The sequence below is a fragment of the Streptomyces griseoflavus genome (genome assembly GCF_014649995.1).
GTDB classification, from domain to species: domain Bacteria; phylum Actinomycetota; class Actinomycetes; order Streptomycetales; family Streptomycetaceae; genus Streptomyces; species Streptomyces griseoflavus.
The window spans coordinates 113,719-171,389 of the sequence record NZ_BMUC01000012.1; the positions used below are offsets into that span (position 1 = coordinate 113,719).

Consider the following 57,671-nt stretch of genomic DNA (forward strand, 5'->3'; position numbering starts at 1 on the left):
TGTCGCGCGGGTTTCCCCCCGCGGCGACGAAGTAAACATTACCAGGTGTTCCGGGGTGGCCGATCACCCCGCCCGGCCGGGGCGTCGTGCGAACGGCGTGTGACGGGCCGGGCCGGGGCTTGGGGCGCGGCCGGAGGGGAGAGAGGATGAGCGGGACCCACCAGCCGGAACACCAGCAGCGGGAGGAAGCACGTGAGCGAGACGGGCACGGCCAGGGGCGTCACCGGTGAGGACGAGGTCGTGGACCTCTGCCGCGAGCTGATCCGGATCGACACCAGCAACTACGGCGACCACTCGGGCCCCGGCGAGCGCAAGGCGGCCGAGTACGTCGCCGAGAAGCTCGCCGAGGTGGGACTCGAGCCGAAGATCTTCGAGTCGCACCCGGGGCGCGCCTCCACGGTGGCCCGGATCGAGGGCTAGGACCCGTCGCGGCCCGCGCTGCTCATCCACGGCCACACCGACGTCGTACCGGCCAACGCGGACGACTGGACCCACCACCCCTTCTCCGGCGAGATCGCCGACGGATGCGTGTGGGGACGCGGGGCCGTCGACATGAAGGACATGGACGCGATGACCCTCGCGGTCGTCCGCGACCGGATGCGCAGCGGACGCAAGCCGCCCCGGGACATCGTGCTGGCGTTCCTCGCCGACGAGGAGGCGGGCGGCACGTACGGCGCCAAGCACCTGGTGCGCGAGCACCCCGAACTGTTCGAGGGCGTCACCGAGGCGATCGGCGAGGTCGGCGGCTTCTCCTTCACCGTCAACGAGAAGCTGCGCCTCTACCTGGTGGAGACCGCCGAGAAGGGCATGCACTGGATGCGGCTCACCGTCGACGGCACCGCGGGCCACGGCTCGATGACCAACGACGACAACGCCATCACCGAGCTGTGCGAGGCCGTCGCCCGCCTCGGCCGGCACAAATGGCCGGTCAGGGTCACCAAGACCGTACGGGCCTTCCTGGACGAGCTCTCCGACGCGCTCGGCACCGAGCTCGATCCCGAGAACATGGACGAGACCCTCGCCAAGCTCGGCGGCATCGCCCGCATGATCGGCACCACCCTGCGCAACTCGGCGGCGCCCACCCAGCTCGGCGCCGGCTACAAGGTCAACGTGATCCCCGGCCAGGCCACCGCGCATGTCGACGGCCGCTTCCTGCCCGGCTACGAGGAGGAGTTCCTCGCCGACCTCGACCGGATCCTTGGCCCGCGGGTGAGGCGTGAGGACGTGCACTCCGACAAGGCGCTGGAGACCGACTTCGACGGCCGGCTCGTGGACGCCATGCAGACCGCCCTGCGGGCGGAGGACCCGATCGCGCGGGCCGTGCCGTACATGCTCTCCGGCGGCACCGATGCCAAGTCCTTCGACGACCTCGGCATCCGCTGCTTCGGCTTCGCGCCGCTGAAGCTCCCCCCGGAGCTGGACTTCGCGGGCATGTTCCACGGGGTCGACGAGCGGGTGCCGGTGGACGGCCTCACGTTCGGGGTACGGGTGCTCGACCGCTTCCTCGACGCCTCCTGAGGCAGGGACGGCCCGGATCGACCCGATAATCGCGCAGGCGTGCGGAGTTGCCCGGGAAGAGTGAATGCGACCATAAGCTCGTAGCCTCATTACTTCCTCCTCGTTACCCGTGATGTGATCCGCGACTTTGGATCGCTTTGCCAACAAGGAGGAACAATGCTCAAGAAGGTCGTCGCCGTCGCCGCTGCCACCGGTGGTCTGGTTCTCGCGGGCGCGGGCATGGCCGCCGCCGACTCGGGCGCCCAGGGTGCCGCCGTGCACTCCCCGGGTGTCATTTCCGGCAACGTCATCCAGGCCCCGATCCACATCCCCGTGAACGTGTGCGGCAACACGATCTCCGTGATCGGTCTGCTGAACCCCGCCTTCGGCAACACCTGCGTCAACGCCTGACGTCGTGTCTCGCCCTTCGGGGCAGGCCCGCTGAGGGCTCGAGCCCGTCGGCCCCGGAGCGCACGCCAGCGCTCCGGGGCCGACCGGTCTCCGAAACGTCGGAACACCGGGAGTCCGGCCGAACGGCGACTCCCGGAACCAGGTCGAAGGCAGGAATTCATCTCATGCGACAAGTCACCCGCAAGGGCCTGATGACCATGGCGGCCGCCACGGGTGTGCTCGCCGCGGCGGGCGGGGCGGCCCACGCCCACTCCGGTCCGGCCGGCACCGCCGCCGGATCACCCGGCGTACTGTCCGGGAACACGGTGCAGGCGCCGGTGCACGTGCCGGTGAACGTCTGCGGCAACACGGTCGACGTCGTCGGTGCCCTCAACCCGTCCGTCGGCAACTCCTGTGCCGGCGAGGGCGGCGCCTCCGCCACGGGCGGGCACGCGGGCTCGGGCAGCCACGAAGGCTCGGGCGGCCAGGGCGGCTCGAACGCCGACGCGCACACGAGTGACTCGCCCGGCGTGGCATCCGGCAACCAGATCCAGGTGCCGGTGCACGTCCCGGTGAACGTCTGCGGCAACACCGTCGACGTCCTCGGCGCCGGCAACGCCACCGGGGACAACGGCTGCGCCGACGGCGACGCCGGCCGCGAGACGCCGGAACAGCCCGGCGACCCGGGCGAGCCCGGCAGCCCCGAACGGCCGGACGCCCCCGGCGACGGGCCGGACACCCCGGGCGACCGCACCCCGCCCGGCGCACCGGACGGCAACCGGCCGGACACCCACTCCGGATCCCGGCCCGGTGCCGACGCGGAGCTGGCCCGCACCGGCAGCGAACTGCCCATGGGCCTCGTCCTCCCGGTCGGCGCGGGCGCCCTCCTCGCCGGCGCGGTCCTCTACCGCAGGGCCCGCACCGCCGCGTGACACCGGACACACGGAGCGGGCCCCGCGATCACGGGGCCCGCTCCGTCGTGTGATTCCGGCCGGGAGTGGCTGCTCACCAGGTGGCGCGCACCTGTCGGATGATCCGCCGCCGCAGCCGCACCCTGCGGCTGCCGTCACGCATCAGCGTCAGGCGGTACAACTCCCAGTGACCGTACTCTGCGTGGTCCGTCAGCAGACGTGCCGTCTCCTTGCGGGAGACCCCGCGCGGTACGTACACGTCGACAAATTCGTATTCCGGCATCGCATCTATTGTGCGGGCCGGGCCCCGGTACGGATAGCGTCTGCACTATGTCTGATGCTGCGCAGCCCACCGCTGCCGAGGTACGCGCCGCCGCCGAGGCGGTGAAGACCGCGCTCGACCGCCACCTGGCCGCGGTCGAAAGCCGGTCGGGGGATGAGGACCCGGCCGTCTACGAGGCGTTCAACCAGCTGGCCGCGGCCGCGGAGGCGTACGACGAACTGCTCTACGACCGCTACGACGAGGTCACGCCCTTCGAGATTCCCAGCGCCGGGGACGCGCCGCCGTACACCGGCCCCGAGGAGCCGAGCGCGGTCAGTGTGCTGATCCGCCGCGACTACGCCGTGGCGGAGCCGCAGCGGCTGCGCGCGCACGCCCAGCGGATCGAGGCGGCGGACGACGAGGGCGGGGAGGTGTCCGGCACCGTCCACGGCGCGCTCGGTCTGCTGTTCGGCGAGTTCGAACCGGACGAGATCGCCTCCCGGCACGCGGAGTTCGGCCTGGAGGAGGGCGACTCGACGCTCTGGGTGACGGCATCGGACGAACCGGCGGAACCCGGCGAGTGGCTGGAGGCCCCGTTCGATCAGGTGGACTCGCAACAGGTCATCTGCCGCTTCGACGTCAGCGCCGTCTTCGACGACGACGAGGACCTGGACGACGACGGGGACGACGACCTGGAGGAGCTGCCTGCCCTGGTCCTCGACGAGGACGAGGACCTGGAACCGCTCGACGCGGACCGCTGACCGCCCCCGGGCTGCGGCGGCGTCCACGGACGCCGTCGCAGCCCGGGCACGACCCGGCCCGGTCTCAGTCGCCGGTGCCCGACGGGACCTGCGGCGCCAGCAGCAGCGGCAGCCGGGTCGTCCGCGGTTTCGCCGTCACCTCGGCCACGGCACGCGGCAGCGCCTGCTCCACCCCGTGCACCACGGACAGGTGCCGTCCGGCCCGGCCGAACGCCGTGTACACCCAGGGCCGGCTCAGCGCCGGCACGGCGTCACCGGGCAGCACCACGACCACCGCGGGCCACCGGCAGCCGACCGCCTGGTGCGCGGTCAGCGCCCACCCGTGCCGCACGGCCGCATCGACCCGCTCCCTCGGCACGACGACGTCCTCGCCCCCGCACTCCAGGTGCAGCCCTTCGCCGTCGGCCCTCACCACGCGGCCCGGCAGGGTGCGTCCGGGAGCGGGGGAGTAGGCCACGCGGTCGCCCGGGTCGAACCCGCCGAACCGCCCCGGCCCCGGATTCAGCCGCTCCTTCAGCGCGGCGTTCAGCACCCGCGTGCCCACCGCGCCCCCGTGCCCCGGAGTGATCACCTGGGTCTCCTCGGCCGGCACCCCGATGGCGCGCGGCACCGAGTCCACCACCAGCTGCACGGTCCGGTGCACGGCCTCTCCCGCGTCCCGCACCGGCACGATCACGACCTCCTTGCCGGGCGCCGCGACCTGGTTCAGCTCACCGACGCCGATTCCGGAGACCAGCTCGCCCAGCGGTCCCGGATCGGGCCGCCGGGAGGCGACCTGCGGGCAGATCCGCGCCGCCAGCAGATCCGCGAACACCCGTCCGGGCCCCACCGACCCCAGCACTCCGGGGTCACCGGCCAGCACCAGCCGCGCCCCGTCCGGCAGCGACTCCGTCACCAGGGCCGCGGCCTCGACGTCCAGCTGCGGGGCGTCGAGCACCACCAGCAGATCCACGGCCCAGGCGCCGTCGGCGTCCCGCCCGGGTCCCTCGGCGCCGGACAGCAGCCCCGCGACCGTGGCGACGCCCGGCCCTTCGACGAGCGCCGCGAGCCGGGCCCGCCCGAGCGGGCTGTGCGTGGCGGCCCAGGCCCGCAGCCCCAGCCCGTGCGCCGCGTTCAGCAGCGCGGCGGGCTCCACCGCCGAGGCCTCCCCGCCGGTGTGCAGCACCAGCCCGTGCCCGGCCACGGCACGGATCAGCTCACCGGCGGACCCCTCCGCCGAAGCGGCCGCGGGCTCCCAGTCCTCGCCGTCGCGCCCGGTCACCGAGTTGGCCAGCCGGGCCAGTCCGTCGGCGAGGCTCTCCTCGGCCATCGCGTACCGCTCCAGGCCCACCAGCACGCGAACCGGCTGCTCCCCGTCCTCCCCGGCCTCGCCGATGGCGTCCTGGAAGACGAGGACGTCGCCCTCCGCGATGGCGTCCCGCACGGCCGCCTCGGGCTCCGGCACGCCCTGCCGTCCCAGCGCTTCGGCCAGCGCGGCCAGGTCCAGCACGGTGTGCCCGGCCGGCGCGGCCTGCTCCAGCAGCCACACGGCGAGCGAACGGCCCCGCCGCTCGTCGCCCGGACCGGCCTCCGCTCCGAGCAGCGCCCGCGCGAACCCGTCGGCCTGTTCGGGCCGCACCCCGGCGATCCGCAGCAACTGCCACGGGTCGGAGCGCAGCACGTCGGCGGCCCCTTCGCCCCACACGGCGGCGGCCCGCACGGCCAGCCCTTCGGGAGCACCCCCCTGTACCAGCACCTCCCGCACGTCCTCGACGGCTCCGGCGGCGGGAGCGGCCGGAGCCACGGCCGGCGCCCGCCGCACGGGTTCGGGGGCGGGCCGCCGGGGGGCGGGCCGCACCTCCTCGAACACGGTGGCGGCCGGTTTCTGTCCGCTCTCCACGGCCCGTACGGCGGCCAGCAGATCGGCCGCCGTACCGCTCAGCTTGCCCCCGGCCTCGACCGGCGCCTGTCGCTCCGCCTTGCGCCGCTCGATGCGCTCCCGCTCCAGGCGCTGCGCGGCCAGCTCGGCCTCCGCCTCGGACACCTGCGCGCCCTCGGCGGGTGTGCCGTCCGCGCTCTCCGGCTCGGCGTCCTCCGGCGTCTCGGGCGGCTCGGTGCTCACAGCGTGCTCCAGTCGTGATCGGGGTAGCGGTGCACGGGCGCCGACACATCGTCCAGCGCCCGGCAGATCTCGTCAGGAAGACTAAGCTCCTCCACTGACAACGCCGCCGTGAGCTGCCGCGCGTTGCGCGCGCCGACGACGGGGGCGGCCACCCCGGGCCGGTCACGGACCCAGGCGAGCGCCACCTGCAACGTGGTCACGGCCAGCCCGTCCGCCGCCGTGGTCACGGCGTCCACGATGCGGCTCGCCGTGTCGTCCAGGTACGGCGCGACGAACGGAGCGAGGTGTTCCGACGCGCCCCGGGAGTCCGACGGGGTGGCGTCGCCCCGGTACTTGCCGCTGAGCACGCCCCGCCCGAGCGGTGAGGACGGCAGGAGTCCGATGCCGAGGTCGATCGCGGCGGGCAGGACTTCCCGCTCCACGCCGCGCTGCAGCAGCGAGTACTCCATCTGCGTGCTCGCCAGCCGTGTCCGCGTGCCCGGCGCGGCCAGCTGCCAGGTCGCGGCCTTGGCGAGCTGCCAGCCGCAGAAGTTGGAGACCCCGGCGTACCGCACCCGGCCGCTGCCGACGGCGATGTCGAGCGCCTGCAGCGTCTCGTCCAGCGGCGTGGCGGGGTCGTAGGCGTGGATGTGCCAGACGTCGACGTAGTCGGTGCCGAGCCGGGCGAGCGAGGCGTCGAGGGCCGCGAGCAGGTGCCCCCGGGAGCCGTCGACGCGACGCTCCGGGTCGGGCACGCTGCCGGCCTTCGTCGAGATCACGAGGTCGCGGCGCGGTACGAGCCCGTCCATCAGCCTTCCGAGCAGGTACTCGGCCTCTCCGTCGCCGTACACGTCGGCGGTGTCGACGAGCGTGCCGCCGGCGTCCCAGAACGTCTTCAGCAGGTCCGCCGCGTCGTGCTCGTCGGTGTCCCGACCCCAGGTCAGCGTCCCGAGCCCGATCCGGGACACACGCAGGCCGGTACGGCCGAGATGCCTCTGCTCCATGAACGCCGAGATTACTGGCCGGAGGCGGGAGCGTGGGGGCCTGTGGACAACCGACTTCCGCGACGTCGCGGGGGCGGCCGGGGCGGGTTCCGCGAGCCCGCGCCACGACGGTGCCCGGCGTTGGTGCGGGCCCCGGGGTCGCTGCGCAGCCCGGCGCCAACGGGGTGCCGTCGCGCCCACCCGTGCCGCCCCGCGGCACGTCTGCCCGCGGAAGCGAGGGGACGGAGGGTGTGGGCGTGGTTCCTCCCCACCCCGCAGACGCCGGCGCCACCGACCTCCACCCGGCCCCCGGAGGTATAGGGTCTGCGCACAAGCGACGTTACTCATCGGTAAGGGGAGACGGTCATGCAGCTAGGGATCAACCTCGGCTACTGGGGCGCCGGAATGGACGCGGACAACCTCGCCGTGGCCCAGGAAGCCGACCGCCTCGGATACGCGGTCTGCTGGGCCGCGGAGGCCTACGGTTCCGACGCCGCCACGGTCCTCGCCTGGGTGGCCGCCCAGACCGAGCGCATCGACGTCGGCTCCGCCATCTTCCAGATCCCCGCCCGCCAGCCCGCGATGACCGCCATGACCGCGGCCACCCTCGACTCCCTCTCCGGCGGCCGTTTCCGCCTGGGCCTCGGCGTCTCCGGCCCCCAGGTCTCCGAGGGCTGGTACGGCGTCACGTTCGACAAGCCCCTCGCCCGCACCCGCGAGTACGTCGAGATCATCCGCAAGGCCATGACCCGCGAGCGCCTCTCCTACGAGGGCGAGCACTGGACGCTCCCCCTCCCGGGCGGCCCCGGCAAGCCCATCAAGCTCACCGTGCACCCCGAGCGCGAGCACATCCCCCTCTACATCGCCGCGATCGGTCCGAAGAACCTGGAACAGACCGGCGAGATCGCCGACGGCGCGCTTCTGATCTTCCCCTCGGCCGATCACCTCGAGGACACCGCGGTCCGGCACATCCGGGCCGGCCGGGAGAAGGCCGGCAAGATCCTCGACGGCTTCGACGTCTGCCCCACCCTCCCCCTGGCCGTCGGCGACGACAAGGACGTCACCACCCTCGCCGACACCTTCCGTCCCTACACCGCCCTGTACGTCGGCGGCATGGGCAGCCGCAAGCAGAACTTCTACAACCGGCTCGCCCAGCGCATGGGGTACGAGCGGGAGGCCGCCGAGATCCAGGACAAGTACCTGTCCGGCGACAAGCAGGGCGCCGCCGCCGCGGTGCCGCACGACCTGATCGACAAGACGACCCTGCTCGGCTCGGTCGACCGCATCGCCGACCGCATGAAGGCCTACGCCGCCGCCGGAGTCACCACCCTCACCCTCGCGCCGGCCGGCTTCACGCTCGACGAGCGCCTGGCCTCGTTGCGCGCCGGCACCGAGGCGATGGAGCGCGCCGGCCTGGCCTGACACGTCAGCGGCCGGCCGTGGCGGGGTGCCCACCCCGCCACGGCCATCACCCTCGACAACGAACCCCCACGCCCCCACGCGTACTCCGTATGGCGGATTTGTCCGACCCGCCGGTTGCCGCGCCCGCCTCCGCGCACTTGACTCCTTCTTTGCGGAACTGCGGAAGTGCAGCACCGCGGAAGCCCGCGGAGAGGTGGCCCACCATGCTTTCGGCAAAGAGCCTGTTCCAGGAGATCCTCGACCACGACGAGTCGTTCGCGCTGTTCTGCTCGATCGCCGCCAGCGGCGAGTCGCAGGGCGGCTGGGAGAACGCCCGCATCGCGGCGCTGGTCCCCGAGACCCAGCGCGCCCTCGCCCCCAAGATCACCCGGCACGGCGCCGACGAGGACAAGCACGGCCGCATCTTCGACGCGCTGCTGAAGAAGCGTGGTCTGCGCCCGGTCCCCGTCCCCCCGGACACCGACTACACGATGCTCCTGGAGCGCAACGGCATCGGTCTGGCCCACGGCCGGCTCAAGCGCGACGAGCCGCTCACCGTCGAGGACATCGTGACCTACCTCGCCCACAGCAGGGTCACCGAGCAGCGCGCCTCGGAGCAGATGGAACTGCTCCGCAAGCACTTCGCGGACCACCCCGACCTCGGCCGCGCGGTGAAGATGATCTCCAACGACGAGGACAACCACCTCGCCTACTGCCACGAGGAACTGCTGCGCTTCGCGTACGCGGGCCACGGCCGGGCCATCCAGCGCACCCTGCGCGAGTGCGCGCTGGCGGAGATCCGCGTCTACCGGGACGTCAGCCTCGCGGTGATGGCCCACATGGGCCGCATCCTGAACTGGCCCAAGCCCAAGGCCGCCGTCCTCGCGGCGGGCATCCACGCGGTCTACGCCTACGAACGCCTGGGCGGCTGGCGCCGCATGGTCTCCCTGCGCATGCCCGAGCGCCGCGACGCCCTGTCCGGCCCGGTGACCCCCGAACCGGAAGCGGCCTGACGGAGGCGCCACCCTGACCACTCTCACCACCCGCCCCGCCCCGCCGGCCCTGCGGCCCTACATCCACCCCCGCCGCTTGAACATCCGGTACAGCACCAGCTCCAGCACACCCATCGCCCCGATCACCACCGGATACGACCACTCCCACCGCAGCTCCGGCATGTGCTCGAAGTTCATCCCGTAGATCCCGGCGATCATCGTCGGGACCACGGCCATGGCCGCCCACGCGGAGATCTTCCGCATGTCGTCGTTCTGCTGCACGCCCACCTGCGCGAGATGCGCCGAGAGGACGTCCGAGACCAGCCGGTCCAGCCCTTCCACGGACTCGTTGACCCGGGTGAGGTGGTCGTGCACGTCACGGAAGAAGGGCCGTGCCCCGTTCTCCACGAACGGCACCTTCCCGCCGTACGCGCCGACCCCCGCCAGCCGGGCCATCGGCGGTGTCAGCGGCCCGGTGGCCCGGCGGAACTCCAGGATCTGCCGCTTGAAGTTGTAGATCCGGGACGCCGTGCCCCGCGAATCGCCGGCGTCGGGGGTGAAGACCTCGGCCTCCAGTTCCTCCAGGTCGGTCTGCAGCTCGGTCGCCACGGCGAGGTAGTGGTCGACGACGGCGTCGGCGACCGCGTAGAGCACGGAGGTCGCCCCCTCGCCCAGCAGCTCGGTCTCCCGCTCGAGCCGGTCGCGCACCGCGTCCAGCGGGGCGCCCTCGCCGTGCCGTACGCTCACCGCGAACGAGTCACCGAGGAAGATCATGATCTCGCCGGAGGAGACGGTGTCGGTCCGCGGCTCGTACACCACGGGTTTGAGGACCACGAAGAGCGAGTCGTCGTACACCTCCAGCTTGGGCCGCTGATGGGCCTTGAGGGCGTCCTCCACGGCCAGCGGATGCAGCCCGAACTCCTCCGCCACCAGGTCGAACTCCTCCGCCGACGGCTCGTGCAGCCCGATCCAGACGAAGCCCCCCGCCGACCGCGCCTCGTCCAGCGCGTCGGAGAAGTCGCGGGGCCCCTCCGACCGTCGTCCCTCCCGGTAGATGGCACAGTCGACGATCACGAAGTCCGTTCTCCCTTCTTCTCACGGATGTCCGCCACGGAAAGCCCCGTCACGGACACGGCGCACACCCGTACGCCTACCCTGGGCCGCATGCCCACGCTGCTACTGGTCCGGCACGGACGCTCCACCGCCAACACCGAGGGACTGCTCGCCGGCCGGACGCCCGGCGTGGCCCTCGACGACCGCGGGGCCGCCCAGGCCGCCGCACTGCCCGGGCGGCTCGCCGGGCTGCCGCTGGCCGAGGTCGTCACCAGCCCGCTCCTGCGCTGCCGGGAGACGGTCCGGCCGCTGCTCGACGCCCGTCCCGGTCTCACCGCGCACACCGACGAGCGCGTCAACGAGTGCGACTACGGCGACTGGACGAACCGCAAGCTCGCCGAGCTCAAGGACGAGCCCCTCATGGACGTCGTTCAGGCGCACCCTTCCGCGGCGGCGTTCCCCGGCGGGGAGTCCATGCGGGCGATGCAGACGCGAGCCGCCGAAGCGGTGCGCGAGTGGAACGCACGCGTGGAGCGCGATCACGGCGCCGACGCCGTCTATCTCATGTGCTCGCACGGCGACATCATCAAGTCTCTCGTCGCGGAGGCACTCGGACTTCATCTCGACCTCTTCCAGCGCATTGCCGTTGAACCGTGTTCCATTACCGCGATCCGTTACACCCGGCTGCGCCCGTTTCTGGTCCGGCTCGGCGACACCGGAGACTTCGCGTCCCTGGCGCCGCGCGAGGAGGCGCCGGCCGACGACGCCACGGTCGGGGGCGACGCGGGCGCACCGTGATCGTCGGCCGCAGTAGGGTGAAGCGATCGCAGCAGCGCGGTTCCGTCCGGACCGCCCGTGAAAGCCCGCCCGTTCCCACGACTCTCAATGGAGACAGGACGTGTCCCGTCAGGTGTTCCTCTACGACCAGCCGGAACGTTTCGTGGCCGGTACGGTCGGACTGCCAGGGCGCCGTACGTTCTTCCTCCAGGCGTCCGCCGGCTCCCGGGTGACCAGCGTGGCCCTGGAGAAGACCCAGGTCGCGGCGCTCGCCGAGCGCATGGACGAACTGCTCGACGAGGTCGTACGCCGCAGCGGCGGCAGTGCCGCGGTGCCCGCGATGGCGCCGACCGAGGTCGCCGACACCGCTCCCCTGGACACCCCGGTGGAGGAGGAGTTCAGGGTCGGCACCATGGCGCTCGCCTGGGACGGCGAGGACCAGCGCATGGTCGTCGAGGCGCAGGCGCTGGTCGAACTGGACGCGGAATCCGAGGAGGACCTCGCCGAGGCCGAGGAGCGGCTGCTGCAGGACGAGGAGAACGGGCCTCCGATGCTGCGCGTCCGCCTCACCGGCACGCAGGCCCGCGCCTTCGCCAAGCGGGCCCTGGACGTCGTCAACGCGGGGCGGCCGCCGTGTCCGCTGTGCAGTCTCCCGCTCGACCCGGAGGGACACGTATGTCCGCGCCAGAACGGATACCGTCGCGGAGCGTGACGACCGCCGACCCGGCCGCCGCCGAACTGCTCGCCCGGGGCGAGCTGACCGTGCGCGGACGCATCCGTGAGGCGTCGAACGCGGCGCTGTACTGCACCGTCACCCACGAGGGCCGCGAGGCGGCCTGCGTCTACAAGCCGGTCGCGGGGGAGCGGCCCCTGTGGGACTTCCCCGACGGGACGCTCGCCGGGCGCGAGGTCGCCGCGTACGAGGTCTCGCAGGCGACCGGCTGGGGGCTGGTGCCGCCCACCGTGCTGCGGGACGGCCCGTACGGCCAGGGCATGTGCCAGCTGTGGATCGAGACGGCCCCGGGCGCGGAACTCCTCGCCCTGGTGGACGGCGAGGAGCCCGGCCCCGGCTGGAAGGCGATCGGTTTCGCGGAGGCGGACGAGGGCCGCACCGCCCTGCTGGTGCACGCCGACGACGAGCGGCTGCGCCGGCTGGCCGTGCTCGACGCGGTGATCAACAACGCCGACCGCAAGGGCGGACACCTGCTGCCCACCGCCGAGGGGCGGCTGTACGGCATCGACCACGGGGTCACCTTCAACGCCGAGGACAAGCTGCGCACGCTGCTGTGGGGCTGGGCGGGGGAGCCCCTGACCGGTGAGGCCGTCGGCGTCCTCGAGGCCCTGAGGAGCGCGCTGACGGCCGCGGGCGCGCTCACCGCGGCCCTGGCCCCCCTGATCACTCCCGCGGAGATCGACGCCACCCGCGCCCGCGTCGAGTCCCTGCTCACCACGGGCGTCCACCCGCTGCCCGGAACCGAGTGGCCGGCCATTCCCTGGCCACCGGTCTGACCGCGCGGGACCGGGCCGGGAGCGGCGCACGCACACCGGGCGGGGGCGCGCAAGAGTGCCTTCCCGGTCATCCGGCCCGCTCCGGTTCGTATCCGGAACTCCGGTCCGGTTACGCTCATGACATGCATGCCTGGCCCGCTTCCGAGGTCCCCGCCCTGCCTGGTCAGGGCCGCGACCTGAGGATCCACGACACCGCGACCGGTGGCCTGACCGCCCTGGATCCCGGTCCCGTCGCCCGTATCTACGTCTGCGGCATCACCCCCTATGACGCCACCCACATCGGACACGCGGCGACCTACAACGCGTTCGACCTCGTGCAACGCGTGTGGCTCGACACCAAGCGGCAGGTGCACTACGTCCAGAACGTCACCGACGTCGACGACCCGCTGCTGGAGCGGGCCGACCGGGACGGCATCGAGTGGACCGCGCTCGCCGAGCGCGAGACCGCGCTGTTCCGCGAGGACATGACGGCCCTGCGGATGCTGCCCCCGCGGCACTACATAGGCGCCGTGGAGGCCATACCCGGCATCGTCCCGATCGTCGAACGGCTGCGTGAACTCGGCGCGACCTACGAGATCGACGGCGACATCTACTTCTCCGTCGAGTCCGACCGGCACTTCGGCCAGGTCTCGCACCTCGACGCCGCCGCCATGCGGCTGCTGTCCGCCGAACGAGGGGGCGACCCGGAGCGTCCGGGCAAGAAGAACCCCGTCGACCCGATGCTCTGGACGGCCGCGCGCGAGGGCGAGCCGAGCTGGGACGGCGGCTCGCTCGGCCGGGGCCGCCCCGGCTGGCACATCGAGTGCGTGGCCATCGCCCTCGACCACCTCGGCATGGGCTTCGACATCCAGGGCGGCGGCTCCGACCTGGTCTTCCCGCACCACGAGATGGGCGCCTCCCACGCCCAGGTGCTCACCGGCGAGTTCCCCATGGCCAAGGCGTACGTCCACGCCGGCATGGTGGCCCTGCACGGCGAGAAGATGTCCAAGTCCAAGGGCAACCTGGTCTTCGTGTCCCAGCTGCGGCGCGACGGCGTGGACCCGGCGGCGATCCGGCTGGCGCTGCTCGCCCACCACTACCGCGCCGACTGGGAGTGGACCGACCAGGTCCTCCAGGACGCGGTGACCCGCCTGGAGCACTGGCGGGCCGCCGTCTCCCGCCCTGACGGCCCGCCCGCCGACGCCCTGGTCGACGAGATCCGCGAAGCCCTGGCCAACGACCTGGACGCCCCGGCGGCGCTGGCGGCCGTCGACCGCTGGACGGTTCTCCAGGAGGAGAGCGGCGGCACGGACATCGGCGCGCCCGGCGTCGTCTCCCGCGCGGTGGACGCGCTGCTCGGCGTGGCGCTGTAGGACGGCGGCGCGCACGAGCAGCACGCGAGCACGCGAAGGGCGCCCCTCCCGCCTGGGAGGGGCGCCCTTCGCGTGCTCAGTCCTCCGACGACTCGTCGCCGTCCGAGTCCGCCTCCGGCTTCGGAGGCTTCGCCGGCCGGGCCCGGCCGCCGGGAGTGTCTCGCCGGTAGGACGGGCCGTCCGTACCGTCCGCCGTCGCGTGCCCGCCGGGCGGGCCCGAGGCGCCGTCGCGTCGCCGCAGATAGCGCTCGAACTCGCGGGCGATCGCCTCGCCGGACGCCTCCGGCAGCTCGGCGGTGTCCCGGGCTTCCTCCAACGTCTGGACGTACTCGGCCACCTCGGTGTCCTCCGCGGCCAGTTGGTCCACGCCCACCTGCCACGCGCGGGCGTCCTCGGGCAGTTCGCCCAGCGGGATCCGCACGTCGATCAGGTCCTCCAGGCGATTGAGGAGGGCCAGCGTGGCCTTCGGGTTGGGCGGCTGCGACACGTAGTGCGGGACCGCCGCCCACAGCGACACCGCGGGCACGCCGGCGTGGGTGCACGCCTCCTGGAGGATTCCGACGATGCCCGTGGGCCCCTCGTACTTGGTCTCCTCCAGGTCCATGCGGCGGGCCAGGTCCGGGTCGGAGGTGGTCCCGCTGATCGGCACCGGCCGGGTGTGCGGGGTGTCCCCGAGCAGCGCGCCCAGGACGACCACGAGTTCCACGCCCAGTTCGTGCGCGAAACCGAGGATCTCGTTGCAGAACGACCGCCACCGCATGGACGGTTCGATGCCGCGCACCAGCACCAGATCGCGCGGCTTGTCGCCGCCGACCCGGACCACCGACAGCCGTGTCGTGGGCCAGGTGATCTTGCGGACCCCGCCGTCCATGAACACCGTGGGGCGGTTCACCTGGAAGTCGTAGTAGTCCTCGGCGTCCAGCGCCGCGAACACCTCGCCCTTCCACTCCCTGTCCAGGTGCGCGACCGCGGTGGAGGCGGCGTCACCGGCATCGTTCCAGCCTTCGAACGCGGCCACCATGACCGGGTCGACCAGCTCGGGAACCCCCTCGAGCTCGATCACCCAGCGCCTCCTTCCGACGTGCCCTCGCGTACGTCCCAACCTTACGGCGTGCCCGTGAGGACGCCCGCAGCCCCCATCACGGGGGAGTGCCCCAACACTGCCCCTGTCGGACACCGGGAAACACCCCCGGGTGCTCCACCGGCCCGGGTGCGGAGGGCGCGGTTCACAGGGTGGAGCGCAGCCACTGCTCGACGCTGGCGATGTGCACCGTCGCCCAGGACCGTGCCGCCTCCGCGTCCCGGTCCCGCAGGGCGGCGAGGATCGCCCGGTGCTCGCGCAGGGTCCGGCCGACCGCGTCCTCCTGGGTCAGGCCCCGCCAGATCCGGGCCCGGGTGGTCGGACCGGACAGGCCGTCGAGCAGGGAGCACAGCACGGAGTTGCCGGAGCCGCTCACGATGCCCCGGTGGAACTCCAGATCCGCGGCGACCAGGTCCTCGACGGACGGATCGTCCCCCAGCTCGTCCAACTGCCGCGCCAGGGCGTCCAGCTGGTCCTCGCTGATCCGGGTGGCCGCGGCGGCCGTCGCGGCCGGCTCCAGGATCCGGCGCACGGCGAGGAACTCGAGCACCGTGTCGTCCCGGTGGAAGTCGACGACGAAACTCAGCGCCTCCAGCAGCAGCTGCGGGTCCAGGCTGGTCACATAGGTGCCGTCGCCCTGCCGCACGTCCAGGATGCGGATGAGCGACAGCGCCCGCACCGCCTCGCGCAGGGAGTTGCGGGACAGCCCCAGTTCGGCGGCGAGTTCGCTCTCCTTGGGCAGACGGTCACCGGGACGCAGCGCACCCGAGACGATCATTCCCTTGATCTTCTCGATCGCCTCGTCGGTGACTGCCATGACCGGCCTCCCACGGCTCAGACGTCCGATGTATCCCGCCATTATGCGTCCCCGCCACCCACCCGACCCGCCCACCCCACGACGACCCCTCCCTCTCGGCCGCGCACGCCGGTCCCGGCCGGGTGGGAGGGGATGCGGGAGGGCGCGGAGCACTCCGGGCGGGCCGCGCGCGAGGTCCCCGGGCCGGTGGCTCGCCGGACCTCGACCGTGCGGGGGGCCTCGACGGTCGATGCGTCGAGGGTGAGGCGATGAGGGCGGGCAGCGGCGCGAACGGGCCCCCGAGGGGAGGTCTCCGGGAGGGGCGCCTCGCGGTCGGCACCGTCCCCGGCGGGCGGGCCGTACGGCCACGGCCCGGAGGGAACGGGACCGCCGGGGCGAGGTCCCCGGCAAGGCTCGGATCCGGGGCGGGGGTGGGGGCGGGTACGCGAGTCCGGGCACCGCGCCTCGGGACGCGGTCGAAGAGGGCCGGAACCCCGCTCGGGCGCCCTGCGCGTCGCGGGCGTGCCGCACCGCCCGGCCTGACCCCGCTCGGCCTCTCGGCGCACGGCACCGCCCGCCGGGGTGAGCCGCGTGGCAGGGCCCACGTTCGACGGCTCGCCGAGCCGAGCCGGGCCGGACCGGGCGCCCGGGCGGCCGCTGCCGGCGCGCCCCGTGCGTGAGGGGCGGCCCCGCCGGCGCGGAGCCGCCCCCCTCCCGCTACCGGCTCCCGTGCGGGGGAGCCGGGGGAGCGGCGGTCACTTCCTGTCGAGCAGGTTCTGGACGTTCGCGCGGACCTCGTCCGTGGCCAGGCCCCGGATCGTGAGCGTGGTGCGGCGACGCAGCACGTCGTCCGCGGTCTCGGCCCACTCGTGGTCCCGGGCCCAGACGACCTGCGCCCAGATCTCCGGGGCGTCCGGGTGGACGCGCCGGGCCAGCGCCGGGTCCTCGTTCGCCAGGCGGGCGATGTCGAAGGCCAGCGAGCCGTAGTGGGTCGCCAGGTGCCGGGCGGTGTCCGCCGCCATGCGGGGGCCGGGCGCCGGGCCGTCGACCAGCAGCCGGTGCGCCACCGCGCGGGGGTTGGCCACACCCGGCAGCGGCAGCTTCTTCGGCAGTGAGGAGATCGGCTCCAGGTCCTCACCCAGCGGGTGCCCGGGCAGCTCCTGGAGCTTGCGCATCACCGTGCGCCCGATGTGGCGGAACGTGGTCCACTTGCCGCCCGCGACGGACAGCATCCCGCCCCGGCCCTCGGTGACGACCGTCTCCCGCTTCGCCTTGGCGGTGTCGCCGGGGCCGCCCGGCAGCACCCGCAGGCCGGCGAAGGCGTACGTGATCAGGTCACGGTGCAGCTGCTGGTCGCGGATGGAGAACGCGGCCTCGTCGAGTATCTGCGCGGTGTCCTTCTCGGTGACCGCGACGTCCGCCGGGTCGCCCTCGAACTCCTCGTCGGTGGTGCCGAGCAGCAGCATGTCCTCCCAGGGGAGGGCGAAGGTGATCCGGTACTTGTCGATCGGCGTGGCCAGCGCGGCCTTCCACGGGGAGGTGCGCTTCAGGACCAGGTGCGCGCCCTTCGACAGGCGGATGGACGGCGCGGCCTCCGGGTCCTCCATCCGGCGCAGGTGGTCGACCCAGGGGCCGGTCGCGTTCAGCACCAGACGGGCGTTGACGCCGAACTCGTCGCCCGAGAGCCGGTCGCGCAGCTCGGCGCCGGTGACCCGGCCCCGGGTGAAGCGCAGCCCGGTCACCTCGGCGTGGTTGAGGACGACGGCGCCGGACTCGGCGGCCGCGCGGACCGTCATCAGCGCCATCCGCGCGTCGTTCATCTGGTCGTCGCCGTACACGGCCACGGCCTTGAGGTTGTCGGTGCGCAGCTCCGGCACGTCCTGCGCGGCCTTGGCCGGCGACAGCAGGTGCCCGACGCCGTCGCCGAAGGCGGACAGCGCCGAGTACGCGAAGACACCGGCCCCGAGCTTCGCCGCGCCGTGCGGCCCGCCCTTGTACACGGGGAGGTAGAACGTGAGCGGGTTCGCCAGGTGGGGAGCCACCTGACGGGAGACGGCGCGGCGCTCGAAGTGATTCTCCGCCACCAGCTTCACCGCACCGGTCTGCAGGTAGCGCAGACCGCCGTGGAGCAGCTTGGAGGAGGCGGAGGAGGTGGCGCCGGCGAAGTCACCGGCGTCCACCAGAGCCACCCTGAGGCCGGACTGCGCGGCGTGCCAGGCGGTGGAGATGCCCAGGATGCCGCCGCCGATCACGAGAAGGTCGTACGACGCCTTGGAAAGCTGCTCCCGGGTCTCGGCGCGGCTCGGGTTGGAGCCGGACGCCGGGCGCGTCCCCAGGGCAGGCACGGACTGCAGGGTGGACTGGCTGGTCATGGCGGTTCTTACTCCTCGTCCTCGAGCCAGCCCATGGTCCGCTCGACGGCCTTGAGCCAGCTCTTGTACTCACGGTCGCGGGTCTCCGCGTCCATGCGGGGGGTCCACTCGGCGGCCCGCCGCCAGTTGGCGCGCAGGTCGTCGGTGCTGTTCCAGAAGCCGACGGCCAGGCCGGCGGCGTAGGCGGCGCCGAGGCAGGTGGTCTCGGCGACCATCGGGCGCACCACGGGGGCGTCCAGGAAGTCCGAGAGCGTCTGCATCAGCAGGTTGTTGGAGGTCATGCCGCCGTCGACCTTGAGGGCGGTGAGCTCCACACCGGAGTCCTTGGTCATGGCGTCCGCGATCTCCCGCGTCTGCCAGGCGGTGGCCTCCAGCACGGCGCGCGCGAGGTGCGCCTTGGTCACGTACCGGGTCAGGCCGGCGATCACACCGCGGGCGTCGGAGCGCCAGTACGGGGCGAACAGGCCGGAGAAGGCCGGGACGAAGTAGGCGCCGCCGTTGTCCTCGACGGAGAGCGCGAGGGTCTCGATCTCGGCGGCGGTGGAGATCAGGCCCATCTGGTCGCGCATCCACTGCACCAGCGAACCGGTGACGGCGATCGAGCCCTCCAGGGCGTAGACCGTGTCCTGGTCGCCGATCTTGTAGCCGACGGTGGTCAGCAGGCCGCTGTAGGAGTTGATGATCTTGTCACCGGTGTTCATGACCATGAAGGTGCCGGTGCCGTACGTGGACTTGGTCTCGCCCTCGGCGAAGCAGGTCTGGCCGAACAGCGCCGCCTGCTGGTCGCCCAGCGCGGAGGCGACGGGGATGCCGCCGAGCAGGTCGCCCAGCTTGCCGCCCTTGATCTCGCCGTAGACCTCGGCGGAGGAGCGGATCTCGGGCAGCATCGCGGTGGGAACGCCGATGGACTCGGCGATCCTCTCGTCCCACTGCATGGTGTGCAGGTTCATCAGCATCGTGCGGGAGGCGTTGGTGACGTCGGTGACGTGGTGACCGCCCTCGACACCGCCGGTGAGGTTCCAGATGACCCATGTGTCCATGGTGCCGAAGAGGATGTCGCCGGCCTCGGCGCGCTCCTTGAGGCCGTCCACGTTGTCGAGCAGCCAGCGGGCCTTCGGACCGGCGAAGTAGGAGGCGAGGGGGAGACCGGTCTCGCGGCGGAAGCGGTCCTGGCCCACGTTGCGGCCGAGTTCGCGGCAGAGGGCGTCGGTGCGGGTGTCCTGCCAGACGATGGCGTTGTGGACGGGCTCGCCGGTGTTCCTGTCCCACAGCACGGTGGTCTCGCGCTGGTTGGTGATGCCGATGGCCTTGATGTCGTCGCGGGTGATGCCGGCCTTCTCGATGGCCCCGGCGACGACCTCCTGCACGTTGGTCCAGATCTCGGTGGCGTCGTGTTCGACCCAGCCCGGCTTGGGGAAGATCTGCTCGTGCTCCTTCTGGTCGACGGAGACGATGCGGCCGTCGCGGTCGAAGACGATGCAGCGGGAGGAGGTGGTGCCCTGGTCGATGGCGGCGATGAAGGGGCCGGCGGTGTGGGCGTCGGTCACGGTGTGCTCCTGGGGTGTTCCATGCGTACGGGGCTGTGTGTGCGGCGCTTCTACAAGGTTCGCGCTTCGCGTCGATCCGGTCACCTATGCGATGGCGAGGTTGTAGAAACCGGCTGCGAGGGCACCGCCGACCAGCGGGCCGGCCACCGGGATCCAGGCGTAGGACCAGTCCGAGCCGCCCTTGTTGGGCAGCGGCAGCAGCGCGTGCACGATGCGCGGACCGAGGTCACGGGCCGGGTTGATCGCGTAACCGGTCGGGCCGCCCAGCGACAGACCGATCGAGACCACCACGAGGGCCGTGATCAGGCCGCCGAGCACGCCGAGGCCGTTGCCCGCGTCGTTCAGGCCCTGGGTGAGGATGGCGAGCAGCAGCACGAACGTGCCGATGATCTCCGTGGCGAGGTTCTGCACCGTGTGCCGGATCTCCGGACCGGTGGAGAAGATGCCGAGCACGGGGCCCGCGCCCTTCTCCTGCGCCTCGACGGACTTGGCGGCGGTGTCCTGTGCGCCCGGACCGCCGACGATCTCCCTGTCGGTGAGGTGGGCCTGGAACTGGCCGTAGTAGGCGATCCAGACGAGCGTCGCGCCGATCATCGCGCCGAGGAGCTCGCCGGCGAAGTAGGTCGGAACGTTGCTCCACTCGCCGTCCTTGACGGCGAGCGCCACGGTCACGGCCGGGTTGAGGTGGGCGCCGGAGAGCGGCCCCGCTATGTACACCGCCGTCATGACGGCGAAGCCCCACCCGAAGGCGATGGCCAGCCAGCCGGCGTTGCGGGCCTTGGAGGCCTTGAGCGTCACGGCGGCACACACACCGCCGCCGAGCAGGATGAGTATGGCGGTACCGATGGTCTCGCCGATGAAGATGTCGGAGCTGGACACCCGCGACTCCTTTGTCCTTCGTCCAGGGAAGCCGACCCCCGGGTCCCACCGGGGATTGGCGCCCTCAGGGGTGAGAGCGATGCCGGCCCTTGGCGTTGTCACACTCTAGCGCGTATTACCGGTAGGTGTTCGACAATGCCGACCGATGGACGGGAGTCTTGCCCGGCGTCACGTATGCGTCAAGAGTTTGGTTGCGACAAGCGCGATCGTTATGGAGCGTCCCGTGCTGTCGATCTTCGTGACGGTTCCGTCCCCCCGGATCCCGTATGACCGGGCCCGGGAACGGGCTGGGACCGGGACGCCGTGCGGCGCCCCGGTCCCCCATGCCCCGAATTCAGAAGCGCCCGGCGCCCAGATCCCGCGACACCGCGCGGGCGCAGTCACGTACCGCCGCGATCAGCTCGGGCCGCAGCTCGCCGTCCCGGCGCAGCCGCTCCACCGCGCCCGCGATGCCCACCGCGCCCACCGGCATGCGGCGCCGGTCGTGGATGGGGGCGGCCAGGGAGGCGACGCCCTCCCAGGTCTCCTCCACGTCCGCCGCGTACCCCCGCGCGCGGGTGAGGTAGAGGAGGTGCTCGAAGGCGTCGAGGTCGCACACGGTGCGGTCGGTGAAGGCCTTGCGGTCGGCCTCCACGGCCTCGCTGTGGGCCACCGGGTCGTAGGCCGAGAGCACTTTGCCCAGGGCGGTGGAGTGCAGCGGCTGCATGGCCCCGATCTCCAGGACCTGCCGGCTGTCGTCGGGCCGGAAGACGTGGTGCACGATCAGCACGCCCTGCTGGTGCAGCACGCCCAGGTAGACGCTCTCGCCGCTGGAGCGGGCCAGGTCGTCCGTCCACACCAGGGCGCGCGCCCGCAGCTCGTGCACGTCGAGGTAGGTGGTGCCCAGGCGCAGCAGCTCGGCGCCCAGCTGGTAGCGCCCCGAGGCGTCGTCCTGCTCCACGAAGCCCTCGTGCTGGAGGGTGCGCAGGATGCCGTGGGCGGTGCCCTTGGCGAGGCCCAGCGACGAGGCGATGTCCGACAGGCCGAGGCGTCGCTCGCCGCCCGCGAGCAGCCGCAGCATGGCCGCCGCCCGCTCGAGCGACTGGATGTTCCGTGCCATCGCCGTACTGCCTCCGTCCCCTTCGACCGCCGACTCGCGCCGCCGATGCCGCTGTTCGGCAATGCCGAACACTACCGGTCGCTGTCGACCTCTCGCCAACGGTCGGCCGTGATCGGTTCCCCGACTCCCGCCCCCCGCACCGTGTTCCGGCCATCATCGTCCGCCCCGTGGACTCCCCGAACATCAGGGCGCGGTCCCGGCTACCCTGACGGCGTGCGCTCTGCCGGGAAGCGGAACGGAAGCTTGCCGGACAGCCGCAAAGCCGACAGCCGTCGCACCTGAGGGAGCCCCATTCATGGCCTCGTCGCCGCTGACCCCTTCCGCCGACAGCCGGACCCGTGCGTCCGCGCTCCGTGAGGCACTCGCCACCCGTGTGGTGGTCGCCGACGGAGCGATGGGCACCATGCTCCAGGCCCAGGACCCCACCCTCGAGGACTTCCAGAACCTCGAGGGCTGCAACGAGATCCTGAACCTGACGCGCCCGGACATCGTCCGTTCGGTCCATTCGGAGTACTTCGCCGCCGGAGTCGACTGCGTCGAGACCAACACCTTCGGCGCCAACCTCACCGCCCTGGGCGAGTACGACATCGCCGAACGCGTCACCGAACTGTCCGAGGCGGGCGCCCGCATCGCCCGCGAGACGGCGGACGAGTTCGCCGCGCGGGACGGACGGCCCCGCTGGGTCCTGGGGTCCATGGGCCCGGGCACCAAGCTGCCCACCCTCGGCCACACCACGTTCACCGCCATCCGCGACGCCTACCAGCAGAACGCCGAGGGCCTGCTCGCGGGCGGCGCGGACGCGCTGCTGGTGGAGACGACGCAGGACCTGCTGCAGACCAAGGCGTCCGTCGTCGCCGCCCGCCGGGCGATGGAGATCGCCGGATTCGAGGTCCCGCTGATCGTGTCGGTCACGGTCGAGACGACCGGCACCATGCTGCTCGGCTCGGAGATCGGCGCGGCGCTGACCGCCCTGGAGCCCCTCGGCATCGACATGATCGGCCTGAACTGCGCCACCGGGCCCGCCGAGATGAGCGAGCACCTGCGGTACCTGGCCCGCCACTCCCGTGTCCGGCTGTCGTGCATGCCGAACGCCGGCCTGCCCGAGCTCACCAAGGACGGCGCGCACTACCCGCTGTCCGCGGGCGAGCTGGCGGACGCCCAGGAGACCTTCGTACGCGACTACGGCCTGTCCCTGGTGGGCGGCTGCTGCGGCACCACGCCCGAGCACCTGCGCCGGCTCGTGGAGCGGGTGCACGACATGACCCCGGCCGAGCGCGACCCCCGCCCGGAGCCGGGCGCCGCCTCCCTCTACCAGACGGTCCCCTTCCGGCAGGACACCTCGTACCTGGCGATCGGCGAGCGGACCAACGCCAACGGTTCGAAGAAGTTCCGTGAGGCGATGCTGGAGGGCCGCTGGGACGACTGCGTGGAGATGGCCCGCGACCAGATCCGCGAGGGCGCCCACATGCTCGACCTGTGCGTCGACTACGTCGGCCGGGACGGCGTGGCCGACATGGCGGAACTCGCCGGCCGGTTCGCGACCGCCTCCACCCTGCCGATCGTGCTGGACTCCACGGAGGTCGACGTCCTGCGGGCAGGCCTGGAGAAGCTCGGCGGCCGCGCCGTGATCAACTCCGTGAACTACGAGGACGGGGACGGACCCGACTCCCGCTTCGCCCGCGTCACGCAGCTCGCGCGGGAGCACGGGGCCGCCCTGATCGCGCTGACCATCGACGAGGTGGGGCAGGCGCGCACCGCCGAGAAGAAGGTGGAGATCGCCGAACGGCTGATCGACGACCTGACCGGCAACTGGGGCATCCGCGAGGAGGACATCCTCGTCGACTGCCTGACCTTCACGATCTGCACCGGTCAGGAGGAGTCCCGCAAGGACGGTCTGGCCACCCTCGAGGGCATCCGCCTGCTGAAGGAACGCCACCCGAAGGTGCAGACCACCCTCGGTCTGTCCAACATCTCCTTCGGCCTGAACCCGGCCGCCCGCATCCTGCTGAACTCCGTCTTCCTGGACGAGTGCGTCAAGGCGGGCCTGGACTCGGCGATCGTGCACGCGTCGAAGATCCTGCCCATCGCCCGGTTCAGCGAGGAGGAGGTCACCACCGCCCTCGACCTCATCCACGACCGGCGCCGCGAGGGCTACGACCCGCTCCAGAAGCTCATGCAGCTCTTCGAGGGCGCCACCGCCAAGTCGCTGAAGGCCGGCAAGGCCGAGGAACTGGCCGCCCTGCCGCTGGAGGAGCGCCTCAAGCGCCGCATCATCGACGGCGAGCGCAACGGCCTGGAGGCCGACCTCGACGAGGCCCTGGAGACCCGCAGGGCCCTGGACATCGTCAACGACACCCTCCTGGACGGCATGAAGGTGGTCGGTGAGCTGTTCGGCTCCGGCCAGATGCAGCTGCCCTTCGTGCTCCAGTCCGCCGAGGTGATGAAGAACGCGGTGGCACACCTCGAACCGCACATGGAGAAGACCGACGAGGCCGGCAAGGGCACCATCGTGCTGGCCACCGTCCGCGGCGACGTGCACGACATCGGCAAGAACCTCGTCGACATCATCCTGTCGAACAACGGCTACAACGTCGTCAACCTGGGCATCAAGCAGCCCGTCTCCGCGATCCTGGACGCCGCCGACCAGCACAAGGCCGACGTCATCGGCATGTCCGGCCTCCTGGTCAAGTCGACCGTGATCATGAAGGAGAACCTCGAGGAGCTCAACCAGCGAGGGCTGGCGGCCGACTACCCGGTCATCCTCGGCGGCGCCGCCCTCACCCGCGCCTACGTCGAACAGGACCTGCACGAGATCTACCAGGGCGAGGTCCGCTACGCCCGGGATGCCTTCGAGGGCCTGCGCCTGATGGACGCCCTGATCGGCATCAAGCGCGGCGTCCCCGGCGCCCAGCTGCCCGAACTCAGGCAGCGCCGGGTCCGCGCGGCCACCGTGGAGATCGAGGAGCGTCCCGAGGAGGGGCACGTCCGCTCCGACGTCGCCACCGACAACCCGGTCCCCGCCCCGCCCTTCTGGGGCACCCGCGTGATCAAGGGCATCCAGCTCAAGGAGTACGCGAGCTGGCTCGACGAGGGCGCCCTCTTCAAGGGGCAGTGGGGTCTGAAGCAGGCCCGCACCGGCGACGGACCGACGTACGAGGAGCTCGTCGAGACCGAGGGCCGGCCGAGGCTGCGCGGGCTGCTCGACCGGCTCCAGACGGACAACCTGCTGGAGGCGGCCGTGGTCTACGGCTACTTCCCGTGCGTCTCCAAGGACGACGACCTGATCGTCCTGGACGAGCAGGGCAACGAGCGCACCCGCTTCACCTTCCCGCGCCAGCGCCGCGGCCGCCGCCTGTGCCTGGCGGACTTCTTCCGCCCGGAGGAGTCCGGCGAGACCGACGTCGTGGGCTTCCAGGTCGTCACCGTCGGCTCCCGCATCGGCGAGGAGACCGCGCGGATGTTCGCGGCCGACGCCTACCGCGACTACCTCGAACTGCACGGGCTGTCCGTGCAGCTGGCCGAGGCGCTCGCCGAGTACTGGCACGCGCGGGTCCGCTCCGAGCTGGGCTTCGAGGGCGAGGACCCGGCCGCCATGGAGGACATGTTCGCCCTGAAGTACCGGGGCGCCCGCTTCTCCCTCGGCTACGGCGCCTGCCCGGACCTGGAGGACCGCGCCAAGATCGCCGCGCTGCTCGAGCCGGAGCGCATCGGCGTCCAGCTCTCCGAGGAGTTCCAGCTGCACCCCGAACAGTCCACCGACGCCATCGTGATCCACCACCCGGAGGCCAAGTACTTCAACGCCCGCTGAGGCGCCGCACAGGCCACATCAGGCATTCCGGGCCCGTACGACGTACACTGGTCGGTCCACCGCAGGCCGGTTCCCCTCGTGGGAACCGGCCTGATCGTCCCTCAAGGAGGTATGTGGATGACCAGTACGGTCCCCGCGCTCGGAACTCTCACGGCCGAAGGCTCGGCCCTCCAGGCCGTTCTCCTCGACATGGACGGCACGCTCGTCGACACCGAGGGCTTCTGGTGGGACGTCGAGAAGGAGGTCTTCGCCTCCCTCGGCCACACCCTCGACGACGCCTGGCGCCATGTCGTGGTCGGCGGCCCCATGACCCGCAGCGCTGGGTTCCTCATCGAGGCGACCGGTGCCGACATCCCGCTCCCCGAACTGACGGTGCTGCTCAACGACGGCTTCGAGGAGCGCCTCGACGGCGGTCTGCCGCTGATGCCGGGCGCCGCGCGGCTGCTCGCCGAACTGTCCGAGTACGAGATCCCCACGGCCCTCGTCTCCGCCTCCCACCGGCGCATCATCGACCGGGTGCTGAAGACGCTGGGCGAACAGCACTTCGCGCTGTCCGTCGCCGGTGACGAGGTGCCCCGCACCAAACCGCACCCGGACCCCTATCTCGCGGCCGCGGCCGGCCTCGGGGCCGACCCCGTGCGGTGCGCCGTCGTGGAGGACACCGTCACCGGTGTCACCGCCGCCGAGGCGGCGGGCTGCCAGGTCGTCGCGGTGCCCTCGGTGGGACCGATCACACCGGCCGCGCGGCGGACGGTCGTCCCCTCCCTGGAAGTCGTGGACCTGACATTTCTGCACGGTCTGATGACGCACATGGGATAACCGTTCACTCAGCGTGCGGCGGTCCGGGAAACCGAATTCGAGGCCGCCCGGTTCCCGGCGAGGGGCCGTTGTCCCGAAAGGAATTCGATCCGGTTGCCGACGGTCGAATTCCGGCTACGCCGGGCTCCTTTCACATGTGAGGTTCACCACAGGAAAGGGGGTCGACAACGATGTCCGGGTGTGCCGTCCGTCCGATTTCGCACGTCACGGGAGCGCCCTTGTGTCCCGATTGGTAGGAGGTCGCACTAATCATGCCCCGGTCACCTTCTCCGATCCGTTCACACCCGGTTCCACTGCGTGATGGACCACCAACTCCGGCTGGCGCGAGCCCTTCTGCGGGCGCGGACTAATGTCGTCGCGAGAACCTCGCCCTCATCCCCGTGATCCGCCGCGCCAACCCCTGCGTGCCGGATACACGGAGTCGACAGTCCTGGAGAAATTCGAGCATGAACCGCAAGACTTTGGTGCTGGCGGCCGCGATGGGCCTGCTCGCCCCGGTGCTGGCCGCTTGCGGCGACACCGACGGCGGGAGCGGTGGCGGCGATGCGATCGTCGTGGGCACCACGGACCGGTTCGCGGCGTCCGAGGAGGACGGCAACGCTCCCCTCGACCCGGCCATGGCCTACGACGTCGGCACCTGGAACATCCTGCGGCAGACCGTGCAGACCCTCATGGTCCAGCCCCGTGGCGACGGCGAGCCCGTGCCCGACGCCGCCGAGTCGTGCGGATTCACCGACGCGGGCAACGAGCGGTACAGCTGCAAGCTGCGCGACGGCCTGAAGTTCTCCAACGGCGACTCGGTCACCGCGGCCGATGTGAAGTACTCCATCGACCGTGCCCTCGCCATCAAGCACGACAGCGGTGTGTTCGCGCTGCTGTCCACCATCGACACCGTGGAGACGCAGGGCGACCAAGAGGTGATCTTCCACCTCAAGGCGGCCGACGCCACCTTCCCGTACAAGCTGTCCACGCCCGTCGCGGGCATCGTCAACCCGGACGACTACGAGAAGAACAAGCTGCGCGAGGGCTTCGAGGTCAGCGGTTCCGGTCCGTACACCCTCGACGCCGAGGTCGAGGACAACGAGATCGTCCGGGCCACCTTCACCAAGAACTCGTCCTACAAGGGCGCGCTGAAGGTGAACAACGACAAGGTCGACCTGGTCTCCTACGAGAACTCCGAGGCCATGGGGGACGCGCTCGACAAGGGCGACATCCAGGTCATGACCCGCAGCATGTCGCCGGATCAGATCCAGAAGCTCGCCGCCGGCAACAACAGCGCCATCGAACTGGTCGAGTCGCCGGGTCTGGAGATCCGCTACCTGGCCTTCAACACCAAGGCCGAGACCGTCGAGGACAGGGCCGTCCGCCAGGCCATGGCCCAGGTCATCGACCGCGGCTCGCTGGTCGGCAACGTGTACGGCACCCAGGCCGAGCCCCTGTTCTCGCTGGTCCCCGCCGGCGTCACCGGCCACAACAACGCGTTCTTCAACAAGTACGGCGACCCGAACGTGGCCAAGGCCCGCGAACTGCTCGAGGACGCCGGCGTGACCACCCCGGTGAAGCTGACGCTGCACTACACCACCGACCACTACGGGCCCGCGACCAAGGGCGAGTTCGAGCAGCTGAGCAAGCAGCTCAACGACAGCGGACTGTTCGCGACCGACATCCAGGGTGTCCCCTGGAAGGAGTTCAGCCCCGGCGGGCGCAAGGGCAAGTACGACGTCTACGGCATGGGCTGGTTCCCCGACTACCCGGACGCCGACGCCTTCATCTCGCCCTTCCTCGACGCGGACAACTTCCTCAACTCGCCCTACGCCAACTCCGACATCCGCAAGGACCTGATCCCGGAGTCGCGACGCCAGGCCGACCGGCTGACCGCCGCCAACACCTTCACGAAGATCCAGAACATCGTCGCCGACGATGTCCCGGTGCTCCCGCTGTGGCAGGGCAAGCAGTACATCGCCACCCGCGACGGCATCACCGGCACCGCCTACGCCCTCAACTCGTCCTCGACTCTCCAGCTGTGGGAGCTCGGACGCGGCGCGAGCGACTGACGGACCGCACAACGCCCGGGCCGCCGACACGGCCCGGGCGGAAGAACGACAAGGCACACACGTGAATCTGCGCAACCAGTGGCCGGTCCTGCCCATCGTGGCGGGGCTGGCCTCCGGCCTTTTGACCGGCTGTGGCACCGAGAGCGGCGGCGGAGCGCCCGGCGGGTCCGGCGTCGTGGTGGGGATGTCCGACGACGTCCTGGCCACCGACCCCGCCTCCGGCTACGACCCCGGCTCCTGGCTGCTGTTCAACAACGTCTTCCAGTCGCTGCTCAGTTTTCCCAAGGGGGCCACCGAGCCGCAGCCGGACGCCGCGGAGAGCTGCGGCTTCTCGGACACCGCGACCAGGACCTACACCTGCACCCTGCGGGACGGCCTCGCCTTCAGCAACGGTGAGCCGCTCACCTCGAAGGACGTGAAGTTCTCCTTCGACCGCATGCTGAAGATCAACGACGCCGACGGCCCCGCGGTCATGTTCCCCACACTGGAAGAGGTCCGCACCCCCGACGACAGGACGGTCGTCTTCCGGCTCAACACGGCCGACGCCACCTTCCCCAGCAAGATCGCCTCCGGAGCCGGCTCCATCGTCGACCACCGCTCCTACGACGCCGAAGGGCTGCGCGAGGACGGCAAGGCGGTCGGCTCCGGCCCGTACAAGCTGGACTCCTACGAGAACGACCGGGCCGTGTTCTCCGTCAACGAGCACTACAAGGGCACCGCCTCCCCCCGGAACTCCGGCGTGACGCTGGAGTTCTTCCACGGCGACCAGAACGCCCTGAAGAAGGCCCTGCGCGACGCCGAGGTGGACGTCGCCTACCGCGGCCTCACCGCCGAGGCCCTCACCGACATCGAGAAGGCCGACCGCGGCGGCTCCGGCGGCATCCAGGTCGTCGAGGGCAGCAGTGCCGAGGTCCAGCACCTGGTCTTCAACATGGACGACCCGGTCGCAGGAAAGCTCGGCGTGCGCAAGGCCATCGCCCACCTGCTCGACCGTGAGGCGCTCATCCACGACGTCTACGAGGGCACCGCCACCCCGCTGTACTCGATCGTCCCGGCCGGTGTCGCCGGCCACAACACGGCCTTCTTCGACACCTACGGCGCCCGTCCCTCGAAGGCCAGGGCCGCCGAGGCGCTGGCGGAGGAGGGCGTCAGCGGCAAGGTGAAGCTGACCCTGTGGTCCACCCCGTCCCGCTACGGCCCGGCCACCGACCAGGAACTGAAGACGATCGCGGGGCAGCTCAACGCCAGCGGGCTCTTCGACGCCGACGTCAAGTCCGTCCCCTTCGCCCAGTACGAGAAGGACATCGCGGCCGGCAAGTACGGCGTCTACGTCAAGGGCTGGGTGCCCGACTACCCCGACGCCGACAACTTCACCGGGCCCTTCTTCGGCGAGGGCAACGTGCTGGACAACAACTACGACAACCCCACGATCACCGAGTCGCTCCTGCCGCGCACGGCCGCCCAGAGCGACCGCGGCGCCACCGACGAGGAGTTCGGGCGGATCCAGGACATCGTCGCCGAGGACGTCCCCGTCCTCCCCGTCTGGCAGGCCAAGCAGTACGCGGTCGTCCAGGACGGCGTGTACGGCCTGGAGTACTGCCTCGACGCCTCGACCGTGTTCAGGTTCTGGGAACTGGCCAAGAGCTGACGCCGCACCGGTACGCCGAGGGCGCCCTCCCCGCTCCGGGAAGGGCGCCCTCGCCGTGCTGTCGCCGACCGTCGCGCTACTGTGCGCCCGGGCGCACCAGCCCGCTCTCGTAGGCGTACACCGCCGCCTGCACCCGGTCGCGCAGGCCCAGCTTGGTCAGCACGTGCCCGACGTGCGTCTTGACCGTGGTCTCGCTGACGAACAGGTCGGCGGCGATCTCCGCGTTGGACAGCCCGCGCGACACCAGCTTCAGCACCTCGACCTCACGGTCCGTCAGCGTGTGCAGCGTGTCCGGCACGGGCTCGTCACCGGACGGCAGGTGCGTCGCGTACTTGTCCAGCAGCCGGCGCGTGATGCTCGGCGCGAGCATCGCCTCCCCGGCGGCCACCACACGGATCGCCTGCACCAGCTCGTTGGCCGGGGCGTCCTTCAGCAGGAAGCCGCTGGCGCCCGCCTTCAGCGCCTCCACCACGTACTCGTCGAGATCGAACGTCGTCAGTACCAGCACCTTCGCCGGCCCGTCCCGCTCGGGCCCGGTGATCTGCCGGGTCGCCTCCACCCCGTCCATCCGCGGCATGCGGATGTCCATCAGCACCACGTCGGGCTGCAGCGCCCGCACCTGGTCCAGGGCCTGGAGGCCGTCTCCGGCCTCGCCGACGACCGCGAGGTCCTGCTCGGCCTCCAGAATCATCCGGAACCCGGTGCGCAGCAGGGGCTGGTCGTCGACCAGTAGGACGCGGATGGCCACGTAAGTCTCCTTCGCTAGTCCGGTCCCATTCTGCCCTGATGGCCCCCGCCCGACTCAGCCGCCCTGGACGGGAGGGACCGGCAGGGGATACGGCGGGGGAGTGCCGCCGAACTCCGGGCAGTGCGCCCGGTGGTCGCACCAGCCGCACAGCTTCGTCGGCCGCGGACGCCAGTCGCCCGTCTCGGTCGCCAGCCGGATCGCGTCCCACAGCGCGAGCAGCTTGCGCTCCACCCGCTCCAGATCGGCGCGCACCGGGTCGTACGTCAGCACGTCACCGCTGCCCAGGTACACGAGCTGGAGCCGGCGCGGGATCACCTGCTTCAGCCGCCACACCACCAGCGCGTAGAACTTCATCTGGAACAGCGCGCCCTCCGCGTACTCCGGGCGGGGCGCCTTGCCCGTCTTGTAGTCGACGATGCGCACCTCCCCGGTGGGCGCCACGTCCACCCGGTCGATGATGCCGCGCAGCCGCAGCCCCGACTCCAGCTCCGCCTCCACGAACAGTTCCCGCTCGGCGGGCTCCAGCCGGCTCGGGTCCTCCAGCGCGAACCAGCGCTCGACCAGCGACTCCGCCTCCGCCAGCCAGCGCGCGAGCCGCTCGCCCTCCGCGTCGTCGGCGAACAGCTCCACGACCTCCGGGCGCGTCTCGCGCAGCCGGTCCCACTGGCCCGGCACCAGTGCCTTCGCCCGCGGCACGGTGCGCTCGGCCGCCGGGGCGTCGAAGAGCCGCTCCAGCACCGCGTGCACCAGCGTGCCCCTGGTCGCCGCCTCACTGGGCTTCTCCGGCAGCCGGTCGATCACCCGGAACCGGTACAGCAGCGGGCACTGCATGAAGTCGCTCGCACGCGAGGGGGACAGCGAGGCGGGCGGGGACGCGGACGGACCGCCCGTCACGGCCGTGTCCGCCGCGGCCCCCGCCGCGGCCGCGCTGCTGTCGGGCCGCGCCGTGCCCTCGGTGCTCGTCTCCATGACCACAGACCTTACGGCCCGCCACCGACAGCGTGACGTGACGGAAGGGAGGGAAGGGGAAGGAGGGGGGCAGGGACGAGGGTGCCGGGGCGGAACGGGCGGCGATCGCCGCATACCATCGACAGGAGACCTCCCGTCCGGCAGGCGCGGGAAGACGCAGCGAACGAGGGGACACCGGTGGACGCAAGCGGCGGGCGCGGGCAGCCGCGCCCGGGCAACGACGAGTCGGCCGACCGCACGGGGCCCGAGGCACCGGCAGCCGACGACACCCTCCACCCCTCCGGCGACCGCCCCGCGGACCCCGCCGGCGACCGCCCGCTCGGGCCCTCGCCGTCCCCCGCCGAGCCCGGCGACGCCCCGGCGGACCCCGGCGGCGAGCGCGGGCGGGGCCCCGCCGGCACCCCCGCGCCCGACGGGGACCCGGAGGACGCCCGACCCGGCCCCCGGACCCCGCCCGCCGGACCCGGGGCGCACGAGGACCGTCCGGCGGCCGGAGCGGAGCGCCCCGACGCGCCCGCCGACGGCAGGACCGCCGACGTGCCGCGCACCGGCGACCGTCACGGCGGCCCCGCCGCGCAGAAGCACGCCGACCGGCCGTTCGCCCACTCCGGCGACGGCAAGGGGAGCCCCCCGCGGCGGCCCGAGGAGCGGCAGCGCGGCGGACTGCTCATGGGACGGCCGTTCGGCGTCCCGGTGTACGTGGCACCCAGCTGGTTCCTCGTCGCCATCCTCATCACCTGGGTGTTCGGCGGACAGATCGACCGCGTGCTGCCCGGGCTCGGCGCCGCCAGCTACCTGGTCTCCCTGTTCTTCGCGGTCGCCTTCTACGCCTCCGTGCTGGTCCACGAGCTCGCCCACACCCTCGCCGCCCTCCGTTTCAAGCTGCCGGTGCGCCGCATCCAGCTCCAGTTCTTCGGCGGCGTGTCCGAGATCGAGAAGGAGGCCGAGACACCCGGCCGGGAGTTCGTGCTGGCCTTCGTCGGCCCGCTGCTCTCGCTCGTGCTGTCGGGCGTCTTCTACCTCGCCCTGCTGGCCGTGGAACCGAGCAGTGTCCCCGGCGTCCTGCTGGCCGGCCTGATGATCTCCAACCTCATCGTCGCCGTCTTCAACCTGCTGCCCGGTCTCCCGCTCGACGGAGGCCGCATGCTGCGCGCCGTCGTCTGGGCGATCACCGGCAAACCGATGACCGGCACCGTCGCCGCCGCCTGGGTCGGCCGGGCCCTCGCCGTCTGCGTGCTGATCGGCCTTCCGCTGCTCACCCAGTCGGGGGCGCTCGGCTCCGACGCCGTCGACAACGTCGGCATGGACACCGTGCTGGACGCCCTGCTCGCCGCCATCCTCGCCGCGATCATCTGGACCGGCGCCGGCAACAGCCTGCGCATGGCCCGCCTGCGCGAACACCTCCCCGAGCTGCGCGCCCGCAACCTCACCCGCCGCGCCGTGCCCGTCGAGAGCGACACCCCCCTCTCCGAGGCCCTGCGCCGCGCCAACGCCGCCGGGGCCCGCGCCCTGGTCGTCGTCGACCCCGACGGCGTGCCCGTCTCCCTGGTCCGCGAGGCCGCCATCGTGGGCGTACCGGAGCACCGCCGCCCCTGGGTCGCGGTCAACGGACTCGCCCAGGACCTCACCGACGGCATGCGCGTTTCCGCCGAGCTCGCCGGGGAGGACCTGCTGGACGCCCTGCGCGCGGCCCCGGCCACCGAGTACCTCGTGGTGGAGGAGACCGGCGAGATCTACGGCGTCCTGTCCGCGGCCGACGTGGAGCGGGCCTTCGTCAAGGCGATGGCCCGGCCCAGCTGAAGCGCCCGCCCGGCCGCGAAGGTCCCGTACCCGAGCGCGCACGGTCCGCCACCTGCCGCCGGTCCGAGCCGGCCGCGGGGAACCGGTAGGGTGGTCACATGTCCGAACCGACCGGTGCCGCCCGCAGGCGCGGGCCCTTCAAGGTCGGGGACCAGGTTCAGCTGACCGACCCCAAGGGCCGCCACTACACGTTCACGCTCGAGGCCGGGAAGAACTTCCACACCCACAAGGGTTCTTTCCCCCACGACGAACTGATCGGTGCTCCCGAGGGCAGCGTCGTCCGTACCACCGGGAACGTCGCCTACCTCGCGCTGCGCCCCCTGCTCCCCGACTACGTCCTGTCCATGCCCCGCGGGGCCGCTGTCGTCTACCCGAAGGACGCGGGGCAGATCCTCGCCTTCGCCGACATCTTCCCCGGCGCGCGCGTCGTCGAGGCCGGCGTGGGCTCCGGCTCGCTCAGCAGCTTCCTGCTGCGCGCCATCGGCGACCAGGGCATGCTGCACTCCTACGAGCGCCGCGAGGACTTCGCCGACATCGCCCGGCAGAACGTCGAGCGCTACTTCGGCGGCCCGCACCCCGCCTGGCAGCTCACCGTGGGCGACCTCCAGGACAACCTGTCCGACGCCGACGTCGACCGCGTCATCCTCGACATGCTCGCCCCCTGGGAGTGCCTGGACGCCGTCTCCAAGGCGCTCGTGCCCGGCGGCATCCTGTGCTGCTACGTCGCCACCACCACCCAGCTCGCCCGGACCGTGGAGTCCATCCGGGAGATCGGCTGCTTCAACGAGCCGACCGCCTGGGAGTCGATGATCCGCAACTGGCACATCGAGGGCCTCGCCGTCCGCCCGGACCACCGGATGATCGGCCACACCGGTTTCCTGCTCACCGCCCGCCGCCTCGCCGACGGCGTCGAGCCGCCCATGCGCCGCCGCCGTCCCGCCAAGGGTGCCTACGGCGAGGACTACGCCGGCCCCAACGCCGACGGAGGCACCGCCCGCTGACCCGGCCCGCCGGCCCCGCAACACACCAGCGCCGTGGCGCAGTTCCCGGACCCGTCCGGGAACTGCGCCACGGCGCTTTCACGTTGACAGGGTGACGCGACGGCGGGGACGCGACCCACCCCGGTTCCCCCGCACCGGGACCGCACACACCCCGCCGTTCCCTCCGTACTGTGACGTGTGGCACGATGCTGGCCATTCCCACCGGCACAGCCCTCACAGGAGACACTCCTAGTGCAGCCTTCCGCCGTCCCGGAGCTCGCCCACACGCACGCCCGCCCGATCCACTGGGTCGCCACCGCCACGGCCCTCGCCGGAGTCGTGGCCCTGTCCTCGGTCCTGGGCCCCGGCGCCGCGACCGCGGCCCCGCCCCCCGGGCCGCAGACCAGGAGCGCCCCGGCGCAGGCAGCCCCGCCGGACCCGGCCGCGGTCGAGTTCCCCCTGGACTGCGGGCCCGTGCGGTCGGTGGTCAGGAAGAAGGCATCCGGCGACCTCGACGGAGACGGACACCCGGAGACGGTGGCCGTGGTGCGCTGCGACGCCCCGATGGGCACCCCGCCCGACGGCGTCTACGTCGTCACCCGGGCCGCCGGGGCGGGACCGCGCGTGGTCGCCACCCTCGTCGACCCCGAGGACCGCACCAACGTCGACGACTTCGCCGTACGGGACGGAGAGGTCCGTGCCGCGCTGCTCGGCTACTCGTCCGCCGACGTGCCCAGTTGCTGCCCCGATGTGCGCGAGAGCGTGAAGTGGCGGTGGCAGGACGGCGCGTTCGTGCGGTCCGCGCCCTCGGGCGCCAAGAGCGTGTGACCCGCGCGCGGGCGTGCGGCGGCGCGGCGCGCCCGCCGGCGTGAAGGACGTGTGAGGAGGCGGACGGCCATGACGGGCCGTGCCGCGGCCATCACCCGGCGTCCGGCCCGTACACCTCGGCCCTGTCCGAAACCCGCCGCACATGGATGCACTCGCCCGGGCACTCCTTCGCGGAGTCGATCACGTCGGTGAGGAGCGGCAGCGGTACGGGCGTTGTCGCGCCCTTGTCCTGCAACAGCTCGTCCTGCGGGCTCTTCACGTAGGCCAGGCCGTCGATGTCCAGCTCGAACACCTCGGGCGCGTACTGGGCGCAGATGCCGTCGCCGGTACACAGATCCTGGTCGATCCAGACCTCCAGGGCCTCCCCGACGACTTCGGCCTCCTGCTGCACGCTCATCTCTCCTGCCGTTTCCAGCGTCGAACCGAACGGGAATCCGGCCAGCTCTGACGGGTGTTGAACACTTCGACCCTACCTTCGCCTGGGTTCCAATCATCTTCGGTGGGTATTCCCCTGGCGTGAGGGAGAGCGCAAGGGTGAAGATCGGACACACCCCGACCGTCTTTGTGATCTAGGGGTTTCAATCGACACCCGCCCAGGTAGGGTCTGGAAGCGTCCAGCTCCCCTTGGAGGAGGTGAGGACCGTGGCAGCCCACGACGACGACATGAACCGCGGCATCCGCCCGGGACGCGGGTCCGACGACCCGGCCGGGCAGATCGCCTACCTTGAGCAGGAGATCGCCGTCCTGCGACGTAAGCTCGCCGACTCTCCGCGACACACGAGGATTCTCGAAGAGCGGATCGTCGAGCTGCAGACCAACCTGGCCGGCGTGTCCGCCCAGAACGAACGACTCGCGGGCACGCTCCGTGAGGCCCGCGACCAGATCGTGGCCCTCAAGGAGGAGGTCGACCGGCTCGCACAGCCCCCGGCCGGTTTCGGCGTGTTCCTCACGGCGAACGAGGACGGCACGGCCGACATCTTCACCGGCGGCCGCAAGCTGCGGGTGAACGTCAGTCCCAGCGTCGAGCTCGAGGAGCTCCGGCGCGGCCAGGAAGTGATGCTCAACGAAGCGCTCAACGTGGTCGAGGCGATGACCTACGAGCGCGTCGGCGACATCGTCACCCTCAAGGAGATCCTCGAGGACGGCGAGCGGGCCCTGGTGGTCGGGCACACCGACGAGGAGCGGGTGGTGCGGCTCGCCGAGCCGCTGCTGGACGTCACCATCCGCCCCGGCGACGCCCTGCTCCTGGAGCCCCGCTCGGGCTACGTCTACGAGGTCGTCCCCAAGAGCGAGGTCGAGGAGCTCGTCCTCGAGGAAGTCCCCGACATCGGTTACGAGCAGATCGGCGGCCTCGGCGGCCAGATCGAGGCCATCCGCGACGCGGTCGAGCTGCCGTACCTCTACCCCGACCTGTTCAAGGAGCACGAACTGCGGCCGCCCAAGGGTGTGCTGCTGTACGGGCCCCCGGGATGCGGCAAGACGCTCATCGCCAAGGCCGTCGCCAACTCGCTGGCCAAGAAGGTCGCCGAGGTCACCGGCCAGGCCGCCGGCAAGAGCTTCTTCCTCAACATCAAGGGCCCCGAGCTGCTGAACAAGTACGTCGGCGAGACCGAGCGGCAGATCCGCCTGGTCTTCCAGCGGGCCCGTGAGAAGGCCAGCGAGGGCACCCCCGTCATCGTCTTCTTCGACGAGATGGAGTCCCTCTTCCGCACCCGTGGCTCCGGTGTCAGCTCGGACGTGGAGAACACCATCGTCCCGCAGCTGCTCGCCGAGATCGACGGTGTGGAGGGCCTGCAGAACGTGGTCGTGATCGGTGCCTCCAACCGCGAGGACATGATCGACCCCGCCATCCTGCGGCCCGGCCGGCTGGACGTGAAGATCAAGATCGAGCGTCCGGACGCCGAGGCGGCCAAGGACATCTTCGGCAAGTACCTCACGGAACGCCTCCCGCTGCACGGTGACGACCTCACCGAGCACGGCGGCGACAAGTCCATGACGGTCCAGAGCATGATCCAGACCGCAGTGGAACAGATGTACGCCGAATCCGAGGAGAACCGCTTCCTGGAAGTCACCTACGCCAACGGCGACAAGGAAGTCCTCTACTTCAAGGACTTCAATTCCGGCGCCATGATCGAGAACATCGTGGGCCGCGCCAAGAAGATGGCGATCAAGGACTTCCTGGAAAAGGAACAGAAGGGCCTCCGCGTCTCCCACCTGCTCCAGGCATGTGTGGACGAGTTCAAGGAGAACGAGGACCTGCCCAACACCACCAACCCGGACGACTGGGCCCGCATCTCCGGAAAGAAGGGCGAGCGGATCGTGTACATCCGTACCCTCATCACCGGAAAGCAGGGCGCGGACACCGGACGCTCCATCGACACCGTGGCGAACACGGGACAGTACCTGTAAAAGCCAGGGCGGCTGCGGGTGCCCTCTGCGGGTACCCGCAGCCGACTGTTTTCCCGGGCCACTCCGGAGCACAGCAATTGACGCAAATGATCTCCCCACCAGGGCGAAGGCGTTCTAGGCTCGTCCGTACCGCCGAGTCGCGCAGTGCGGGGACGGGCACCGCACACGCACCGGAGCGCCAGCGGTACAGCAGCGCCCCCGACCGGGGACGCCGCCGGGCAAGGAGGGCCGCATGACCGTACGGCGAGTAATGGGCATCGAGACGGAGTACGGGATCTCCGTGCCCGGTCACCCCAACGCCAATGCCATGCTCACCTCGTCCCAGATCGTGAACGCCTACGCGGCGGCGATGCACCGGGCCCGCCGGGCCCGCTGGGACTTCGAGGAGGAGAATCCGCTGCGGGACGCGCGAGGCTTCGACCTCGCCCGTGAGGCCGCCGACTCCAGCCAGCTCACCGACGAGGACATCGGCCTGGCCAACGTCATCCTGACCAACGGCGCGCGGCTCTACGTGGACCACGCCCATCCGGAGTACAGCGCCCCCGAGGTCACCAACCCGCGCGACGCGGTGCTCTGGGACAAGGCCGGCGAGCGGATCATGGCCGAGGCCGCCGAGCGGGCCGCGCAGCTCCCCGGCGCCCAGCCGATCCACCTCTACAAGAACAACACCGACAACAAGGGCGCCTCCTACGGCACGCACGAGAACTACCTGATGAAGCGGGAGACCCCCTTCTCGGACATCGTGCGCCACCTGACGCCGTTCTTCGTCTCCCGGCAGGTCTTCACCGGCGCCGGCCGTGTGGGCATCGGCCAGGACGGCCACGAGCACGGCTTCCAGCTCAGTCAGCGGGCCGACTACTTCGAGGTCGAGGTGGGCCTCGAGACCACGCTGAAGCGCCCGATCATCAACACCCGGGACGAGCCGCACGCCGACGCGGAGAAGTACCGGCGGCTGCACGTGATCATCGGCGACGCGAACCTGTCGGAGATCTCGACCTATCTGAAACTGGGGACCACGGCCCTGGTCCTGTCCATGATCGAGGACGGGTTCATCGCGGTGGACCTGGCGGTGGACCAGCCGGTGCGGACCCTGCACCAGGTGTCGCACGACCCGTCCCTGAAGCGGCTCGTCACGCTGCGCAGCGGGCGGACGCTGACCGCCGTGCAGCTTCAGATGGAGTACTTCGAGCTGGCCCGCAAGTACGTCGAGGAGCGGTTCGGGTCGGATGCCGACGAGCAGACCAGGGACGTCCTGGTGCGCTGGGAGGACACCCTCACCCGGCTGGAGAACGATCCGATGAGCCTGGCCGGCGAGCTGGACTGGGTGGCCAAGCGGGAACTCATGGAGGGCTACCGGCGCAGGGACGGCCTGGACTGGGACGCGGCCCGGCTCCACCTGGTGGACCTCCAGTACGCCGACGTCCGCCCCGACAAGGGCCTCTACAACCGTCTGGTGGCCCGCGGGAGGATGAAGCGGCTGCTGGACGAGGGAGAGGTCGAGCGGGCCCGCACGGCCCCTCCGGAGGACACCCGCGCGTACTTCCGCGGGCGGTGCCTGGAGCAGTACGCGGACGACGTCGCGGCGGCCTCCTGGGACTCGGTGATCTTCGATCTGCCGGGCCGGGACTCGCTCCAGCGGGTCCCAACCCTGGAACCGCTTCGCGGAACGCGTAATCACGTCAAGGAGCTCCTGGACCGTTGCCGTACGGCAGAAGACCTGGTCAGGGTGTTGTCGGGCCACTGAGCGGGTGCCGAGGACACCCGGGAGGACCCGGCCGGACGGGGTGGAAAGCGCCCGGTCCGGGAATCATCGAGGTGGTCCCCGTACGTTGGAGCAACTGCGGGGGCATTGTCGGACCCGGCTTGTAGGGTCTGATCTTGACCGAGCAAGTGTGTCGGGCGAACCGAGCGGGGTGAGGGTGATGGCGACCAAGGACACCGGCGGCGGACAGCAGAAGGCCACCCGGTCCACGGAGGAGGTCGAGGAGCAGGCGGCGGAGACGCAGGCTTCGGAGGACCTCAAGGAGCGTCAGGAACAGCTGAGCGAGGACGTGGACGACGTCCTCGACGAGATCGACGACGTCCTGGAGGCGAACGCCGAGGACTTCGTGCGCTCTTTCGTGCAAAAGGGCGGCGAGTAGCGGCGAGTAGCCTTCGAATCGAAGGTTGGGGGGCTTCGGAGTTGGCGTCGAGAGAGGATCTGAAGCGCTGCGCGCGGTGCGGCGAGGACAAGCCGCGCGCAGCCTTCGCCCGCCGGCGGTCGCGCCTGGACGGACCGCGGCCGCACTGCCGGGACCGCGCGTCGCGCGGTCTCCGGGCGTGTCAGCGGGCCTTGGGGCGGAGAGTACGCCCCGCGGGGGAGGCGCCCGAGGGGCGCCGGCTCCCGGTATGTCCGGCGGCGTCCGCCGCACATGTGGATCACCGTCATGAGACGGGTAGTGTCCGTGACGTACTGTGCTCCAGCCGCGACGCGGCGCCGGGGCAGTTCAAGGATCGGCCCGATGCCATAGGCGGGCTGCCGCATACGTGGAAGGAATCGCGTGGAAGCCAACACTCGTAGCACCGGGCGTCTACCGGCAGCCTTCCTGACGCCAGGCTCTTCCTCCTTCATGGACTTCCTCTCCGAGCACCAGCCGGACATGCTGCCGGGGAAGAGGTCGCTGCCGCCCGTGCAGGGTGTGATCGAGGCGCCGCACGGCACGACGATCGTCGCCGTCACCTTCCCCGGGGGGGTCGTGCTCGCCGGTGACCGGCGGGCCACCATGGGGAACGTCATCGCGCAGCGGGACATCGAGAAGGTGTTCCCCGCCGACGAGTACTCGGCGGTCGGTATCGCCGGCACGGCGGGGCTGGCCGTGGAGATGGTGAAGCTGTTCCAGCTGGAGCTGGAGCACTTCGAGAAGGTCGAGGGAGCGCAGCTGTCGCTGGAGGGCAAGGCGAACCGGCTGTCGACGATGATCCGCTCGAACCTCGGCATGGCCATGCAGGGACTGGCCGTGGTTCCGCTGTTCGCGGGGTACGACGTGGACCGGGAGAAGGGGCGGATCTTCTCCTACGACGTCACCGGCGGACGGTCCGAGGAGCAGGGGTACGCCGCCACCGGATCCGGTTCGGTGTTCGCGCGCGGCGCGATGAAGAAGCTGTTCCGGGGCGACCTGAGTGAGGCCGAAGCCACCACACTGGTGGTACAGGCCCTGTACGACGCGGCAGACGACGACTCGGCGACCGGCGGTCCCGATGTCGCCCGCCGGATCTATCCGATCATCACCGTGATCACCGACGACGGCTTCCGCAGGCTCACCGAGGACGAGGCGTCCGACATCGCCCGGTCCGTGCTGGAGCGGCGGCTGCAGCAGCCGGACGGGCCGCGGGCCTCGCTGCTGTAGCGGGTGGCTCGCTTGTTCAGGGTGGTCCAGTGACTTCGAACGAAAGGGACGGATAACCGGTGTCGACGCCGTTCTATGTCTCACCTCAGCAGGCGATGGCCGACCGGGCGGAGTACGCCCGCAAAGGCATCGCCCGTGGTCGCAGCCTGGTTGTGCTGCAGTACGCCGACGGCATCGTGTTCGTCGGCGAGAACCCGTCCCGCGCGCTGCACAAGTTCAGCGAGATCTACGACCGGATCGGGTTCGCCGCGGCCGGTAAGTACAACGAGTACGAGAACCTGCGGATCGGGGGCGTGCGCTACGCCGACCTGCGGGGATACACCTACGACCGGGACGACGTGACCGCCCGGGGCCTGGCGAACGTGTACGCCCAGACACTGGGGACGATCTTCTCGAGCGTGGGGGAGAAGCCGTACGAGGTGGAGCTGGTGGTGGCCGAGGTCGGAGAGACCCCGGAACAGGACCAGATCTACCGGCTGCCGCACGACGGGTCCATCGTGGACGAGCACGGCTCGGTGGCGGTGGGCGGCAACGCGGAGCAGATCAGCGGGTACCTGGACCAGCGGCACCGGGACGGGATGACGCTGGCGGAGGCCCTGAGGCTGGCGGTGCAGTCGCTGTCGCGGGACACCAACGGCAGTGAGCGGGAGATCCCGGCGGAGCGGCTCGAGGTGGCGGTGCTGGACCGTACGCGGCCGCAGCAGCGGAAGTTCAAGCGGATCGGCGGCCGGCAGCTGGCGCGGCTGCTGGAAGCCGGCGGCGCGGAGACGGCGGCGGAGGCGGAGGCGGAGACCGAGGCGGAGACCGAGGCCACCGACTCCGGGGGGGACGTGGAGTAGTTCCGGTTCGGGTCGTAGCCCTGCGGGTTGCCCGGGGCGCGGCGCGATGGGTGGTCTGCGGCGCGGTGGGTGGATGCCTGCGGCGCCGCTTTCCGTTGGGTGGGGGCGGGCGTAGCGCCTGCGGTGGGTGGGTGGTGCGGGGCCGGGTCGGGGGTGTCCGTCCTCGGACTGGCGCGAAAGTGTCGCCTGACAGGCGCAAGGGTGCGGACGCGCCAGCCGCTGCGGGCGGCCACCCCCGCCCCGTCCCCTCCCCGCCGCCGGCGACTACGTCCACACCCGCCGTCCCTTGTCCGCGGGCAGTCGGCCTTCCACCGCTCGCCGTGCGCGATCAGCCCTGGCTCCGCCCCCCCCGGCCCGCGCGCTGTCGTGCCTTGGCCTCATCCGCTCTTCGCGGGTAGTAGTGCCGCTGGGGCGGTGGGGGAGGGTGGGCGCGACGGCACCCCGTTGGCCGCCGGGCTGCGCGAACGCCCTCGGCCCGCACCCACGCAGGGCGCCCGCCCTGCTGTACAGCCACCCTGGCGCCGCACCGCCGGCAGGCGTCCCGCAGGGAGTGCGGGCTGCTCAGCGCACCTACACCGACGCGCCCCGCACCGGTGCGGTGGAGCCGCGTACCACCAGGTCGACGGGGATGTCGTCGGCCAGGGGCGCGCGGCCCTCCAGGACCGCCAGCAGCGCCCCCATGCCCCGCTCCCCGAACAGCTCCGCGTCCAGCCGGACAGTCGTCAGCTCCGGGTCGATCGCCGTCGCCACCGCCAGATCGTCCACCCCCGTGACCGACAGGTCGTCCGGCACCCGCACCCCCAGCCGCCGCGCCGCCTTGTACACCCCCGCCGCCAGCTGGTCGTCGTCGCAGACCACCGCCGTCGGCCGGTCGCGGAACGCCAGCGCGGCCTCCGCCGCGGCCACCGCGCCCTTGATCGAGATCGCTGAACGCGCCGTACGCAACGACGTGCCCGGGACCTCCCGCAACCGCGCCGACAGCTCCCGCGCGCGCACCTCGAAGGTCCAGGACGGCACGTCCGCCGCCAGATGCAGGAAGTGGCGGTGGCCGAGGCCGAGCAGGTGGTCCGTGACCTGGCGGACACCTCCGGCGATGTCCAGGTTGACCGTGGCCGCGCCCACGCTGCCCTCCGGATCGCTGTCCAGCATCACCAGCGGCAGCTGGTCGCCGCGGATCGCCGTCAGGGCCTCCGCGGCCATCGAGGAGGCGATCACGCCGTCCAGGGCCGCCTGGGCGGAGGCGAAGGGGTCACGGGCGGGGCCGATGCCCTCGGGGGAGGGGTACAGGACCACGCCGAAACCGTGCTGGGAGGCGACCCGGGCGGCCCCGGTGTAGACGCCCGCGAAGAACTCCGTGGTGAGCGCGGGCACCACCAGCAGGACCGTACGGGTGCGGCCCAGCCGGAGATTGCGGGCGGCCAGGTTCGGCCGGTAGCCCAGCGTGCGCGCGGCCTCGCGCACGCGTTCCGCCGTCGCTTCCGAGACCCGGCCGCGCCACTTGTCGCCGAGGACCAGGGAGACCGCGGCCTGGGAGACGCCGGCGGCCCGCGCGACGTCCCGGCTCGTGGGGCGGGTACCGGCTCGGGGCATGGTCGGGCCGCTCCTTCGTCTGGACTGGTGAACAGCCGACATGGTACGTATGGACACCGAGGTTATACGTAAAACGTCCAGTGGGAGGGGCGCATGGCCACGGGATACCTGGAGCTGCTCCGGGCACGGCACGCCGCCCGGCTGCTCGTCGGCACGCTCGTGGGGCGGCTTCCGAACGCCACCGCACCCGTCGCGATCGTGCTGTTCGTGCGCGCGGAGGGCGGCACCTACAGCACGGCCGGCGCCCTGGCGGCGGTGTACGGCGTCGCCAACGCCGTCGGGCAGCCGGTGCTGGGGAGACTGGTGGACCTGCGGGGGCAGCCGCGGGTGCAGCTGCCCGCCGCCGTGCTCTCGGCGCTCGCGATGGCCCTGTTCGCCTTCGCGGGGATCGGGCAGCCGGCCCCGGCCTACGCCGCGGTCGCCGCGGCGGGGCTCTTCACGCCGCCCCTGGAGGGCGGGCTGCGGGCGCTGTGGTCCTCCGTGCTGCCCAAGGAGGACCACGTCCACCGGGCGTACGCCATGGACGCCGTGGCCCAGGAGGTGATGTTCACCGTCGGGCCGCTGCTCGTGACCCTGTGCGCCTCGCTGTGGTCCGCCGGGGCCGCGCTGCTGGTGCTGAACGCCCTCGGGGTACTGGGCGCCCTCTCCGTCGTCGTGTCACCGCCCTCGCGTGCCTGGCGGTCGGCGCCGCGCGAGGCGCACTGGCTGGGCGCGCTGCGCTCGCCCGGCCTGCTCGCGCTGCTCGGCGCGTTCCTGGCCGTGGGCATGGCGCTCGGTTCCATCACCGTGGCCGCCATGACGTACGCGGACGCGCACGGCGGCGACCGGGTGTACGGCTGGCTGATGGCGGGGATCGGCCTGGGAGCCCTGATCGGCGGCGTGGCCTACGGGGCGCGGCAGTGGGCCGGTGAGCCCGCCCGGCGGCTGCGGGTGATCGTGGCCCTCCTCGCGGTGTGTTACCTGCCGCTGATGCTGATGCCGGACGCGGTGGCCATGACCGTGCTCGCCGTGGTCGCCGGGCTCTTCCTGGCGCCGGCCATCGCCTGTGCGTTCGTGCTGGTGGACCGGCACGCCCCGCGCGGGACCGTCACCGAGGCGTTCTCCTGGCTGGTGACCACCTTCACCGTCGGCGCGTCGCTCGGAACGGGCCTGACCGGTCCGGTCGTCGAGGCGGGCGGCGCGCTGTGGGGATTCGCCGTGCCGGGTGTCGCGGGCGGCGTGTCGCTGCTGGTTTTGGTCGCCACAGGACGGGTATTGGCAGCTCCCGCCGGGAGAGCGGTAGTTGCGGCCCGTTCGGAAAATGATCCAAATCGTGCTGTCGAACCTCGTTTCAGCTCGGGGGATCGGGCGTAATGTTCCCTCATGGACCGCCGCATTTTCGGGCTGGAGAACGAGTACGGCGTCACGTGCACGTTCAGGGGACAGCGCCGCCTGTCGCCTGACGAGGTGGCGCGGTACCTCTTCCGCCGTGTCGTGTCATGGGGCCGAAGCAGCAACGTCTTCCTGCGGAACGGCGCCCGCCTCTATCTCGACGTGGGGTCACATCCGGAATACGCGACGCCGGAGTGTGACAACGTGACCGAACTGGTCACCCACGACAAGGCCGGCGAGCGCATTCTCGAAGGACTCCTGGTGGACGCCGAACGACGCCTGCACGAGGAAGGAATCGCGGGCGACGTCTACCTCTTCAAGAACAACACCGATTCCGCCGGCAACTCCTACGGCTGTCACGAGAATTACCTGGTGGCCCGGCACGGGGAGTTCTCGCGGCTCGCGGACATCCTCATCCCCTTCCTGGTGACCAGGCAGTTGCTGTGCGGCGCGGGCAAGGTGCTGCAGACACCGCGCGGCGCCGTGTACTGCGTCAGCCAGCGGGCCGAGCACATCTGGGAGGGCGTCTCCTCGGCGACGACGCGCTCCCGGCCGATCATCAACACGCGCGACGAGCCGCACGCGGACGCCGAGCGCTACCGCCGGCTGCACGTCATCGTCGGCGACTCGAACATGTCCGAGACGACCATGCTGCTCAAGGTCGGCGCCACCGACCTGGTGCTGCGCATGATCGAGGCGGGCACGGTCATGCGTGACCTCACCCTGGAGAACCCGATCCGGGCGATCCGCGAGGTCAGCCACGACATCACCGGGCGCCGCAAGGTGCGCCTGGCCAGCGGCCGGGAGGCCTCCGCGCTGGAGGTGCAGCGCGAGTACTACGAGAAGGCGGTGGACTTCGTCGAGCGCCGCGGCATCCGCACCGGCACCGTGGAGCAGGTGCTGGAACTGTGGGGCCGGACGCTGGACTCCATCGAGTCCGAGGACCTCGACCGCATCGGCACCGAGATCGACTGGGTCATGAAGTACAAGCTCCTGGAGCGGTACCGGGCCAAGCACAACATGACCATGTCGCACCCGCGGGTCGCGCAGATAGACCTCGCCTACCACGACATCCACCGACGTCGCGGTCTGTACTACCTGCTGGAGAAGAAGGGACAAGCCGCCCGGATCTGCAACGATTTGAAGATCTTCGAGGGGAAGTCCGTACCGCCGCAGACCACTCGGGCCCGGCTGCGGGGCGACTTCATCCGGCGCGCCCAGGAACAGCGCCGCGACTTCACCGTGGACTGGGTGCACCTGAAGCTCAACGACCAGGCACAGCGCACCGTGTTGTGCAAGGACCCGTTCCGTTCGGTGGACGAGCGGGTGGAGAAGCTGATCGCCGGAATGTGAGCAAAGGGCGTTCTCCGGGGGGATCCGAGAGGATCGCAAAATTCCCGGAACGTCACACGGGCGCCGTACGTTACACCGTGCGGCGCCCTTCTCACGCCGTAGAGTTGCGCGGACGCCAACCACCTAGATCGATGATTACGAGGCCCCCACCGTGCGCCGACGCTCACTCCTCATTGCCGTTCCCGCTGGACTGGCCACCCTCGCCGCGTGCGGCGACGACAAGTCCGACGCGGGCAATGCCGGCGACAGCGCGTCGCCCTCGGCCCCCGAGACGTCCGCGGCGCCGCCGCCGAAGATCGTCGACGGTCCGCTGCCGGCGATCACGGCGGGTACGAAGTTCGGTGAGAAGCCGACGGTCGCCAAGGGCAGCGGCGACCCCTCCAAGGACCTCGCGGTCAAGACGGTCATCGCGGGCGGCGGCAAGACGATCGCCGAGAACGACTTCGTCGTCGCCGACTACCTCGGCCAGGTGTGGAGCACCGCCAAGGTGTTCGACAACTCGTACGACCGGGGGACCCCGCTGGCCATCCAGCTCGCCCAGGGAAGCATCATCGACGGCTGGCGCTACGCGCTCACCGGCAAGAAGACCGGCAGCCGCGTCGAGATGGCCGTCCCGCCCACCTGGGGCTACGGCGAGCAGGGCAACGAGCAGGCGGGCATCAAGGGCACCGACACGCTGGTGTTCGTGGTCGACGTCAAGGAGACGTTCAACGCCAAGAGCTCCGCCCAGGGCAGCGAGGTGGCGCAGGACAACAAGGACCTGCCCAAGGTCGGCACCAACACCGACGGCAAGGCGCCCTCCATCGAGGTGCCCGACACGGACCCGCCGGCGAAGCTCGTCTCCAGCTACGTCCTGGAGGGCGACGGCGAGGAGGTCGGCGCCGACAACAGCGTCCTCGTGCAGTACAAGGGCGTCCTGTGGGACGGCGGCGAGGAGTTCGACTCCACGTACGCCCGGGGACAGCTGACGTCGTTCTCGCTCCAGCAGGTCGTCAAGGGCTGGGCGCAGGGGCTCACCGGGAAGAAGGTCGGCAGCCGGGTCCTCATCGTCATCCCGCCGGACCTGGGCTACGGCGACAATCCGCCGCAGGGCAGCCCCATCAAGAAGGACTCCACGCTGGTCTTCTCGGTCGACATCCTCGCGAAGCTGTGACGCCCCGGGGATGTAAGACTGTGCGTGTTCGCCTTTCCGCAGACAAGCAGGAGCCTTAGACGTGAGCATCGACAAGCCCGAGATCGACTTCCCGGGCGGCGAGCCCCCGGCGGACCTCGAGATCAAGGACATCTGGGAGGGCGACGGCGAGGTGGCGCAGGCCGGCCAGACCGTCACCGTGCACTACGTCGGCGTGGCCTTCAGCACGGGCGAGGAGTTCGACGCCAGCTGGAACCGCGGCACCCCCTTCCGCTTCCCGCTGGGCGGCGGCCGGGTCATCAAGGGCTGGGACCAGGGCGTGCAGGGCATGAAGGTCGGTGGCCGTCGCCAGCTGACCATCCCCGCCCACCTCGCCTACGGCAACCAGAGCCCCACCCCGGCGATCAAGCCCGGTGAGACCCTGATCTTCGTGGTCGACCTGCTCGGCGTCTGATCCGACCGGAGTCGATCGTCCAGGGCCCATGCCTGTCCGGGCATGGGCCCTCGGCTTTTACCCCGCCACCGCGGGGCGGTACGGTCATCGCTCGTAAGCACCAAAGGGAGGCGAAGCGCGTCGATGGCCATTGCCAAGGCCGAGCGGCTGATGAACCTGGCGCTGTGTCTGCTCGGGACCCGGCGGCCCCTCAGCAAGCGTGAGCTGCGCGAGTCCATCGAGGCCTATCTGGAGGCCGGGTCCGACGACTCCTTCAACCGCATGTTCGAGCGCGACAAGGACGACCTGCGCGAACTCGGACTGGTCATCGAGACCGTCGAGAACCTCGACGGCGAGACCGGCTACCTGGCCCGACGCGACAGCAACCGGCTCCCGCCCATCACCCTCGACGCCGAGGAGGCCGCCGCCCTCGGGCTCGCGGCCAAGGTGTGGCAGCAGGCCCGGCTCGCCGGAGCGGCCAGCGGGGCCCTGCAGAAGCTGCGCGCGGCCGGCCTCCCCGAGGACGTGGACCCCTACGGCGCCCACGGCGCGCTGGAGCCGCGCATCCCCGTGCACGAGGCCGCGTTCGAGCCGCTGATGCTGGCCTGCCGCGACCGCCGCCCGGTCGTCTTCGACTACCGCAAGGCCAACGCCGCCCAGCCCGGGCAGCGTCATGTCGAACCGTGGGCGCTGGAGTGCTGGCGCGGCCACTGGTACCTGGCCGGCTGGGACCGCGACCGGGGTGCCGAGCGGGTCTTCCGGCTCTCCAGGATCACCGGCAAGGTGCGCTCGCGCGGCGGCCGCTTCACCGTCCCGGTGCCGGACGTCGTCACCGTGCGCGAGACCGTGGCGAGCTGGGCCGGCGAGACCGCCGACCGCTCGGCCCGCATCCGGCTGCGCTCCGACGCCGGCTACCCCCTTCGGGCGAAGGCCACGACGGTGCGGGAACTCGGCGACGGCTGGGACGAGTTGGAGATTCCGTACGGGCACGGGCTGGACGCCTGGCTGGTGGAGTTCGGCCCCGACGTGGTGGTCCTGGAGCCCGCCGAGCTGCGGGCCGACGTGGTGGACCGGCTGCGCGCCGTGGCCAAGGGCTGAGGGGGAGCGGACAAGAACGTGGCAGGCAAACCGGTCAGGCCCGTGAACGCCATCGACCAGACCCGGCGGATGCTGTCCCTGGTGACGTATCTGCGCGAGCGCCCCGGCGCCCGGATCGAGGACGTGGCGCGCGCGTTCGGCATCACCGAGGACGAGCTGGTCTCCGACCTCGACGTGCTGCCCATGTGCGGCACCAGCTTCCGCGGCGGCGACCTGCTCGACATCGACACCGACGGCGAGCGCATCTGGTGGCACAACCCGGCCGCCCTCGGCGCGGAGGCCGCCGAGCCGCTGCGGCTCGCCGCCGACGAGGCGACCGCCCTGCTGGTCGCCGCCCGCGCGGTGGCCACGCTGCCCGGGCTGCGCGAGAGCGACCGGCAGGCACTGCTCCGCGCCACCGCCAAGGTCGAGACGGCGGCCGGTGAGGCGGCGGGCGCCAGCTCCCGGCTGTCGGTGACCTTCGAGTCCGAGGGCGGTGTCTTCGCGGACGTCGACCGGGCCATCGCCGAGCGCCGCCGACTGTGGATCCGCTACTACTCGCCCGCGCGCGACGAGGTCACCGAGCGGGAGATCGACCCCATCCGCCTGGTCAGCGTGGGCCACACCTACGTCGAGGCGTGGTGCCGCCGTTCCGAGGCCCGCCGCACGTTCCGGCTGGACCGGGTCGCCGAGATCAGGATCCTGGACGAGCCGTCCGCGCCGCCCGAGGTCGAACTGCGCGACCTGTCGGAAGGGCTGGTGCAGCCCGCGGCCGAGGACCCGGAGGTGGTGGTCGAGGTCGCCCCGGGAGGTCGCTGGGTCGCCGAGTACTACCCGCACGACAGCGCCGATGAGCTTCCCGACGGCGGGTTGCGTATCACCCTGCGCACACCCGATCCCGCCTCGCTCAGACGGCTGGCGCTGCGGCTCGGCCGCGACGGCCGCATCGTGGAGCCCTCCGGGCTGGCGGAGAGCGCCCGGCAGGCGGCACGCGAGGCGCTGGCGGCGTACGACGGGGCCGGGGCGGCCGGATGAGCGGCCCGCGGCCGGCGGTGCGGGACGGGCAGGACGACAGTCAGGAGCGAGGACGTTGAGCGAGTCGGCGACCCCTGGGACGCGGGGCATGACGGCGGCGTCCGCGTTCGCCGGGATGAGGAGCGTGGCCCCGGTGATGTTCCGCGCGGGCTGCCCCGACTGCCGGGAGCGTTTCGAACTCGCCGCGAGCGCCCTGCGGCTGGCCATCGGGGCGAGCAGCCGCACCACCTTCTACTCGTTCACCTGCCCGCGCTGCGGGGTCGCCGTGCGCAAGCCGGCGGGTGAGCGGATCGTGGAGCTGCTGACCGGGGGCGGGGTGCGGACGCTGCGGCTGCACTCGACCGTCTAGGCTCGCCTCATGTTCTGGCCGATGTTCGCGATCGCTGTGGGGTTCCTGGGGCTGGTGGTGCTCGGGGTGCTCGCCGTCCGGGTGTTCGTCGAGGCGGAGCGGCTGGGCAGACAGGTCGCGGACTCGGCTCGTCGGATCAGCAGGGCGGCGGAGGAACTGGAGCGGGCGGCGGACGGAGCGGCACGGTCCGCCGAGGCGCTGTGAGCGGTCCGGCGCCCGGCGCAGGCGTGTGACCTGCGACCCGCTGCCCGGCGGGTGCCCCGATCGGCCGGTCGGCCGACGGGACTCGCCGAGGCATCGTCGCCCCCGCACCCCCCCCGCTACCGGCCTCGCGTGAGGGTGCGCCCTCATGAACCGGAGCGTCCGCCGACCCGCCCGCAGAAGGGCGGCCGGGGGGCGGCCACGGGGAGGACGTGGCGTCCTCCGGGGCCGCCGCGGCCTGTCGAGCCACGGGGCGCGGCAGGTACGCTGCTGAGCGCGGACCGGAGAACGAGGCCCGGACCGCGGACCGGAGTACGCACGGGGATTGCCCCGCGTTCACCCCTGAGCGTTACGATCGCTGTCAGCACGATCGTTCGGACGCCTGTCCGGCCGGTCGGTCAGCACCCCCGCAGCCTCGGTGAGAAGGTAAAGACTTATGTTCGGTGGCAAGATCGGCGCTCCCGAGATCATTCTCATCCTCGTCGTCGTCATCCTGTTGTTCGGCGCGAAGAAGCTGCCGGACATGGCGCGGTCGCTCGGCAAGTCGGCCCGCATCCTCAAGAGCGAGGCCAAGGCGATGAAGGAGGACAAGTCCTCCGCCCCCGCCGACCCGCCGGCCCCCGGCGAGGAGCCCTCGGCGCAGCGCACCATCCAGGCCGCCCCTGGCGACGTGACCAGCTCCCGCCCGGTGGCGGAGCCGACGGACACGACCAAGCGCTGACGCAGGGCCGGTGACCACCGGCCCGCCGCACGAGATGGGAACGTGGGTTGCTCAAGTCTGCCCGCAAGCAGGAGAAGGACCCGGAGGGGCGGATGCCCCTCGCGGAGCACCTTCGTGAGCTCCGCAACCGGCTCGCGAAGGCCCTGCTGGCCATCGTCCTGGTGACGGTCGTCGCAGCCTTCTTCTACAACGACATCATCAACTTCTTCACCGACCCGGTGCTCAAGTCCGTCGGGTGCGGCCAGTCCTTCGAGGAACTGTCCCGCTCGACGCGGGACGAGACGCAGCCGTGCGCGATGATCACGATCAACGGCCTGCTCACCCCGTTCACGCTGGCCCTGAAGGTCTCCCTGATGGCCGGCATCGTGTTCGCCGCGCCGGTCTGGCTGTACCAGCTGTGGGCCTTCGTCGCCCCCGGCCTGCACCGGCACGAGAAGAAGTACGCCTACGCGTTCGTCGCCACCGGCTTCCCGCTCTTCCTCGGCGGCGCCTACTTCGCCTACCGGGTGCTGCCGACCACGGCCAAGGTGCTCATCGACTTCACGCCCGGCAACGTCGACAACCTGCTGCCGCTGGACGACCTGCTCGACCTCGTCACCCGCATGGTGGTCGTCTTCGGTCTCTCCTTCGAGCTGCCGCTGCTGCTGATCATGCTCAACCTCACCGGGGCGCTGAGCGGCAAGCGGATGCTCGGCTGGTGGCGCGCCATGATCATGGGCATCACGCTGTTCGCGGCCATCGCCACGCCGTCCACCGACCCGCTGACGATGATCGCGCTCGCCGGACCCATCTGGCTCCTGTACTTCGCGGCGGTCGGCTTCGCCCTGCTCAACGACCGCCGCAAGCGCCGCATCGAGGCCCTGGGCCCGGCCGACGACGAGGCGTCCGAGCTGGACCTGACGCCCGAGTCCATCGACCCGGTGGAACCCGTGGCCGCGCTCCCCGAGCAGACGACCAAGGACCGGGTCAACGGTTATGACGACGTGACCTGAGGACCGGCTCGCAGCTCATAGGGTCACTCCCGTGACCAGCGAGATCACCCTCTTCGTCAACCCCACCGCGGGTCGCGGCCGGGGCGCCCGCGCGGCGCTGCCGGCCGCTTCCGCACTCCGGGACGCCGGCTTCTCGGTACGGACCGTCGTCGGCGACGACCCGCGGGACGCCCTGGCCCGGGCCCGCGCCGCCATCGACGAGGGCACCGGCGCCCTGATCGCCGTGGGGGGCGACGGGATGGCGAACCTCGCCCTCCAGGCCGTCGTCGGCACCGGCACCCCGTTCGGACTGGTCGCCGCCGGAACCGGCAATGACTTCGCCCGCGCGCTCGGCATGCCGCTGCGGGAACCGGCGGCGGCCGGCCGGATGATCGCCGACGCCCTCAGGTGCGGCCGGGTCCGCGACATCGACCTCGGCCGGATCGGCGGCCACTGGTTCGGCGCCGTGCTCGCCTCCGGCTTCGACTCCCGGGTCAACGACCGCGGCAACCGGATGCGGCTGCCGCTCGGACGCCTGAAGTACGACGTCGCCATGGTCGCCGAGCTGGCCGCCTTCCGCCCGCTGCCGTACCGCATCACCCTCGACGGCGGCGAGGTCCGCGAGGTCGAGGCGACCCTGGTGGCCGTCGGCAACGGGCCGTCGTACGGCGGCGGCATGCGGATATGCCCCGGCGCGGACCTCACCGACGGGCTGCTCGACGTCACGGTGGTCGGCCGGTGCAGCCGCGCCACACTGCTGCGGGTGTTTCCGAGGGTCTACGGGGGCACGCACGTCGGCCACCCCGCGGTCACCGTGCTGCGCGCCGCGAGCGTCGAGCTGGCCGCCGAGGGGGTCACCGGGTACGCGGACGGGGAGCCCGTGGGGCCCCTGCCGCTGACGGCGTGCTGCGTACCGGGCGCCCTGCGGGTCGTCGGACCCTGATCCGGCCGGTCCCCGCCGCCCGCGGGGAGGGTTCGCGGTAATGATCGTCCTGTTGTCGGTGCGGCCCGGTACGCTCGAAAGCACGATGACAGAGGATCTCTCACCGGCCGAGCGGTACGCGGCAGCACGCAGGCGCGCTGCCGAGCAGGCCACGGCGCTCGCGTCCTTCCGCGAGATGTACGACTTCGGCCTCGACCCCTTCCAGATCGAGGCCTGCCAGGCGCTCGAGACGGGCAAGGGCGTGCTGGTCGCCGCGCCCACCGGCTCCGGCAAGACGATCGTGGGCGAGTTCGCCGTCCACCTCGCCCTCCAGCAGGGCAAGAAGTGCTTCTACACCACGCCCATCAAGGCGCTGTCGAACCAGAAGTACGCCGACCTGTGCCGCCGCTACGGCACGGACAAGGTGGGCCTGCTCACCGGCGACAACAGTGTCAACTCCGAAGCCCCGGTGGTCGTGATGACCACCGAGGTGCTGCGGAACATGCTGTACGCCGGGTCACAGACCCTCCTCGGCCTCGGCTACGTGGTGATGGACGAGGTGCACTACCTCTCCGACCGGTTCCGCGGCGCCGTCTGGGAGGAAGTGATCATCCACCTCCCCGAGTCGGTGACCCTGGTCTCCCTGTCGGCGACCGTGTCGAACGCGGAGGAGTTCGGCGACTGGCTGGACACCGTCCGCGGGGACACCCAGGTGATCGTCTCCGAGCACCGGCCCGTCCCCCTGTTCCAGCACGTCCTCGCCGGGCGCCGGATCTACGACCTGTTCGAGGAGGGCGAGGGCCGCAAGAAGGCCGTGAACCCCGACCTGACGCGGATGGCGCGCCTGGAGGCGAGCCGCCCGTCCTTCGGGGACCGCCGGCGCGGGCGGGGCGCCATGCGCGAGGCCGACCGGGAGCGGGAGCGCAGACAGCGCTCACGCGTGTGGACACCGAGCCGGCCGGAAGTCATCGAACGGCTCGATTCCGAGGGCCTGCTGCCCGCCATCACCTTCATCTTCAGCCGCGCCGCCTGCGAGGCCGCCGTCCAGCAGTGCCTGTACGCCGGGCTGCGGCTCAACGACGAGGAGGCGCGGGCGAAGGTCCGCTCCCTGGTCGAGGAGCGCACCTCCTCCATCCCGGCCGAGGACCTGCACGTCCTGGGCTACTACGAGTGGCTGGAAGGGCTGGAGCGCGGCATCGCGGCCCATCACGCGGGCATGCTGCCGACGTTCAAGGAGGTCGTCGAGGAACTGTTCGTCCGCGGCCTGGTGAAGGCCGTCTTCGCCACCGAGACCCTCGCCCTCGGCATCAACATGCCCGCGCGCTCGGTGGTGCTGGAGAAGCTCGTCAAGTGGAACGGCGAGCAGCACGCCGACATCACCCCCGGCGAGTACACCCAGCTCACCGGCCGGGCCGGCCGGCGCGGCATCGACGTCGAGGGCCACGCGGTGGTGCTGTGGCAGCGCGGCATGAATCCGGAGCACCTGGCGGGACTTGCCGGTACGCGTACCTATCCGCTGCGGTCCAGCTTCAGGCCGTCGTACAACATGGCGGTCAACCTGGTCGAGCAGTTCGGCCGGCACCGCTCGCGCGAACTGCTCGAGACGTCCTTCGCGCAGTTCCAGGCGGACAAGTCGGTCGTCGGCATCTCGCGCCAGGTGCAGCGCAACGAGGAGGGACTCGAGGGTTACAAGGCCTCCATGACCTGCCACCTCGGTGACTTCGACGAGTACGCGCGACTGCGCCGCGAGTTGAAGGACCGGGAGACCGAACTGGCCCGGCAGGGCGCCTCGCAGCGCCGCGCGGAGGCCGCCGTGGCGCTGGAGAAGCTCAAGCCCGGTGACGTCATCCACGTACCCACCGGCAAGTACGCGGGGCTGGCGCTGGTGCTCGATCCCGGGCTGCCCGCGGGGCGTTCGGGCGGGCACCGCGGTGTGGAGTACCACGACGGTCCGCGCCCGCTGGTGCTGACCGCCGAGCGGCAGGTCAAGCGGCTGGCGTCGATCGACTTCCCGGTGCCGGTCCAGGCGCTGGAGCGGATGCGGATCCCGAAGTCCTTCAACGCCCGTTCGCCGCAGTCCCGCCGGGACCTCGCCTCGGCGCTGCGCACCAAGGCCGGGCACATCGCTCCGGAGCGGCACCGCAAGCAGCGGTCCCAGGCGGCCGACGACCGGGAGATCGCGCGGCTGCGCAAGGAACTGCGGGCGCACCCGTGCCACGGCTGCCAGGACCGTGAGGACCACGCCCGCTGGGCCGAGCGCTACCACCGGCTGATGCGCGACACCTCGCAGCTGGAGCGCCGTATCGAGGGCCGGACGAACACCATCGCCCGTACCTTCGACCGGATCGTGGCACTGCTGAGCGAGATGGACTACCTGCGCGGCGACGAGGTCACCGAGCACGGCAGGCGGCTGGCCCGGCTGTACGGCGAACTCGACCTGCTGGCCAGTGAATGCCTGCGCGAGGGAGTCTGGGAGGGGCTCGCCCCCGCCGAACTCGCCGCGTGCGTGTCGGCGTTGGTGTTCGAGGCCCGGGTGGCCGACGACGCGATGGCGCCCAAGCTGCCCTCGGGCAGGGCCAAGGCGGCGCTCGGTGAGATGGTCCGCATCTGGGGCCGGCTGGACGCCCTGGAGGAGGACTTCCGGATCAGCCAGACCGAGGGCGTGGGCCAGCGTGAGCCCGACCTCGGCTTCGCCTGGGCCGCCTACATGTGGGCCTCGGGCAAGGGACTGGACGAGGTGCTGCGCGAGGCGGAGATGCCGGCCGGTGACTTCGTGCGCTGGTGCAAGCAGGTCATCGACGTGCTCGGCCAGATCTCCGCCGCCGCTCCGGCCTTCGAGGGATCCACGGTCGCCAAGAACGCGCGCAAGGCGGTCGACGGACTGCTGCGCGGCGTGGTCGCCTACTCCTCGGTGGGCTGACCGCACCGGCGCCGGTGCGAAGCCCGGCGCCCCCCGCCCGAAGCCCGGTGCGCCCCGTGCGCGCCGGGCTCGTGCGTTCCGCGCGCCCTCGCGGTGGCGCGTCATCGGCCCGGCCGGCGGGCAGGATCGGATGGCCGCGGAGCCTTCCTCACCCGTGACGGTGAGCGCTCTTCGCACGCCCGAGCGTCGTGACACAGGGTGTTCGAAAAGATGCCGAGCGTGCAAATGTCCTGAGCGTACTCCTGCCCCAGAGGCCGATTCCGGCACTTGCCGAATATGACATCGCGATGATCCCGCCGGACTAAGCTCGCCCGCAGCGCACCGAGTTGAGGTGAATTCGTGCGCTTGTTCCCCTATGTGCACGTTCCCCGGTCATCAGTCGATTCGCTTCAGAGGGCTCACATGGCGAGTGATCAACTTCCCTACGCACGCGTGCTGTTGCTGCCGGCCATAGTGATGGCCGCGGCGACCGGAGCCGCCGTCGCCCTGGTGACGGAGCCCGCCCGGACCGCTGTCGGTGTGTGCGGCGCCGTGGCGACCCTGCTGGTGACCGCCGCCACGGCGGAGGCGGTACGCCGCGGCCGCGTGCTGCGGGAGGCCCGGGCGGAGTACGGGCGTCACCGTGCGTATCTGGAGGCGCGGATCGCCGCCCACGACACGGAGACGCAGTACTTCACCGAGCGGGTCGTCCCCGCGGCCCTCGACCACCTGCACGGCGGCAACGACCCCGACGAGGTGATCCGCGCCCTGCCCGGGCTCGACCCGGCCTGGCGCGACCTCCCGAAGTACCAGATCGTGCTGCTCAGGGCGATGCTGAGGATCATCGACGACGAGGAGAAGCTGCGCGACTCCTCCCAGCGCTCCTTCGTCAGCATCGCCCGCCGCGTCCAGGCGATCGTGCACCAGCAGGCCAAGGAACTGCGCGAGATGGAGGAGGACCACGGCCGCAACCCCGAGGTCTTCGACGACCTGCTGCGCATCGACCACGGCACCGCGCTGATCGGCCGGCTCGCCGACTCCATCTCCGTCCTCGGCGGCGGCCGGCCCGGACGCCAGTGGCCCCAGCCCGTCGCGCTCTACAGCGTGCTGCGCGGCGCGATGTCCCGCATCCTCGAATACCGCCGCATCGACCTGAAGTCGATCGCCAAGATCAACATCAAGGGCATCCACGTCGAGCCGGTCATCCACGCCGCCGCCGAACTCCTCGACAACGCCACCCGCTACTCGCCCCCGACCTCCAAGGTCAGCGTCACCGCCACCGAGGTGCAGACCGGCGTCGCCATCGAGATCGAGGACGCCGGAGTCAGCCTCGACGAGCAGGCCAGGGCCCGGATCGAGAGCATCCTGGAACAGGCCCAGCGGGGCGTCGACCTCCAGGAGATCGGCGGCAACCCGCGTCTCGGCCTCGCCGTCGTCGGCCGGCTCTGCACCGCGTTCAACATGCAGGTCTCACTGCGTGCCTCCGCCTACGGCGGGGTCCGCGCCGTCCTCGTCGTGCCGAGCGAGATGATCACCGACGAGCCGGGTGTGGGGCTCGCCCACGGTATCGGGGCGACCGCCGTGCCC

Annotated in this window: 48 protein-coding genes and 2 pseudogenes (1 of these 50 running past the window's edge); 36 read left to right on the forward strand and 14 right to left on the reverse strand. The window is 71.5% G+C overall.

The annotated features are described in order from the left end of the window. The first annotated feature begins 192 nt into the window (after positions 1–192). The 3 genes and pseudogenes from IE172_RS24075 to IE172_RS35255 all read left to right on the forward strand — a co-directional run bounded on the left by IE172_RS24075 (position 193) and on the right by IE172_RS35255 (position 2,819). A pseudogene (locus tag IE172_RS24075) lies at positions 193–1,518 on the forward strand (M20/M25/M40 family metallo-hydrolase). 156 nt (positions 1,519–1,674) lie between these two features. Continuing rightward, the gene (gene chpH / locus IE172_RS24080; protein WP_190099395.1) at positions 1,675–1,908 is read left to right on the forward strand and encodes a chaplin ChpH; all 234 of its coding nucleotides are present in this window, start codon (positions 1,675–1,677) and stop codon (positions 1,906–1,908) included. Between the two features lie 164 nt (positions 1,909–2,072). After that, positions 2,073–2,819: a chaplin gene (locus IE172_RS35255; RefSeq protein WP_190099396.1), complete on the forward strand. Its 747-nt coding sequence runs from the start codon at positions 2,073–2,075 to the stop codon at positions 2,817–2,819. Positions 2,820–2,892: 73 nt separating this feature from the next. Here IE172_RS35255 and IE172_RS24090 read toward each other — a convergent pair whose 3' ends face one another. Further along, a complete protein-coding gene (locus tag IE172_RS24090) occupies positions 2,893–3,081 on the reverse strand; it encodes a DUF5703 family protein (protein WP_004933366.1) in 189 nt (62 codons plus the stop codon). 47 nt (positions 3,082–3,128) lie between these two features. Between IE172_RS24090 and IE172_RS24095 the strand changes: the two genes are divergently transcribed. Continuing rightward, positions 3,129–3,821, forward strand: a complete 693-nt coding sequence (locus IE172_RS24095) for a hypothetical protein (protein WP_190099397.1) — start codon at positions 3,129–3,131, stop codon at positions 3,819–3,821. Between the two features lie 64 nt (positions 3,822–3,885). Here the strand turns inward: IE172_RS24095 and IE172_RS24100 are convergent, their stop codons facing one another. Both IE172_RS24100 and IE172_RS24105 read right to left on the reverse strand, forming a co-directional pair. After that, positions 3,886–5,922 carry a helix-hairpin-helix domain-containing protein gene (locus tag IE172_RS24100; protein WP_190099398.1) on the reverse strand — a complete coding sequence of 679 codons (2,037 nt, stop codon included), beginning with the start codon at positions 5,920–5,922 and terminating at the stop codon, positions 3,886–3,888. Next, positions 5,919–6,905, reverse strand: coding sequence for an aldo/keto reductase (locus IE172_RS24105; RefSeq protein ID WP_190099399.1), 987 nt, complete (start codon positions 6,903–6,905; stop codon positions 5,919–5,921). Before IE172_RS24105 ends, IE172_RS24100 begins: the two co-directional genes overlap by 4 nt. A 345-nt stretch (positions 6,906–7,250) precedes the next feature. Between IE172_RS24105 and IE172_RS24110 the strand changes: the two genes are divergently transcribed. Further along, complete coding sequence (locus IE172_RS24110) at positions 7,251–8,306, forward strand: LLM class F420-dependent oxidoreductase (protein ID WP_190099400.1); 1,056 nt, start codon at positions 7,251–7,253, stop codon at positions 8,304–8,306. A 203-nt stretch (positions 8,307–8,509) separates the two neighbouring features. Further along, on the forward strand, positions 8,510–9,298 hold the full coding sequence (locus IE172_RS24115; protein ID WP_190099401.1) for a ferritin-like domain-containing protein: 789 nt from the start codon (positions 8,510–8,512) through the stop codon (positions 9,296–9,298). A 57-nt stretch (positions 9,299–9,355) separates the two neighbouring features. Here the strand turns inward: IE172_RS24115 and IE172_RS24120 are convergent, their stop codons facing one another. Further along, entirely contained in the window at positions 9,356–10,351 is a 996-nt protein-coding gene (locus IE172_RS24120; RefSeq protein ID WP_190099402.1) for a magnesium and cobalt transport protein CorA, read from the reverse strand. 90 nt (positions 10,352–10,441) lie between these two features. On the opposite strand from IE172_RS24120, the gene IE172_RS24125 reads away from it, so the two are divergent. From IE172_RS24125 to mshC, 4 genes are all read left to right on the forward strand, one after another. Next, a complete protein-coding gene (locus IE172_RS24125) occupies positions 10,442–11,128 on the forward strand; it encodes a histidine phosphatase family protein (protein WP_190099403.1) in 687 nt (228 codons plus the stop codon). A 100-nt stretch (positions 11,129–11,228) separates the two neighbouring features. Next, positions 11,229–11,819: a DUF3090 domain-containing protein gene (locus IE172_RS24130; RefSeq protein ID WP_190099404.1), complete on the forward strand. Its 591-nt coding sequence runs from the start codon at positions 11,229–11,231 to the stop codon at positions 11,817–11,819. Next, complete coding sequence (locus IE172_RS24135) at positions 11,783–12,616, forward strand: SCO1664 family protein (protein ID WP_190099405.1); 834 nt, start codon at positions 11,783–11,785, stop codon at positions 12,614–12,616. Before IE172_RS24130 ends, IE172_RS24135 begins: the two co-directional genes overlap by 37 nt. Positions 12,617–12,738: 122 nt before the next feature. Beyond that, positions 12,739–13,968, forward strand: coding sequence for a cysteine--1-D-myo-inosityl 2-amino-2-deoxy-alpha-D-glucopyranoside ligase (mshC, locus tag IE172_RS24140; RefSeq protein ID WP_190099406.1), 1,230 nt, complete (start codon positions 12,739–12,741; stop codon positions 13,966–13,968). 76 nt (positions 13,969–14,044) lie between these two features. On the opposite strand, the gene IE172_RS24145 is transcribed toward mshC, so the two are convergent. The 6 genes from IE172_RS24145 to IE172_RS24170 all read right to left on the reverse strand — a co-directional run bounded on the left by IE172_RS24145 (position 14,045) and on the right by IE172_RS24170 (position 21,742). Further along, positions 14,045–15,031, reverse strand: a complete 987-nt coding sequence (locus tag IE172_RS24145) for a PAC2 family protein (protein WP_190099407.1) — start codon at positions 15,029–15,031, stop codon at positions 14,045–14,047. A 163-nt stretch (positions 15,032–15,194) separates the two neighbouring features. After that, a complete protein-coding gene (locus IE172_RS24150) occupies positions 15,195–15,866 on the reverse strand; it encodes a FadR/GntR family transcriptional regulator (protein ID WP_190099408.1) in 672 nt (223 codons plus the stop codon). 734 nt (positions 15,867–16,600) lie between these two features. Then, positions 16,601–18,217 (reverse strand): glycerol-3-phosphate dehydrogenase/oxidase, encoded by a 1,617-nt coding sequence (locus IE172_RS24155; RefSeq protein WP_190099409.1) that lies wholly within the window; start codon positions 18,215–18,217, stop codon positions 16,601–16,603. An 8-nt stretch (positions 18,218–18,225) separates the two neighbouring features. Further along, positions 18,226–19,764 (reverse strand): glycerol kinase GlpK, encoded by a 1,539-nt coding sequence (gene glpK / locus IE172_RS24160; RefSeq protein ID WP_190099410.1) that lies wholly within the window; start codon positions 19,762–19,764, stop codon positions 18,226–18,228. An 84-nt stretch (positions 19,765–19,848) separates the two neighbouring features. Continuing rightward, complete coding sequence (locus IE172_RS24165) at positions 19,849–20,643, reverse strand: MIP/aquaporin family protein (protein WP_190099411.1); 795 nt, start codon at positions 20,641–20,643, stop codon at positions 19,849–19,851. A gap of 334 nt (positions 20,644–20,977) precedes the next feature. Then, on the reverse strand, positions 20,978–21,742 hold the full coding sequence (locus IE172_RS24170) for an IclR family transcriptional regulator (protein WP_190099412.1): 765 nt from the start codon (positions 21,740–21,742) through the stop codon (positions 20,978–20,980). Positions 21,743–22,037: 295 nt separating this feature from the next. Here IE172_RS24170 and metH point away from each other — a divergent pair, with 295 nt between their 5' ends. The 4 genes from metH to IE172_RS24190 all read left to right on the forward strand — a co-directional run bounded on the left by metH (position 22,038) and on the right by IE172_RS24190 (position 30,071). After that, positions 22,038–25,550, forward strand: coding sequence for a methionine synthase (gene metH, locus IE172_RS24175; RefSeq protein WP_190099413.1), 3,513 nt, complete (start codon positions 22,038–22,040; stop codon positions 25,548–25,550). Between the two features lie 117 nt (positions 25,551–25,667). Next, positions 25,668–26,369, forward strand: a complete 702-nt coding sequence (locus tag IE172_RS24180) for an HAD family hydrolase (protein WP_190099414.1) — start codon at positions 25,668–25,670, stop codon at positions 26,367–26,369. Positions 26,370–26,815: 446 nt separating this feature from the next. Next, positions 26,816–28,423, forward strand: coding sequence for an ABC transporter substrate-binding protein (locus IE172_RS24185; RefSeq protein WP_190099415.1), 1,608 nt, complete (start codon positions 26,816–26,818; stop codon positions 28,421–28,423). Between the two features lie 61 nt (positions 28,424–28,484). After that, positions 28,485–30,071, forward strand: a complete 1,587-nt coding sequence (locus IE172_RS24190) for an ABC transporter substrate-binding protein (protein ID WP_190099416.1) — start codon at positions 28,485–28,487, stop codon at positions 30,069–30,071. 76 nt (positions 30,072–30,147) lie between these two features. Here the strand turns inward: IE172_RS24190 and IE172_RS24195 are convergent, their stop codons facing one another. Together IE172_RS24195 and IE172_RS24200 are read right to left on the reverse strand one after the other, a co-directional pair. Beyond that, positions 30,148–30,819, reverse strand: coding sequence for a response regulator (locus tag IE172_RS24195; protein WP_190099417.1), 672 nt, complete (start codon positions 30,817–30,819; stop codon positions 30,148–30,150). Between the two features lie 14 nt (positions 30,820–30,833). Beyond that, positions 30,834–31,788: pseudogene (locus IE172_RS24200) on the reverse strand (RecB family exonuclease). Positions 31,789–31,965: 177 nt separating this feature from the next. Here IE172_RS24200 and IE172_RS24205 point away from each other — a divergent pair. The 3 genes from IE172_RS24205 (at position 31,966) to IE172_RS24215 (ending at position 35,396) form a co-directional block, all read left to right on the forward strand. Then, a complete protein-coding gene (locus IE172_RS24205; protein WP_190099419.1) occupies positions 31,966–33,588 on the forward strand; it encodes a site-2 protease family protein in 1,623 nt (540 codons plus the stop codon). Positions 33,589–33,686: 98 nt separating this feature from the next. Further along, positions 33,687–34,589, forward strand: a complete 903-nt coding sequence (locus tag IE172_RS24210) for a tRNA (adenine-N1)-methyltransferase (RefSeq protein ID WP_190099420.1) — start codon at positions 33,687–33,689, stop codon at positions 34,587–34,589. 231 nt (positions 34,590–34,820) lie between these two features. Next, positions 34,821–35,396, forward strand: coding sequence for a hypothetical protein (locus IE172_RS24215; protein ID WP_190099421.1), 576 nt, complete (start codon positions 34,821–34,823; stop codon positions 35,394–35,396). 91 nt (positions 35,397–35,487) lie between these two features. Here the strand turns inward: IE172_RS24215 and IE172_RS24220 are convergent, their stop codons facing one another. Next, entirely contained in the window at positions 35,488–35,793 is a 306-nt protein-coding gene (locus IE172_RS24220; protein WP_190099422.1) for a ferredoxin, read from the reverse strand. A 245-nt stretch (positions 35,794–36,038) separates the two neighbouring features. Here IE172_RS24220 and arc point away from each other — a divergent pair, with 245 nt between their 5' ends. The 6 genes from arc to prcA all read left to right on the forward strand — a co-directional run bounded on the left by arc (position 36,039) and on the right by prcA (position 42,030). Beyond that, a complete protein-coding gene (gene arc, locus IE172_RS24225) occupies positions 36,039–37,805 on the forward strand; it encodes a proteasome ATPase (RefSeq protein WP_190099423.1) in 1,767 nt (588 codons plus the stop codon). 232 nt (positions 37,806–38,037) lie between these two features. After that, the gene (dop, locus tag IE172_RS24230) at positions 38,038–39,549 is read left to right on the forward strand and encodes a depupylase/deamidase Dop (protein WP_355931249.1); all 1,512 of its coding nucleotides are present in this window, start codon (positions 38,038–38,040) and stop codon (positions 39,547–39,549) included. Positions 39,550–39,727: 178 nt separating this feature from the next. Next, positions 39,728–39,946 (forward strand): ubiquitin-like protein Pup, encoded by a 219-nt coding sequence (locus tag IE172_RS24235; protein WP_190099424.1) that lies wholly within the window; start codon positions 39,728–39,730, stop codon positions 39,944–39,946. Between the two features lie 272 nt (positions 39,947–40,218). After that, positions 40,219–40,365: an endonuclease domain-containing protein gene (locus IE172_RS34710; RefSeq protein WP_229886317.1), complete on the forward strand. Its 147-nt coding sequence runs from the start codon at positions 40,219–40,221 to the stop codon at positions 40,363–40,365. Beyond that, complete coding sequence (gene prcB / locus IE172_RS24245; RefSeq protein WP_190099425.1) at positions 40,346–41,191, forward strand: proteasome subunit beta; 846 nt, start codon at positions 40,346–40,348, stop codon at positions 41,189–41,191. The genes IE172_RS34710 and prcB overlap by 20 nt, the downstream gene beginning before the upstream one ends. A gap of 59 nt (positions 41,192–41,250) precedes the next feature. Beyond that, a complete protein-coding gene (prcA, locus tag IE172_RS24250; protein WP_190099426.1) occupies positions 41,251–42,030 on the forward strand; it encodes a proteasome subunit alpha in 780 nt (259 codons plus the stop codon). A gap of 570 nt (positions 42,031–42,600) precedes the next feature. On the opposite strand, the gene IE172_RS24255 is transcribed toward prcA, so the two are convergent. Next, on the reverse strand, positions 42,601–43,620 hold the full coding sequence (locus IE172_RS24255) for a LacI family DNA-binding transcriptional regulator (RefSeq protein ID WP_190099427.1): 1,020 nt from the start codon (positions 43,618–43,620) through the stop codon (positions 42,601–42,603). Positions 43,621–43,713: 93 nt separating this feature from the next. Here IE172_RS24255 and IE172_RS24260 point away from each other — a divergent pair, with 93 nt between their 5' ends. The 13 genes from IE172_RS24260 to IE172_RS24320 all read left to right on the forward strand — a co-directional run. Beyond that, positions 43,714–44,973: an MFS transporter gene (locus tag IE172_RS24260; RefSeq protein WP_190099428.1), complete on the forward strand. Its 1,260-nt coding sequence runs from the start codon at positions 43,714–43,716 to the stop codon at positions 44,971–44,973. A gap of 9 nt (positions 44,974–44,982) precedes the next feature. Then, positions 44,983–46,344: a Pup--protein ligase gene (gene pafA / locus IE172_RS24265; RefSeq protein ID WP_189560433.1), complete on the forward strand. Its 1,362-nt coding sequence runs from the start codon at positions 44,983–44,985 to the stop codon at positions 46,342–46,344. Positions 46,345–46,495: 151 nt separating this feature from the next. Beyond that, positions 46,496–47,497, forward strand: a complete 1,002-nt coding sequence (locus tag IE172_RS24270) for an FKBP-type peptidyl-prolyl cis-trans isomerase (protein WP_190099429.1) — start codon at positions 46,496–46,498, stop codon at positions 47,495–47,497. Between the two features lie 61 nt (positions 47,498–47,558). After that, a complete protein-coding gene (locus tag IE172_RS24275) occupies positions 47,559–47,930 on the forward strand; it encodes an FKBP-type peptidyl-prolyl cis-trans isomerase (RefSeq protein ID WP_030835713.1) in 372 nt (123 codons plus the stop codon). 123 nt (positions 47,931–48,053) lie between these two features. Then, complete coding sequence (locus tag IE172_RS24280) at positions 48,054–49,007, forward strand: helix-turn-helix transcriptional regulator (RefSeq protein ID WP_190099430.1); 954 nt, start codon at positions 48,054–48,056, stop codon at positions 49,005–49,007. A gap of 18 nt (positions 49,008–49,025) precedes the next feature. Then, positions 49,026–50,021: a helix-turn-helix transcriptional regulator gene (locus IE172_RS24285; protein ID WP_190099431.1), complete on the forward strand. Its 996-nt coding sequence runs from the start codon at positions 49,026–49,028 to the stop codon at positions 50,019–50,021. 88 nt (positions 50,022–50,109) lie between these two features. Next, positions 50,110–50,370, forward strand: coding sequence for a hypothetical protein (locus tag IE172_RS24290; protein WP_190099432.1), 261 nt, complete (start codon positions 50,110–50,112; stop codon positions 50,368–50,370). Between the two features lie 9 nt (positions 50,371–50,379). Further along, positions 50,380–50,574, forward strand: a complete 195-nt coding sequence (locus IE172_RS24295; RefSeq protein ID WP_189560428.1) for a hypothetical protein — start codon at positions 50,380–50,382, stop codon at positions 50,572–50,574. A gap of 433 nt (positions 50,575–51,007) precedes the next feature. Beyond that, the gene (gene tatA / locus IE172_RS24300; protein WP_190099433.1) at positions 51,008–51,292 is read left to right on the forward strand and encodes a Sec-independent protein translocase subunit TatA; all 285 of its coding nucleotides are present in this window, start codon (positions 51,008–51,010) and stop codon (positions 51,290–51,292) included. A 47-nt stretch (positions 51,293–51,339) separates the two neighbouring features. Beyond that, complete coding sequence (gene tatC / locus IE172_RS24305) at positions 51,340–52,284, forward strand: twin-arginine translocase subunit TatC (protein ID WP_190099434.1); 945 nt, start codon at positions 51,340–51,342, stop codon at positions 52,282–52,284. A gap of 31 nt (positions 52,285–52,315) precedes the next feature. Next, positions 52,316–53,206 (forward strand): diacylglycerol kinase, encoded by an 891-nt coding sequence (locus IE172_RS24310; protein WP_190099435.1) that lies wholly within the window; start codon positions 52,316–52,318, stop codon positions 53,204–53,206. A gap of 40 nt (positions 53,207–53,246) precedes the next feature. Continuing rightward, positions 53,247–56,105 (forward strand): DEAD/DEAH box helicase, encoded by a 2,859-nt coding sequence (locus IE172_RS24315; protein ID WP_190099436.1) that lies wholly within the window; start codon positions 53,247–53,249, stop codon positions 56,103–56,105. A gap of 402 nt (positions 56,106–56,507) precedes the next feature. Next, positions 56,508–57,671: the 5' portion of a sensor histidine kinase gene (locus tag IE172_RS24320; RefSeq protein ID WP_190099437.1), read on the forward strand. The gene runs 447 nt beyond the window's last position; only the first 1,164 of its 1,611 coding nucleotides appear in the window; its start codon is at positions 56,508–56,510; the stop codon falls past the right edge of the window.

What these genes read in the sequence shown, in the direction of transcription:
- chpH (WP_190099395.1), top strand. Translation starts at nt 1,675, where the DNA reads ATGCTCAAGAAGGTCGTCGCCGTCGCCGCTGCCACCGGTGGTCTGGTT.
- IE172_RS35255 (WP_190099396.1), top strand. Translation starts at nt 2,073, where the DNA reads ATGCGACAAGTCACCCGCAAGGGCCTGATGACCATGGCGGCCGCCACG.
- IE172_RS24090 (WP_004933366.1), bottom strand. Translation starts at nt 3,081, where the DNA reads ATGCCGGAATACGAATTTGTCGACGTGTACGTACCGCGCGGGGTCTCC.
- IE172_RS24095 (WP_190099397.1), top strand. Translation starts at nt 3,129, where the DNA reads ATGTCTGATGCTGCGCAGCCCACCGCTGCCGAGGTACGCGCCGCCGCC.
- IE172_RS24105 (WP_190099399.1), bottom strand. Translation starts at nt 6,905, where the DNA reads ATGGAGCAGAGGCATCTCGGCCGTACCGGCCTGCGTGTGTCCCGGATC.
- IE172_RS24110 (WP_190099400.1), top strand. Translation starts at nt 7,251, where the DNA reads ATGCAGCTAGGGATCAACCTCGGCTACTGGGGCGCCGGAATGGACGCG.
- IE172_RS24115 (WP_190099401.1), top strand. Translation starts at nt 8,510, where the DNA reads ATGCTTTCGGCAAAGAGCCTGTTCCAGGAGATCCTCGACCACGACGAG.
- IE172_RS24125 (WP_190099403.1), top strand. Translation starts at nt 10,442, where the DNA reads ATGCCCACGCTGCTACTGGTCCGGCACGGACGCTCCACCGCCAACACC.
- IE172_RS24135 (WP_190099405.1), top strand. Translation starts at nt 11,783, where the DNA reads ATGTCCGCGCCAGAACGGATACCGTCGCGGAGCGTGACGACCGCCGAC.
- mshC (WP_190099406.1), top strand. Translation starts at nt 12,739, where the DNA reads ATGCATGCCTGGCCCGCTTCCGAGGTCCCCGCCCTGCCTGGTCAGGGC.
- IE172_RS24150 (WP_190099408.1), bottom strand. Translation starts at nt 15,866, where the DNA reads ATGGCAGTCACCGACGAGGCGATCGAGAAGATCAAGGGAATGATCGTC.
- IE172_RS24155 (WP_190099409.1), bottom strand. Translation starts at nt 18,217, where the DNA reads ATGACCAGCCAGTCCACCCTGCAGTCCGTGCCTGCCCTGGGGACGCGC.
- IE172_RS24170 (WP_190099412.1), bottom strand. Translation starts at nt 21,742, where the DNA reads ATGGCACGGAACATCCAGTCGCTCGAGCGGGCGGCGGCCATGCTGCGG.
- metH (WP_190099413.1), top strand. Translation starts at nt 22,038, where the DNA reads ATGGCCTCGTCGCCGCTGACCCCTTCCGCCGACAGCCGGACCCGTGCG.
- IE172_RS24180 (WP_190099414.1), top strand. Translation starts at nt 25,668, where the DNA reads ATGACCAGTACGGTCCCCGCGCTCGGAACTCTCACGGCCGAAGGCTCG.
- IE172_RS24185 (WP_190099415.1), top strand. Translation starts at nt 26,816, where the DNA reads ATGAACCGCAAGACTTTGGTGCTGGCGGCCGCGATGGGCCTGCTCGCC.
- IE172_RS24210 (WP_190099420.1), top strand. Translation starts at nt 33,687, where the DNA reads ATGTCCGAACCGACCGGTGCCGCCCGCAGGCGCGGGCCCTTCAAGGTC.
- IE172_RS24220 (WP_190099422.1), bottom strand. Translation starts at nt 35,793, where the DNA reads ATGAGCGTGCAGCAGGAGGCCGAAGTCGTCGGGGAGGCCCTGGAGGTC.
- dop (WP_355931249.1), top strand. Translation starts at nt 38,038, where the DNA reads ATGACCGTACGGCGAGTAATGGGCATCGAGACGGAGTACGGGATCTCC.
- IE172_RS24235 (WP_190099424.1), top strand. Translation starts at nt 39,728, where the DNA reads ATGGCGACCAAGGACACCGGCGGCGGACAGCAGAAGGCCACCCGGTCC.
- IE172_RS24255 (WP_190099427.1), bottom strand. Translation starts at nt 43,620, where the DNA reads ATGCCCCGAGCCGGTACCCGCCCCACGAGCCGGGACGTCGCGCGGGCC.
- IE172_RS24260 (WP_190099428.1), top strand. Translation starts at nt 43,714, where the DNA reads ATGGCCACGGGATACCTGGAGCTGCTCCGGGCACGGCACGCCGCCCGG.
- pafA (WP_189560433.1), top strand. Translation starts at nt 44,983, where the DNA reads ATGGACCGCCGCATTTTCGGGCTGGAGAACGAGTACGGCGTCACGTGC.
- IE172_RS24280 (WP_190099430.1), top strand. Translation starts at nt 48,054, where the DNA reads ATGGCCATTGCCAAGGCCGAGCGGCTGATGAACCTGGCGCTGTGTCTG.
- IE172_RS24290 (WP_190099432.1), top strand. Translation starts at nt 50,110, where the DNA reads ATGACGGCGGCGTCCGCGTTCGCCGGGATGAGGAGCGTGGCCCCGGTG.
- IE172_RS24295 (WP_189560428.1), top strand. Translation starts at nt 50,380, where the DNA reads ATGTTCTGGCCGATGTTCGCGATCGCTGTGGGGTTCCTGGGGCTGGTG.
- tatA (WP_190099433.1), top strand. Translation starts at nt 51,008, where the DNA reads ATGTTCGGTGGCAAGATCGGCGCTCCCGAGATCATTCTCATCCTCGTC.
- IE172_RS24315 (WP_190099436.1), top strand. Translation starts at nt 53,247, where the DNA reads ATGATCGTCCTGTTGTCGGTGCGGCCCGGTACGCTCGAAAGCACGATG.